44 protein-coding genes and 6 pseudogenes (2 of these 50 cut by a window edge) are annotated in these 57,671 nt (G+C 61.6%); 29 read left to right on the forward strand and 21 right to left on the reverse strand.

Annotated features, from left to right (window positions below; genetic code table 11):
* The 5 genes from AC3IT0_RS09240 to AC3IT0_RS09260 all read left to right on the forward strand — a co-directional run.
* Positions 1-320: the end of a M36 family metallopeptidase gene (locus AC3IT0_RS09240; protein WP_489323410.1), read on the forward strand. The gene continues 1,537 nt to the left of window position 1, outside the view; the window shows 320 of its 1,857 coding nt (coding positions 1,538-1,857); its start codon lies beyond the left edge, outside the window; it ends in the stop codon at positions 318-320.
* 48 nt (positions 321-368) lie between these two features.
* Complete coding sequence (locus tag AC3IT0_RS09245) at positions 369-1,307, forward strand: M28 family metallopeptidase (protein ID WP_489323411.1); 939 nt, start codon at positions 369-371, stop codon at positions 1,305-1,307.
* Between the two features lie 69 nt (positions 1,308-1,376).
* On the forward strand, positions 1,377-3,410 hold the full coding sequence (locus tag AC3IT0_RS09250) for a DNA/RNA non-specific endonuclease (protein ID WP_489323412.1): 2,034 nt from the start codon (positions 1,377-1,379) through the stop codon (positions 3,408-3,410).
* Positions 3,411-3,515: 105 nt separating this feature from the next.
* Complete coding sequence (locus tag AC3IT0_RS09255; protein WP_489323413.1) at positions 3,516-4,013, forward strand: LysM peptidoglycan-binding domain-containing protein; 498 nt, start codon at positions 3,516-3,518, stop codon at positions 4,011-4,013.
* A gap of 137 nt (positions 4,014-4,150) precedes the next feature.
* Entirely contained in the window at positions 4,151-5,221 is a 1,071-nt protein-coding gene (locus AC3IT0_RS09260; protein WP_489323414.1) for a DUF3616 domain-containing protein, read from the forward strand.
* A 669-nt stretch (positions 5,222-5,890) separates the two neighbouring features.
* On the opposite strand, the gene AC3IT0_RS09265 is transcribed toward AC3IT0_RS09260, so the two are convergent.
* The 7 genes and pseudogenes from AC3IT0_RS09265 to AC3IT0_RS09295 form a co-directional block, all read right to left on the reverse strand.
* Complete coding sequence (locus tag AC3IT0_RS09265) at positions 5,891-6,142, reverse strand: hypothetical protein (protein WP_489323415.1); 252 nt, start codon at positions 6,140-6,142, stop codon at positions 5,891-5,893.
* Positions 6,143-6,160: 18 nt separating this feature from the next.
* Positions 6,161-6,523: a hypothetical protein gene (locus tag AC3IT0_RS09270; RefSeq protein WP_489323416.1), complete on the reverse strand. Its 363-nt coding sequence runs from the start codon at positions 6,521-6,523 to the stop codon at positions 6,161-6,163.
* A gap of 112 nt (positions 6,524-6,635) precedes the next feature.
* Positions 6,636-6,956, reverse strand: a complete 321-nt coding sequence (locus tag AC3IT0_RS09275; RefSeq protein WP_489323417.1) for a histone-like nucleoid-structuring protein Lsr2 — start codon at positions 6,954-6,956, stop codon at positions 6,636-6,638.
* 16 nt (positions 6,957-6,972) lie between these two features.
* Entirely contained in the window at positions 6,973-7,575 is a 603-nt protein-coding gene (locus tag AC3IT0_RS09280) for a hypothetical protein (RefSeq protein WP_489323418.1), read from the reverse strand.
* Between the two features lie 1,067 nt (positions 7,576-8,642).
* Complete coding sequence (locus AC3IT0_RS09285; protein ID WP_489323419.1) at positions 8,643-8,903, reverse strand: YegP family protein; 261 nt, start codon at positions 8,901-8,903, stop codon at positions 8,643-8,645.
* Positions 8,904-9,360: 457 nt separating this feature from the next.
* Positions 9,361-9,472 (reverse strand): annotated as a pseudogene (locus AC3IT0_RS09290) (VOC family protein); the annotation flags it as partial.
* Between the two features lie 611 nt (positions 9,473-10,083).
* A complete protein-coding gene (locus tag AC3IT0_RS09295; protein ID WP_489323758.1) occupies positions 10,084-11,472 on the reverse strand; it encodes an IS1182 family transposase in 1,389 nt (462 codons plus the stop codon).
* A gap of 319 nt (positions 11,473-11,791) precedes the next feature.
* On the opposite strand from AC3IT0_RS09295, the gene AC3IT0_RS09300 reads away from it, so the two are divergent.
* From AC3IT0_RS09300 to AC3IT0_RS09320, 5 genes and pseudogenes are all read left to right on the forward strand, one after another.
* Positions 11,792-13,450 (forward strand): hypothetical protein, encoded by a 1,659-nt coding sequence (locus AC3IT0_RS09300; protein WP_489323420.1) that lies wholly within the window; start codon positions 11,792-11,794, stop codon positions 13,448-13,450.
* Between the two features lie 189 nt (positions 13,451-13,639).
* Positions 13,640-14,260, forward strand: a pseudogene (locus tag AC3IT0_RS09305) (transposase); the annotation flags it as partial.
* Between the two features lie 155 nt (positions 14,261-14,415).
* Positions 14,416-15,660 (forward strand): site-specific integrase, encoded by a 1,245-nt coding sequence (locus AC3IT0_RS09310; RefSeq protein ID WP_489323421.1) that lies wholly within the window; start codon positions 14,416-14,418, stop codon positions 15,658-15,660.
* Entirely contained in the window at positions 15,657-16,580 is a 924-nt protein-coding gene (locus tag AC3IT0_RS09315; protein WP_489323422.1) for a tyrosine-type recombinase/integrase, read from the forward strand. The genes AC3IT0_RS09310 and AC3IT0_RS09315 overlap by 4 nt, the downstream gene beginning before the upstream one ends.
* Entirely contained in the window at positions 16,577-17,566 is a 990-nt protein-coding gene (locus AC3IT0_RS09320; RefSeq protein ID WP_489323423.1) for a tyrosine-type recombinase/integrase, read from the forward strand. Before AC3IT0_RS09315 ends, AC3IT0_RS09320 begins: the two co-directional genes overlap by 4 nt.
* Before the next feature lie 106 nt (positions 17,567-17,672).
* Here AC3IT0_RS09320 and AC3IT0_RS09325 read toward each other — a convergent pair.
* Positions 17,673-18,293 (reverse strand): annotated as a pseudogene (locus AC3IT0_RS09325) (transposase); the annotation flags it as partial.
* A 299-nt stretch (positions 18,294-18,592) separates the two neighbouring features.
* Here AC3IT0_RS09325 and AC3IT0_RS09330 point away from each other — a divergent pair.
* The gene (locus AC3IT0_RS09330) at positions 18,593-21,283 is read left to right on the forward strand and encodes a hypothetical protein (RefSeq protein WP_489323424.1); all 2,691 of its coding nucleotides are present in this window, start codon (positions 18,593-18,595) and stop codon (positions 21,281-21,283) included.
* Positions 21,284-21,361: 78 nt separating this feature from the next.
* Here AC3IT0_RS09330 and AC3IT0_RS09335 read toward each other — a convergent pair.
* Positions 21,362-21,691, reverse strand: a pseudogene (locus tag AC3IT0_RS09335) (integrase core domain-containing protein); the annotation flags it as partial.
* Here AC3IT0_RS09335 and AC3IT0_RS09340 point away from each other — a divergent pair.
* Positions 21,672-22,001, forward strand: a pseudogene (locus AC3IT0_RS09340) (integrase core domain-containing protein); the annotation flags it as partial. The pseudogenes AC3IT0_RS09335 and AC3IT0_RS09340 overlap by 20 nt on opposite strands.
* Before the next feature lie 56 nt (positions 22,002-22,057).
* Complete coding sequence (locus AC3IT0_RS09345) at positions 22,058-22,342, forward strand: hypothetical protein (protein WP_489323425.1); 285 nt, start codon at positions 22,058-22,060, stop codon at positions 22,340-22,342.
* Here the strand turns inward: AC3IT0_RS09345 and AC3IT0_RS09350 are convergent.
* The 7 genes from AC3IT0_RS09350 to AC3IT0_RS09380 form a co-directional block, all read right to left on the reverse strand.
* A complete protein-coding gene (locus tag AC3IT0_RS09350; protein WP_489323759.1) occupies positions 22,339-22,809 on the reverse strand; it encodes a Wadjet anti-phage system protein JetD domain-containing protein in 471 nt (156 codons plus the stop codon). The genes AC3IT0_RS09345 and AC3IT0_RS09350 overlap by 4 nt on opposite strands.
* Positions 22,724-23,494, reverse strand: a complete 771-nt coding sequence (locus AC3IT0_RS09355; protein ID WP_489323426.1) for a DUF3322 domain-containing protein — start codon at positions 23,492-23,494, stop codon at positions 22,724-22,726. Before AC3IT0_RS09355 ends, AC3IT0_RS09350 begins: the two co-directional genes overlap by 86 nt.
* Positions 23,491-24,585: an SbcC/MukB-like Walker B domain-containing protein gene (locus tag AC3IT0_RS09360; protein WP_489323427.1), complete on the reverse strand. Its 1,095-nt coding sequence runs from the start codon at positions 24,583-24,585 to the stop codon at positions 23,491-23,493. Before AC3IT0_RS09360 ends, AC3IT0_RS09355 begins: the two co-directional genes overlap by 4 nt.
* Before the next feature lie 139 nt (positions 24,586-24,724).
* Positions 24,725-25,936, reverse strand: coding sequence for an IS4 family transposase (locus AC3IT0_RS09365; RefSeq protein ID WP_489322809.1), 1,212 nt, complete (start codon positions 25,934-25,936; stop codon positions 24,725-24,727).
* Positions 25,937-25,959: 23 nt separating this feature from the next.
* Entirely contained in the window at positions 25,960-28,278 is a 2,319-nt protein-coding gene (locus AC3IT0_RS09370; RefSeq protein ID WP_489323428.1) for an ATP-binding protein, read from the reverse strand.
* Positions 28,275-28,946 (reverse strand): DUF4194 domain-containing protein, encoded by a 672-nt coding sequence (locus tag AC3IT0_RS09375; protein WP_489323429.1) that lies wholly within the window; start codon positions 28,944-28,946, stop codon positions 28,275-28,277. The genes AC3IT0_RS09370 and AC3IT0_RS09375 overlap by 4 nt, the downstream gene beginning before the upstream one ends.
* Complete coding sequence (locus tag AC3IT0_RS09380; protein WP_489323430.1) at positions 28,930-30,444, reverse strand: DUF3375 domain-containing protein; 1,515 nt, start codon at positions 30,442-30,444, stop codon at positions 28,930-28,932. Before AC3IT0_RS09380 ends, AC3IT0_RS09375 begins: the two co-directional genes overlap by 17 nt.
* A 318-nt stretch (positions 30,445-30,762) precedes the next feature.
* On the opposite strand from AC3IT0_RS09380, the pseudogene AC3IT0_RS09385 reads away from it, so the two are divergent.
* Positions 30,763-30,894 (forward strand): annotated as a pseudogene (locus AC3IT0_RS09385) (helix-turn-helix domain-containing protein); the annotation flags it as partial.
* 81 nt (positions 30,895-30,975) lie between these two features.
* Here the strand turns inward: AC3IT0_RS09385 and AC3IT0_RS09390 are convergent.
* Together AC3IT0_RS09390 and AC3IT0_RS09395 are read right to left on the reverse strand one after the other, a co-directional pair.
* Complete coding sequence (locus AC3IT0_RS09390) at positions 30,976-31,104, reverse strand: hypothetical protein (RefSeq protein WP_489323903.1); 129 nt, start codon at positions 31,102-31,104, stop codon at positions 30,976-30,978.
* Positions 31,105-32,780: 1,676 nt separating this feature from the next.
* Positions 32,781-37,241, reverse strand: coding sequence for a hypothetical protein (locus tag AC3IT0_RS09395; protein ID WP_489323431.1), 4,461 nt, complete (start codon positions 37,239-37,241; stop codon positions 32,781-32,783).
* A 629-nt stretch (positions 37,242-37,870) separates the two neighbouring features.
* Here AC3IT0_RS09395 and AC3IT0_RS09400 point away from each other — a divergent pair.
* The 14 genes from AC3IT0_RS09400 to catC all read left to right on the forward strand — a co-directional run bounded on the left by AC3IT0_RS09400 (position 37,871) and on the right by catC (position 52,334).
* A complete protein-coding gene (locus AC3IT0_RS09400) occupies positions 37,871-40,117 on the forward strand; it encodes an ATP-dependent nuclease (protein WP_489323432.1) in 2,247 nt (748 codons plus the stop codon).
* Between the two features lie 271 nt (positions 40,118-40,388).
* The gene (locus AC3IT0_RS09405) at positions 40,389-41,291 is read left to right on the forward strand and encodes a phospholipase D-like domain-containing protein (RefSeq protein WP_489323433.1); all 903 of its coding nucleotides are present in this window, start codon (positions 40,389-40,391) and stop codon (positions 41,289-41,291) included.
* Positions 41,292-41,335: 44 nt separating this feature from the next.
* Positions 41,336-42,720, forward strand: a protein-coding gene (locus tag AC3IT0_RS09410; protein ID WP_489323349.1) for an IS3 family transposase whose coding sequence is annotated in 2 segments (ribosomal slippage) — positions 41,336-41,654 and positions 41,654-42,720 — 1,386 coding nt in all. Because the reading frame shifts where the segments join, the coding sequence is not laid out codon by codon here.
* Positions 42,721-42,759: 39 nt separating this feature from the next.
* Positions 42,760-42,921 (forward strand): hypothetical protein, encoded by a 162-nt coding sequence (locus AC3IT0_RS09415; RefSeq protein WP_489323434.1) that lies wholly within the window; start codon positions 42,760-42,762, stop codon positions 42,919-42,921.
* Positions 42,922-43,778: 857 nt separating this feature from the next.
* Positions 43,779-44,444, forward strand: coding sequence for a hypothetical protein (locus AC3IT0_RS09420; protein WP_489323435.1), 666 nt, complete (start codon positions 43,779-43,781; stop codon positions 44,442-44,444).
* 48 nt (positions 44,445-44,492) lie between these two features.
* Positions 44,493-45,227, forward strand: coding sequence for a DDE-type integrase/transposase/recombinase (locus AC3IT0_RS09425; RefSeq protein ID WP_489323436.1), 735 nt, complete (start codon positions 44,493-44,495; stop codon positions 45,225-45,227).
* 77 nt (positions 45,228-45,304) lie between these two features.
* Positions 45,305-46,522, forward strand: coding sequence for a site-specific integrase (locus AC3IT0_RS09430; protein WP_489321640.1), 1,218 nt, complete (start codon positions 45,305-45,307; stop codon positions 46,520-46,522).
* Entirely contained in the window at positions 46,522-47,442 is a 921-nt protein-coding gene (locus AC3IT0_RS09435; RefSeq protein ID WP_489321639.1) for a tyrosine-type recombinase/integrase, read from the forward strand. Before AC3IT0_RS09430 ends, AC3IT0_RS09435 begins: the two co-directional genes overlap by 1 nt.
* A complete protein-coding gene (locus AC3IT0_RS09440; protein ID WP_489321638.1) occupies positions 47,439-48,428 on the forward strand; it encodes a tyrosine-type recombinase/integrase in 990 nt (329 codons plus the stop codon). Before AC3IT0_RS09435 ends, AC3IT0_RS09440 begins: the two co-directional genes overlap by 4 nt.
* Before the next feature lie 87 nt (positions 48,429-48,515).
* Positions 48,516-49,328: a Mu transposase C-terminal domain-containing protein gene (locus AC3IT0_RS09445; protein WP_489323437.1), complete on the forward strand. Its 813-nt coding sequence runs from the start codon at positions 48,516-48,518 to the stop codon at positions 49,326-49,328.
* Positions 49,325-50,137: an ExeA family protein gene (locus AC3IT0_RS09450; RefSeq protein WP_489322129.1), complete on the forward strand. Its 813-nt coding sequence runs from the start codon at positions 49,325-49,327 to the stop codon at positions 50,135-50,137. Before AC3IT0_RS09445 ends, AC3IT0_RS09450 begins: the two co-directional genes overlap by 4 nt.
* 661 nt (positions 50,138-50,798) lie before the next feature.
* Positions 50,799-51,278 (forward strand): GNAT family N-acetyltransferase, encoded by a 480-nt coding sequence (locus AC3IT0_RS09455; RefSeq protein WP_489323438.1) that lies wholly within the window; start codon positions 50,799-50,801, stop codon positions 51,276-51,278.
* A 455-nt stretch (positions 51,279-51,733) separates the two neighbouring features.
* The gene (locus AC3IT0_RS09460; RefSeq protein WP_489323439.1) at positions 51,734-51,973 is read left to right on the forward strand and encodes a dioxygenase family protein; all 240 of its coding nucleotides are present in this window, start codon (positions 51,734-51,736) and stop codon (positions 51,971-51,973) included.
* A 79-nt stretch (positions 51,974-52,052) separates the two neighbouring features.
* Positions 52,053-52,334 carry a muconolactone Delta-isomerase gene (gene catC / locus AC3IT0_RS09465; RefSeq protein ID WP_489323440.1) on the forward strand — a complete coding sequence of 94 codons (282 nt, stop codon included), beginning with the start codon at positions 52,053-52,055 and terminating at the stop codon, positions 52,332-52,334.
* A 213-nt stretch (positions 52,335-52,547) separates the two neighbouring features.
* Here catC and AC3IT0_RS09470 read toward each other — a convergent pair whose 3' ends face one another.
* Genes AC3IT0_RS09470 through AC3IT0_RS09480 form a run of 3 tightly spaced genes read right to left on the reverse strand, consistent with a single transcriptional unit; the run spans position 52,548 to position 56,347 of the window.
* Positions 52,548-53,993: an FGGY family carbohydrate kinase gene (locus AC3IT0_RS09470; RefSeq protein WP_489323441.1), complete on the reverse strand. Its 1,446-nt coding sequence runs from the start codon at positions 53,991-53,993 to the stop codon at positions 52,548-52,550.
* Positions 53,994-54,051: 58 nt separating this feature from the next.
* Entirely contained in the window at positions 54,052-55,497 is a 1,446-nt protein-coding gene (locus tag AC3IT0_RS09475) for an FGGY-family carbohydrate kinase (RefSeq protein ID WP_489323442.1), read from the reverse strand.
* Positions 55,498-55,507: 10 nt separating this feature from the next.
* Positions 55,508-56,347, reverse strand: a complete 840-nt coding sequence (locus AC3IT0_RS09480) for a class II fructose-bisphosphate aldolase (RefSeq protein WP_489323443.1) — start codon at positions 56,345-56,347, stop codon at positions 55,508-55,510.
* Positions 56,348-56,693: 346 nt separating this feature from the next.
* Here AC3IT0_RS09480 and AC3IT0_RS09485 point away from each other — a divergent pair, with 346 nt between their 5' ends.
* A protein-coding gene (locus AC3IT0_RS09485; RefSeq protein ID WP_489323444.1) for an ABC transporter substrate-binding protein crosses the window boundary here: on the forward strand, positions 56,694-57,671 show its 5' portion. It continues 405 nt past the right edge of the window; the window shows 978 of its 1,383 coding nt (coding positions 1-978); the start codon lies at positions 56,694-56,696; its stop codon lies off the right edge, out of view.

The following is a 57,671-nucleotide window of genomic DNA, read 5'->3' on the forward strand; positions in this document are numbered from 1 at the left end:
TGCACAACGCCGGAGAGATCTGGTGCGCAGCACTGTGGGAGGTCTTTGTGAACCTGGTGGCGAAGCACGGACATGAAGAAGCCGAGCGGCGGATTCTTTTGGATGTGGTCGGCGGCCTCAAGCTGACGCCGTCGCGGCCGACGTTCCTGCACGCCCGCGACGGGATCATCTCGGCCGCGACAGCCCTCAACCCGGAGGACTTGCCCGAAATTTGGTCGGGCTTTGCCAAACGTGGCATGGGAGTCGGGGCAGTGGCGCCGGCACAGAACTCTACCGACCTGATTGGTGTCGTGGAGAGTTTCGCTGTACCGGCTCTCTAGTGCGTGCAGACACCACGTCCCGTCGAATAGCCGATCACGAGGAGAGCCATGGATGTACCAGTGCAGCCTTCAGGTTGTCGACGAAGGCTGAGCGGGCGGCCGCGCCCCGTATTGCTGCCACGGTCGGAGTCGAGTTCGCGGCGTGATGCCGGCACGGCGGCAACCGGGCTGGTTGATGAGGTTTCGACCGACACGTATCGAGAGGCCCTCGAAGCCCTCACCGCACACCCGACCCGGCATTCGTTCTCGTCGGCGTACCGCGACGCGGCACGAATGGTCGGCGACAGGTTTGCCGCGCTTGGCTATGCCACCCGCGAGGAGCCGGTCGCCTTCGGTGGTCGAGAGACACTCAACATAATCGCCGACAAGCCCGGTACGGCCCCCGAGGACGAGCGACAACTGGTCTACGTCGTGGCGCATCTGGACTCGATTAATGAGGCCGGGGGCGTCAATGCACCAGCACCCGGGGCAGATGACAACGCTTCGGGTGCGGCGGGAGTCTTGGAGATCGCCCGTGTGATGGCCGCCGCCATCATGCAGCACGACCTGCGCCTGGTCATGTTCGGGGGCGAGGAACAGGGGCTCCACGGGAGTCGCATTCACGTGGCCGATCTGACTGACGCTGATCGCTCGAGGATCATCATGGTGGTCAACATGGACATGATCGGCCGCCTCAACACCGCCGCACCCTCAGTGCTTCTGGAGGGGGCGGCAGTGTCCCAACCTGTGATCGACGCGTTGGCGCAAGCCGCCCAGGAGACTTCGGACCTGGAGGTATTCGTCTCGCTCGATCCCTTCGCTTCTGACCACGTGTCCTTCATCGACGCCGGCCTTCCTGCTGTGCTGACCATCGAAGGCGAGGATCAATTGAACATCGATGAGCACACGCCCAAGGACACACTCGCCGGACTGGACATCCCGGTGGCCATCAGCATCCTTCGAATGAACACCGCTGCGGTCGCTGCCATGCTTGGTGTGTCGGCTTGAACGCTCCGCACCGGCCGAAGCGGGGCCACACCGGAGATGACCCCGTCCCATCGATCGAAAGGCAAGCACGTGGAGGATCTCATTGGCCGCCTCAAGGCCGCCAACGCTCGGATCGAAAGCCGGGATAGCGCGCTTGGCGAGGAACTGCTCGAACGCCGGGAGGCCACGGCATTCCCGGAGTTGGCCCCTGACCTCGAAGGAGCCCACCAGGATCCCTCGCCGACGATCGAGGTGGACGGGGAATCAGTTGATGGATCCGACTTCGCACAGGAGACCATAGTCTTGCGGACGGGGCGTCCTGTGCTGGCCGTCGTCGGTGACGAGGCGCAACTCGTGTTTTCCGATCCGGAAAGCAAGGTCTGGAAGTCACGTCTCACTGATGCTTCAGCGCATCTGGTCAGCGCCGTTCGGGCTGTCGGCCGCATCGAAGTCGAAGGACACGATCTGGCCTGGCTCGGCACTGGTTGGCTGGTACGCCCGGATGTCGTGGTCACGAACCGTCATGTGGCGGCGGAGTTCGGACGCAACGACGGCACGTCATTCGTGTTCAAGCAGGGGATCGGCAGCAGCCAAATGAAGGCCTCGATCGATTTTCTGGAAGAAATCGGAAGCGCCAGTGAACGGACGTTTCGGCTGAACCGCATTCTGCACATCGAGGATGCGGACGGACCGGATTTGGCGTTCGTGCAGGTCACCCCTACCAGGAAGCCCGTTCCAGCGCCTATCGGGCTTTCCACACATTCCGAAGCCAACGAGTTGGTAGCGGTGATCGGCTATCCGGCCCGGGACAGCCGTATCCCGGACCAGCAGCTGATGGACGAGATCTTCGGAAACGTTTATGACAAGAAGCGCCTCGCTCCCGGACAACTGACTGCGTCGGATTCGACGTCGGTCCGCCATGATTGTTCGACCCTTGGCGGCAATTCCGGGTCGGTGGTGCTCTCGCTGAAGACTGGCGAGGCGGTGGGCTTGCATTTCGCGGGCCGTTTTCTCAGAAGCAATTTTGCGGTACCGAGCACCATCGTGGCGGAGCGGCTCGAAGAGGTCCTGAGCGGCCGAACCCGGACGCGTCCCGTTAAGCCAACGGTTCCGGATCGGCGGGCATCGGCAAATCCCCAGGCACCCACGGCTCCCCGCACGGAGCCCAGATTCTCGGTTGTGGTTCCACTCCGGTTGACGGTGGAGGTCGGCAACCCATACCCGGACGACCACCAAGACAATCGGCGAACGGATGCGACGTCAACAACGGTAGATACCGAAGACGAGGTATTCACCGAGGCGGTTGCCGCCGACTACCGGGATCGTCTCGGATACGAGGAAACATTTCTCGGCGATCCCGTGCCGATGCCGTCCGTAACGAGCGGGCAGGATGATGTCCTCACGTTCACTGTCGATGGACACACCGAAGATGTCCTGCGGTATGAGCATTTCGCGGTCATGATGAGCAGGAGCCGCCGGCTGTGTTTGTTCAGTGCGGTGAACATCGATGGGTTGCAATCCGTCTCGATGTCGCGCGTGGGCTGGCGCACAGATCCGCGTATTCCGCTCGGAGCGCAGATCCGACATGAGTGCTACGGTGCCGAGCCAAAGTTCTCACGGGGTCACATGACCCGGCGCGAAGACCCGGTTTGGGGTCCCCGTGATCCGGCATCGAAGGCGAATGCGGACTCCATGCACGTCACCAACGCCGTCCCCCAGATGCAACCCTTCAATGGTGGAGTCTGGCTCGAACTCGAGAATTACGCGCTCCAGAACGCACGCAAAGACGACATGAGGATCTCCGTCTTTACAGGCCCATTCCTGACGAGCGAGGACCCAACCAGGTTCGGAGTACGTATCCCAACAGAATTCTGGAAGGTCATCGCATTCATTCATGACGAGACGCGGCAACTATGCGCCACCGGATACACAATGTCTCAGCAGGACTTCCTGCGTGAAGAGGAATTTGTCTTCGGCAAGCATAAAACTACGCAGCGATCAATCGACTCCATCGAGCACCGCACGGGACTCTCGTTCGGGCCACTTGCCGCACTGGACCCCATCCAGGACGCCGAGGGCCTGGTTTCCGAACTGACCGATGTCAGTCAGATCCGGTTCATGTGACGTATGTCGCAGGCGATAACGCGGCAGTAACGGGTTGGATGCTGAAGTTTTTCTGTACAGAACTAACAGGTGGATCCTCTCAGAACTGACCTCAAGGAGGTAGCCATGGCCCCGCGACTCATCGAAGTGCGCCAGCCGAATCCGAACGACGTCATAGGTAGCGACTTTACGATTGCCGGGTTCGGGACCGGCTTTGAAGCTACGGTCCTTTGGCAGCTCTTGGACATGAACGGTCAAAGCGTTGCTCAGGGGAACATCCAGGGCGCCGGGTCCATGGGAGTCATCCGCGACTTCGGCAATGAGGTGTCGATTGGCGGTTATACCGCCCGTGCAGCCCCCATGACGCTTCAGGTCTTTGGCGAGGATGCCTCCGGCATTCATCCCCCGGGGACTGACCTTAACATCGTTCCCGTCACCCTGTTTACGGCTTTGGAGGGCTTCAAGCTTTACGAAGTCCAGGCTGGCGACACCCTGACCAAGATCGCTCGCGAGCAGGGCCAAAACACGACTGCCGAGGACGTCTTCCAAGCCAACCGGGACCGCATCAACAACCCCAACCTCATCTTTCCCGGTCAGATCTTCCGCATACCGCTGCTCGCGTGAGGTCTGTTTAACTATGCCCTGTGGGGGCCAACCATTGGAGTTGAAATGTGGGACGATCCGCCACAATTGAAGTCGATGCTCGCAACAAGACCGTGGCGGACGGAGTTGCAGCATGGCACGCGATGGGGTGATCCAGGATGACCGGATGGCCTCAGGCAGACAAACGGTCGGGCAAAATCACTCTCGTACTCGACCAGCCCAGCACCCTCGGTCCGGACGATGACCTCCGTGATGGATTGTCCGCGATCGTCCGTCAGGGCGACCACCTCTGGGTCGCTAACGATGAGACGACCAGTCTCGAACGGCTCACAATTGCCGGCGACCAGGCCGCCACCCACCACAGCTTCGATCTTAGCGATTTTCTTAAGCTGCCGGGGGAGGGGGAAGTCGACATCGAAGGCCTCGACGCCGAGGACGACAAGTTGTGGCTGCTAGGGTCACACAGTTCGGTCCGCAAGCGGGTCAAGGATAAACACAACCCTGACCAGGCCCGGAAATCCCTGGCCGCAGTCGACGTCAGCGTGCGCCGGCAGGTGTTGGCACTGCTTTCGACCAGAACACTCCTTGACCCGGACGCTAGCCGGAACGGTGAGCAACAACACCTCCCTGTGTTCGGCCCTGGAGGCGATGGCGGGGGCCTGTTGGATCTCCTGTCCGCCGACCCTCACCTTGAAGGCTTCATACGGTCAAATCCGATCCCGGGCAAAGACAACGGGATCGACTGCGAAGGCCTGGCTGTGGCGGGCGACCGGGTGTTCATCGGCCTGCGCGGGCCGGTTCTGCGCGGTTGGGCAATGGTTGTCGAGTTCGATGCCGGAGACGGGCCACATATTGAGCCGCAGCCAATTAGTCCCGGGGGGCGCCGCTACCGCAAGCACTTTCTCGATCTGCGTGGTTTGGGTGTGCGGGATCTGTGCCGTCACGGCGATGACCTGCTAGTGCTGGCGGGGCCCACCATGGAGCTCGACGGACGCACGGCCATGTTCCGCTGGCGGGACGCGCTCACATCGGAAGGCGAGGCCGTCCTCCACAAAGACGACCTGAAATGCGAACTGAGCATACCGTTCGGAAAAGGTGAGGACCGGGCAGAGGGGATCACCTTACTGGAGGACGACAGGTCGGTCCTGGTGGTGTACGACACCCCAGCCGACGAACGCAAAACCGGAGACCACGGCATCCTCGCCGACGTCTTTGACCTCAGGGAGTAAGGAACTGTGCGGCCCTATCCTCTAGTTTCTAGTACAGGCCCGCAACTGGCTAAGGAAGCGTCGGATACACTTCCCGCGCTTGTGAGTCATTCGGTGCCAGCCCGGATGAAACCTGGTGCTGCGCACCGCTTTCTTCCGGCCACCAGTTCCCTCAATCGGGACTGCTTGGAAGACAGGCAGGCCGGGGGCGACGATCTCTCTTTCACGAGCCATGACGCCCAGCCGAAAATCGGAACCACCCCGGCCCCTCCCAAGGCCACCGTAAACGACGACCACCCCACCTCAACAGGGGGTACTTAAGAGATACAAGCCACCTAACCGCCGTTCTCGGCTAAAAGTGAAGGGCATTTGGCGTCCGGTAGCTCGCTGTTTCATCTATGAATCGATTACTGAGACAAGCGTGGGCCTATGTGAGAGTGGGCTCTCCGCATATCAAATAGGGGGGACTAAATTGTTGACTCCGATTCCTAATTTGCGCATCCTCATCGCTGAGCCTCTGCCGTTTCCCGTGCGGCTTCGATGGTCGCAAGTGTGTTCCGGGTGTTGTACGCGCCGGCAATAAGTGCGCCGCCTAGGCCCGCAGCGATTGCTCCACCGGCCACAACGATAAGCCGTATAGTCTCCCCATCCATCAGGCAATCCTACTTAGGCTTCACTGCCTTTCTTGCCTCAGGCTCCGTCCTTGATTGTTTTGCAAGTCATTGCATACGCCAAGAGTATTGAGGCAGCAAGGTCTATCCAGCCGACAATGGGGAAAGTGGCCAGCTCCTTAGGTACACCGCTAAGGACAATGCCAAGGGCAATAACCGGGATTTCTGCCGCATCGATGGAGGCGGCCTCCTCCTGCGCCTTGACCATCTTGGCGTGGAGTTCGGCGGTCTTATCACTCACCTCGCTCACCAGCTTCTTGACGTCGGTCACCTTGTTACTCAGGTTCTCTTAGTCGCTGTTTACGAGGTTTTGTAGGTTTCTCAGCGCCACTTCCATGATGACCAACTTCTCTTCGACGGTTGCATCAGGAGGAATGTTGTTTCCTGCAACGAGTCTCGTCGAAAGCGCCCCGGCTCCGCCGGTGGCAGACGTAGGGTAATCGGTCGTACTTGGTCGGGGAATGAACTTGAAGTACTTGCTGAGCCACATCTGGGTCACAATTAAACGTGACTTCGTCCAAAATTTAGCGAGGAACAGCATTCGCTTCCATCCATGGGGCGACGTGAGTACCGCTCCCAGAACAGCCAGCAGTACGCCGGCCGCCCGGAGTATGAGTTCGTCTTCCCACCTAAGTAAACTCCAGACATCCATGACGAATATGGGCGCAATTAAACAAATCAGGGCTAGAACCGAAATTAGTTCTAGCCCTGATTTCAGCCGGCACCAGTCAGACGGTGCGCCATATTCCTGGCTGGTGTCTGAGCTAGTGAGCGGCTTGGTACTTCTCTAAGATGTCGGCCTGAATACGGCCACGGGTGTTGACCTGGAAACCGTTGTCGATAGCCCAGAGACGGACGGCCTTACTGTCCACGCCGCTGGACTTACGACCCGCCGGACGACCGCGTCCACCGGAGGTCTTACGAGCGGCATCGGTAAATCGAGTCAGTGCATTGCGGAGTTCCGCTGCGTTGGATTCGTTCAGGTCAATCTCGTACTCAGTGCCGTCAAGGGCAAACGTGATTGTTTCGTTGGCTTCCGAGCCATCAAGGTCGTCGGAAAGAACTGTAATTACTTTGCGTGCCATGTAATTAGACTATCAGTCACATAGAGGCGGGCGACACAGGATTGTTTGTGGGACTGCTTGCGCCCCCGGAATCCTCAAATATGTTGTCTATGCTCATTGCTCCAGCGGCCGCTTTGTCAAGGAGTGCCATGAGCATCTTGTCGCCAAAGAGTCTCTTTTTCTTCTTCTTGGAGAGGTCGTCATACTGGCTAATCAAGTCGCTCAATATTTTCTGCTTCAAAATTTCCCGTTGTCGATCTGCGTTAGCCTTCGCTCTTTTGACTTGTAGAGAGACGTAGGCGGATTGAAGCGCAATGAGGCTACCAGTCAAGGCAACAACTGACGACACCGCAGTAACCGAGGCCTGCACATCCATCAATATCTCAAGCGGGCTTTCCTTTTTAATCCTCCGGATGATTACTGAGTCGGCAAGGTGGGCCCTAGCGCGTGGGTTCGTCAGCTCGTAGGGCTGTGCCATTCCTACGATTAGGAGCGCCTCCAAGTTTTCCATCAGTTCCGTGAAGTCTGCAATCGTATAGACCTGGTTGGTAAAAATGATTCTGACCGGCAGTCCGACACTTTCAAGGGACGCATTCACGCGTCCCTTGGGCTTAGCCCCCCGTTCGTCCCGTGGTGTCATGGCACAACCTCTTCCATCGTTGGCGAGTTGGCGCCTAGATTACTCTCCAGATACCGCCAACACCAGAACAGGGGGTCGGGGCCGCCGACAAAGAAGTATGACCACCTGGGGTGGGGGAGTGGCCCGCTTGCAGCGTCCCACAACCAAGGTAAGGGGACGCCGCGCTAGAAGGACAGCCGATTTCATCCCACCTGACGGCTCGCCGGAAGATGAGTCGCAGTTTCAGCTGAGCCCACGACATCTGACTTTGCATCGCAGGAGTTCCCATCAAGGCGAGATGACACCCCCAAGAGCGACGGGCTGAACGGCCGCGGCTGTAGCAGATGGTGCAGCCGTTCTTGGTGCCGCAGACAAGGTGGCCGACGGTTTCATTGTGGTTCTGCGGCGGAGCATGTCGTCGACGAGTGCGACCCAGAAGTTCAGCTTGGGGCCAAAAGGACCACACGCTGCTGCGCCCGGACCACCAACCTGCGTGCAGCGCGTCCGAGGCGATCTGCCGCACGATATTGACGACTTTTGTCAGCTTACTTACCCGATTGTCGTGGGGGTTTCTCTATTCCTTTGAGGATGTGTGGGCGTACCGTGAGCGGCATCATCCGTACGATGGGAGCAAAGATGATGGTCGTGGGAGGGCGCAGCGCGCCACAGGTACTTGCACGTGGTTTTGCCGGCGGCCAAGTGCCGCCGGCTTTGTTGTTCCGGGTCTTGAAGCGCTGACAGACCCCGGGTGGACGCCTCTGTCAGCACTTTACAGACGCCTACACCTTCATTACGAGTTGAAGTGTTTCATGGACTATCGGGGGATAAATTATGGATTCTGATATGGACACGCCGCAGGACATCGAACCGGAAACGGATGCATTCGCCGGGACTGATTTGTCAATGGTGCCCGCTGATCGGCCGAACGGGCCGCAGGAAACCTGGGGGACGGATGCTCACCATGCCGGGTTCAGGTCTGCTGTCAGCTTCCGACGCTGCGACTGGCCATGACCCCAGCCGTTCCGAAAGCCCATTCCTCGGGTCTGGCGTGGTCCATGGGTCTGGTCCCGGCGGGGCAAAGCCGGAAATCAGGCGGCCAGCTCTGCCTTAAGCCCGGTGCGCTCCTCGCGGGGGAGCCGTGGCGAGTAGGAGGAGTGATTCACAACGAACCCCGTCGCCGCGTTTTCGCGCACAGCCGCGATGCCGTCCACCACTGCTTTAATCGACGTGAACCTCGGTGAGACGGCCACGAGTGTTCCGTCGGCTGCGGTTAGCCGGAAGAGGAAAGCTCCCTCTCCTTCTCGGATGATTTCAAACGTGCCTGCCATGCTGTTGTCTCCCCTGCTCATGCATCATTGCATCGATCCGTTGATTCACGGATTGTGATCCGGCCAGCATTAGGATATCCGAGCATGCTTGGCAAAGGATGCTGCTGCGTGTGCATTCGGCGATTGAGCGGACTTACACTGCCTCGCGCAAGTGATGAAGCAGCTCAGCGTCCCGCAGTGGACCTGATTCAGCGTTCCTCAAACGGGGATCTCAAGACCGCTATTCGAAACGGCATCTAAGCCGATGAATACGCTGACACGCCAGCAGGAACATGAGTGGTCCTGGATCGGGTTGACATACTCAAACATCCGGGAAATACCTGCTCAGGTCCTTGCCTTGCCTCGCCTCGCCCACACTGACACATCGCCCGAACCAACATGGCATGCCGCCTGCATATACGCCTAAGGCGAAACGAAGCAGAACGACTCCACATCAGCAGCAATGAAAGCATCAGGTAGCGGCGGTGTCGGTCCACTAGCCGCTGACCGTTTCGCGGGCCGAGGACCGTGAGGCCGAGGTCGGTGAAGAACGCGATCGCGGCTTCGCGATCGCGGACGGCGATGCCGACGTTGTCGAGTCTGATGGCCATGCGTTGCATTCTATCGAGCCACGCTGGTTGGCTCCGGTGGCGAGTCGGAGCCGCCCGCCGTCAGACGATAACAGAGGAGGTTATCCACATACTGCAGTTCTGCCTCCGGGACCGGGACGCATGGACACATAGGATGGATCCATGCCCGAAGAGAACAAGCCGATGCCGGCGTACCGCGGGTAATTGTGAGGACCAAGAACCGCGAACCCCCTCGGGATCATGGAGGACACGGACCGGGGTCCGGAAAGAATCCCGGACGGACATAGCTTCGTGCTCCCGCGCGACGCCCATCGCAGGCTCTTCTTTCGGCGGAACATTGAGATTCTGAACGAAGGCCCTGGCTCCGTGACACTCAATCTCCACCAACCGCTTGAACTACTGCAAACGACCGCAGCATCACCCAATGCACCCTTGCACCGAACGAGTGCGTGGAAGGAATTTACCCGGTGTGCCGGTTCCGCAGGTTCGCACCGTGACGGCCCAGGGGCCGGTCTCCTTTTCCTGGAAAGGTGCCGCCCCTTTGGGCACTTTTGCGGTAGAAAGGCTGGATGCTCCTGCGGGGCGCGGTTCGGTGGTGCGGGTTCGGTCCCGGGCACCGTGCCCGGCCTTGTTCAGGCGGTTTGGGCCCGGTAGCTGAAGAGTTTGAGCAGGTTGTGGCAGCCGGCCATCAGCTTCCATTCCGAGGCTGCTTTCTCCAGCCCGCGCAACAGGATGTGTTTGCCTTGCCGGGTGTGTATCTGTCCGAAGACCGGTTCGACGATGGCTTTGCGCCGGGCGTAGACCGCCTTGCCCTTCTTCGTTTTCAGTTTCCGGGCCATCCGCTCTGTCAGGGTCGCGTCCGCCGGGATCCTGCCCCGTGGCGCTTCCGGGACCGGGCGTCCGTGTTTCATCCGCCGTGTGGAGATGAAGAACTCGGTGGCGCCACCGGCTTCCAGGTCTTTGACGTGTTCCAGGTTCGCCGCCGAACAGTAGCCGGCGTCGGCGCTCCACTTCGAGGGCATGGCTTCCAGGGTGTCCTGGGTGTTCTGGACCATCGGGACCAGTTGCTGCACGTCCACCGCGGTGTTGTTCAGCTCGGTGGCAACGATGACCTGGTGATCTTTATCAACGACGCCCTGGCCGTTGTAGCAGTAGTGGTAGGAACCGTCCGCGGTCTTCATGATCCGGGCGTCAGGGTCAGTGAAGTTGCGTTGCGCCGTGGCCTTGGGCACCGCCGCGGCAGCGGCGGCATCGCCCGTGCCGGTGACATCCTCGTCATCATCCCCACGGGTCCGGGCCTTCTCTTCGGCCTCACGGCGGGCCTTGTCCGCGGCTTCGGCCTCGATGGATTCCCGGGCCGTGGCCATAGCGGCGGCGCGCCGGGCGCGGTTGGCCAGTTCGGCGGGCAGCTCATCGCCGCGTTTGCCCGGACCGAAGCGGGCGTCCTCGGCCGCGTCCACGGTCTTCGCCTCCGCCATCAGGTCGCTGATCTCATCGGCCAACACTTTCTGCTTCGCGGTCAGCCGGGCATAGGACATGGCCTTGTGCCGCGAGGCGTTGGCCCGGACCTTCGTCCCGTCCAGTGCGACATGGCCCAGCGAGACCATGCCCGCGGCCCGGCAGAGCTCCAGTGCCTGGAGGAACACGTTGGCCAGCGCGGCGAGGTGGCGTTCGCGGAAGCGGGCGATGGACCGGAAATCCGGGGCCTGCTGGGCGGCCAGCCAGCGGAACGCGACCACGTCCGTGCACGCCTTTTCCAGTTCCCGCGAGGACCGCACCCCCACGCAGTATCCGTAGAGCACGATCCGCAGCATCAACCGCGGGTCATACGGCGGCTGGCCCTTCGCCTTGGCATAGGAAGCGTAGAACCGGGTCAGATCCAGTTCATCGTCCACAAGCTCGCCAATGAACCGTGCCAGATGGCCCTGCGGCAACCACTCCTCCAGCGACGGCGGGACCAACATCACCGCATCCGGCACGAACGCCTTGAAACGCTTCCTGGCCCCGCCATTGGCATCCATCGGCACATCGGCCGGGAGCTCGAGCCGCTCCACGAGGGACTCATCGAACAAACCATCCTGCGCGGAAGAACCGGTATCCATACCCCGATTCTTCCAGCCACCACTAACAGGCCGCGGTTAATCCGCCGGCATTCTAAAACCGGCACCACCATTACTGACCCACGCACCCAGTGAGGCTTCGCCTCTGACCGCCGAGCGACTGGGTCCGGTACCGTTGTTGGCCTACCTGCCACTGCGGGTGCACGCTTGAGCTGTCGGGATTCCCTTGTTCGAAGCGGTGGCTGCCATGACAAGTATCAATGACGTTCTCGAAGGCCACGTGGCGCTCGATATCGAGTGTCTGGATCGGATCTATCTCAACGGTTACGTTCCCAACCTGCAGGTCGGCGGGCAGGTCGTCACGTTCATGACCAAACATTTAGGCTGTCCGATACCGTCTCCTGCCATCCTGGAAAAGATCGGCACCGCGTTCCGCCGGGCAGTCAACGCTTTCGCCGAAGCCAACCACGTCCCCCTGATCCGCTTCGGCAAGGACGACCGCAAGATCGACATCATGCGCCGCTATCTGGCCGCCCAAGAGAGGACAGGCCGGTCCGGGGTCGCCGCGATCGGCGTGGCCCAGGAATACCAGAATGTCTTCGCCGCGTACCAGCGCCAAGGCACCAACGGCATCCCGTGCTTCTCCTTCCCCAAGGCCGACCGCCGCGTGACCTGTTTCTACTTCTACATCTGGGACCAGGACTTCGGCCCGGCGTTCATCAAGATCTGTGCCTACTTCCCGTACCCTCTCAAGGTCTGGCTCAACGGCCACGAGTGGGCAAAACGCCAGGGCCTCGGATTCACCGACCTGTCCAACGGTTTTGCCTCCTGTGAGGATCCCCAGGCCCTGCAGCAGATCTGTGACCGGCTCGGACCGGGCACCATAGAGATATTCTTCCAACGTTGGATGGCCGTGCTGCCATTGCCGCTCACCGACCACGACGCGGACGCCGGGTACTGGTGGGAATTGTCCATGCGGCAGATTGAGATCTCGCGGACCATGGTTTTCGACGCGCCCCGGCACGCCCGCGCCTTCTTCGAAGCGCTCGTGGCCGACAACCTCGATATCGGCCGCCCCGAAACCGTCGAGTTGCTGTTCACCGGCCACGCCCCCCACTCCCGCCGCGCGCGTCCGATCGTGAACCGGACGCCCCGCAAGACGAAAGTCGTCACCCGCGACACCTTGGTGACCGTGAACGCGTTCTTCAAGCACTCCCGCATCAAGCAGTACCTAAAGGAAGGCAGGGCGCTGCGGATCGAGACGGTCATCAACTCCCCGAGAGACCTGCAATGTCTCCGACGCCTGGAACATCTGGACGAACTGCAGACCAAAGCCCGTGACATCAACACCAGGCTGCTCGATACTGAACGTGTCGGGCAGGGTTGTGTCCTTGCGAGCCCAGCCTTTGAGCGGGTCGCGCTTCCCACGCTTACCGCGGAGGGAAGGAGGGCCCCGGCCCTGCGGTTCGGCGACCCTCGGGTCATGGCCCTGCTCGGCGCCCTTTGCGTCACTCTGAACGCCCTAGGATTCACCCACCGGAGCCTCCGTGCCCAGGTGAACCACCTGCTCGGAGCGGCCTACGGCACCAACCAGATGAGCTATGACCTGGCTCGGCTGCGTCTGAACGGGCTCGTCGAACGCCGCCCTCATACCAACACCTACCAGCTCACCGCAGACGGCCAGCGGACTGCGATCTTCTACACCAAGGTCCATGATCGGCTGCTGCGTCCGCTCCTGGCCGCCAACGCCCCGCCCGCACCAACAGAACTACGCCACGCCATGACCACTATCGACCGGCACGTCCGCAGCTATATCGACGACGCCCGCCCTGCCAAACGCAGCCTAAAAGGTCAAAACAAACGCGTATGTTTTGACCACGAAGGAACGCTAGCTGGGTTGCGCGAATCGAGTTGCCCAAAATGGCTCGGGAAGTTTTAGGGCGCGAAGCGAACATCGGAGTTGGCATCGCACAGTGGCGCTAGAGGAATCATCCCTATCTTGGGCTAGCCCAGGGTTTTCATGATGGTGTCGCCCGTGGGGTGTGTTTAAGCGACGAAAGGTGCTTCTGAGCTGGGAAAATAGTGTTGTTGACGCACTGTTTCACCGGCTGAAAGAAGCACCTTTCTGATGTCCAAGAATACCGGAGTTTTCCCGTCCCTTGCTGTCGCCACGACGGGGCAGCAACTGGTCTCCCACGCCGGGCTGAATGTGGTGACGTCCCTTGTTGACGCGCTCGGATTCCGGGGCTTGTGCGAGGATCGTTTGGGGCAGTTCGTCCCGTCCGGGGCCCGCCATCGGCCCGGCACGATCCTGGGCTCGTTGGCGGTCATGCTCGCCGGCGGCGGAGAACACGTCTCCGATCTGGATATCCTGCGGACCGGTGCCGGCGTCTTCGGGAACGTTGCTTCGAACGCGACGATTTCGAGGTTCTTTGAGCGGGCCGTGACCAACCCGGATCTCTTCAGCTACGGCTTCGCGACGTTGACGCGGGAGTTGCGTTGGCGGGTGTGGGAAGCCGCCGCGGACCGGAACCCGGCGTTGACGGCGACCACGCTGGAGCCGCTCATCGTGGACCTGGACGCCACGCTCGTGACTTCCCATAGTGACAAGGAGAAAGCTGTGGGAACGTACAAGGGCGGGTACGGGTTCGCTCCCTTCATCGCCAGCGTCGATTACGGCACAGGCCACGGGGGCGGAGAGATCCTGGCGGCACTCCTGCGTCCGGGTAATGCCGGGGCCAACAGCGCCTTATGCCGATATCGGCATAACGCGCTTTATCCCGATAGCCGGATTATGCCGAAGTTCCATCCGTGGCCTGGTCAAAGGCCTGTCACCGGCCGATTTATCGGCATATTCACGGGCTGCGGGTGGATGCTTGCCTTCCCAGGAAGGAAGGTGCCGCCATGGTTGCCGCTACACACGAGGAATGGTCCGCGGATCTGCTCAACCCGTTCTTTGAGGGGTTCGGGGACCACCTGACCGCGACGGGGTTGGCTCCTGCGACCGTGGACTACCGGTTGCGAGTGGCCTACCAGTTTGGGCGGTGGTTGGAAGATTCCGGACGGTGCTTCGAATCCATTGACGGCCATGTGATTCAGGAGTTCATCAAGACAAAGAACCGGGCAACCTATGCTGGCTGCACGTATCAGAGCACGCTGGGGCAGCTGCTGCTCTTCCTACGCATGGTGCATCGAGTTCCCCCACAAACACCCGAGGAGCTTCCTCCCGCCAATGCACTGGATGAGCTTCTTGAGTCGTGGTCCCGCTACCTCGTTGAGGGTCGTGGGCTCGCTCCGGCATCCGCTTACCTGTATACGTCATTTGGCCGGAGCTTCCTTTCCCGGGTTGCAGGTGAGGATGCGCTGCTTCTGAACACTGCGGTCACTGCGGAATCCGTGACGACCTTCATGGTTGCACGCGGTTCGGAGGTTTCGGCTGGACGTCTTGAAGCCGAAGCCTCACATCTGCGCAGTTTGTTGGGGTTCCTGTTTTCGCGAGGGCTGGCTGGTGACTTGGTTCACTCTGTGCCCTCGGTCGCCTCGCGTCGAAACTGCAGGGTTCCCAAGGTTTTGTCCGCAGACATGGTGGAGGGTATTGGCCGGGAAATCGGCACCTATCCCGGCACGCATTACCGGAACCTGGCCATCCTGGCTCTGCTTGCGGAGCTGGGGTTGCGTGCCCAAGAAGTCGTGGACCTGAGATTCGAGGATATCGATTGGCGTTCCGGCACCATGGTGGTCCGCGGCAAAGGAAATTACCGGGAAATCTTGCCGTTGACGCCAACGGCCGGCCAAGGCCTTGCAGAATATTTGAAACACGACATCCACCGTGGCCCGGAGGAACGGCATGTATTCCACTCAGCAGTCGGTGCATACGGGCCGCTGGGAGTCAACGGTGTCAAGAACGCCGTGAGTAATGCGGCCCGCCGGGCGGGGTTCGGTCCGATGGGACCTCACCGTTTCCGGCATACCCTCGCATCCCGGACCTTGAACGCGGGTGCCTCGATGGAGGAAGTCTCCCAACTTCTGCGCCACCGATCGATTAAGTCCACCAGCATTTACGCGAAGGTCGATTTTGAAAGGCTTCGTTTGGTAGTCAGGCCTTGGCCCGACCTCACCATCAGGAGCTGGAATGGGGGCGCCTCGTGAACGATCTTCACGAGCTCGTTGAGCGTTATCTGCAGGTGCGCCGCGCGATGGGGTTCAAGCTTGCTGAAGAGGAACGGATCCTCAAGCTCTATCTTCTTTTCCTTCAGGAACACCGTTACCCCAAGCAGAGTCTGGAGAACTCACTCGAATGGGCGAGGCTCGGGACGACATCGATGGTGAAAAGCGTCAGGTTGAGTGTGGTGAAGAGCTTCGTTCGGTGGGCTCAAACCTTTGATCCGCAGCTGGAGCTGATCCCGCAGCGATTGCTGCCACGAGAAAACCGTCGCGCCATCCCTTATGTTTACACCCCCGAACAAGTGGTGGCGCTCATGGAACAGGCCGCCCGATTACCCCAGCCCTACAGGGCGGCCACGTACTGGACGCTACTGGGGTTGCTCAGCTGCACCGGGATGCGCGTGGGTGAGGCGTTGCGTCTTGACCGTTCGGACGTGTGCGAAGGACTTGTCCATATCAATGATTCCAAATTCGGCGTTTCTCGGGTGATTCCCATCGATTCGACCACGATCAAAGCATTGGAGGACTACGCAAACATGCGGGATGCGAAGTTCACTAGTCCTGCCACCGAGGCGTTCTTCGTGTCATTACACGGCACGCGGCTGATCTATAACAACGTCCATATCCTCGTGCAAGAGCTTTTGAAAGCGGCCGGGATCCAAGCGATCTCACGGCGACACAGGCCCAGGATCCACGACCTGCGCCACGCATTTGCCACCGCCACCCTCCGCGATGCGTATACAAATGGGCATGATCCGGCGCAGATATTGCCGATCCTCGCCACGTACCTCGGGCACCAAAGCGTGCAGGGGACCTACTGGTATCTGGAAGCTGAACCGGGACTGCTCAACGCTGCCGCGCGGCAGGTTCCCATGCTACTGACACAGACCGGAGAACCATCATGAGCAATATTGCCCCCACTCTGGAACAATTCTTCACCGTTCACCTGATCCAGGAGGTGAACGCCAGTGCGAACACTATCGCCGCCTACCGGGATGCCTGGGTGCTGCTGTTGGCTTACGTGCACGATCGCAACGGCACACCAGTGCACCAGTTGGATCTCGCCGTCTTCGACGAGGCCATGGTCGGCGGATTCCTGACCTATCTGCAAACGGAACGCGGGAACGGCATCCGAACTCGCAACGCCCGCCTGGCCGCGATCCATGCGTTCTTCGCTTACGCGGCGACACACCACCCTGAGCACGCAAAGAGTATCAGCGGGGTAATGAACCTGCCGATGAAACGCCACGAACGCATCAACCTGACCTTCCTCACCGAAGACGAAGCCCGCACGCTGGTCGACTCGCCAACCACCCAAACCCGGGCCGGTCGCAGGGACCGTGTCATGCTGCTGACCATGGTCACCACCGGGCTTCGAGTCTCAGAAGTCACCGGTCTTCAATGGAAAGACCTGAAGCTGCAAAGCCCGGCGCACCTCTCGTGCCTGGGCAAGGGACGCAAAACCCGGATCACCCCGCTGAACACCGAAACACGTCAAGCCTTGGGCGCTTGGCGTGAGGAGCTGAAACTCGAACTTACCGATCCGGTCTTTCCTAGCAATCGGGGTACGTCAATGAGCACCGACGCCGTCGCCCAGCGCATCACCGTCAATGCCCAGAAGGCTGCCCTGTCTTTCCCCGCCATTGCACGTAAGCACATCACCCCACATACCTTGCGGCATACCTGCGCCATGCGGTTGCTGCAGAGCGGCGTCGGGATCGCCACGATCGCCTTATGGCTGGGACACCAAAGCATAGAAACCACACAGATCTACCTCCACGAGGACCTCTCGATGAAGGAACGCGCGCTGGCAGGGCTCGACCCGATCGGAAACAAACCTACCCACTTCCAACCCGACGATGAGCTCCTGAGCTTCCTCGAAGGACTCTGAATATGCCGATAAATCGGCCGGTGACAGGCCATTGACCAGGCCACGGATGGAACTTCGGCATAATCCGGCTATCGGGATAAAGCGCCTTATGCCGATATCGGCATAAGGCGCTGTTGGCCCCGGCATTACCCGGACGCAGGAGCGCCGCCAGGATCTCTCCGCCCCCGTGGCCTGTGCCGTAATCGACGCTGGCGATGAAGGGAGCGAACCCGTACCCGCCCTTGTACGTTCCCACAGCTTTCTCCTTGTCACTATGGGAAGTCACGAGCGTGGCGTCCAGGTCCACGATGAGCGGCTCCAGCGTGGTCGCCGTCAACGCCGGGTTCCGGTCCGCGGCGGCTTCCCACACCCGCCAACGCAACTCCCGCGTCAACGTCGCGAAGCCGTAGCTGAAGAGATCCGGGTTGGTCACGGCCCGCTCAAAGAACCTCGAAATCGTCGCGTTCGAAGCAACGTTCCCGAAGACGCCGGCACCGGTCCGCAGGATATCCAGATCGGAGACGTGTTCTCCGCCGCCGGCGAGCATGACCGCCAACGAGCCCAGGATCGTGCCGGGCCGATGGCGGGCCCCGGACGGGACGAACTGCCCCAAACGATCCTCGCACAAGCCCCGGAATCCAAGCGCATCAACGAAGGACGTCACCACATTCAGCCCGGCGTGGGAGACCAGTTGCTGCCCCGTCGTGGCGACAGCAAGGGACGGGAAAACTCCGGTATTCTTGGACATCAGAAAGGTGCTTCTTTCAGCCGGTGAAACAGTGCGTCAACAACACTATTTTCCCAGCTCAGAAGCACCTTTCGTCGCTTAAACACACCCCACGGGCGACACCATCATGAAAACCCAGGGATAGTACATGACCCTCCGCCGCCTCACCGCAGATCAGAAGGAGCGATGCCGTTGTTTCGCAGGGATGTGTTAAGAGGGCGTGATTGGCACACGTTATTGCAGCGTTATGGGGGCCGCGCTTGTCCCGTAACGTCGCAGTAACGGTCATTGGGGCAACGTCTGAGCTCTTAGGAGGCGTAGTGATCAGACAACGAAGGTCAGGCGGGCTGGTTCCCGATCCTGTCGACGTCGACGGCCTTACCGAGATTCGCGTTCACGGTGTTGGTGGGACGGGACCGGAGGACATGCTCGGAGACCCGCGTCCTGTGAGGGTATCCGGCGACCGGATCGCCGGTTTTTACCGGACGGCTGACGCGGCAGGACGGCATCGGGAGGCATATTCCTGGGGTGGCCTGACCTCGCACTCACCGCTCCGCGTTTTATGGCTGCTGCTGACGCCGTCAATGCTTGCCAATATGGCCGGATGGACGGCCCGGCGCCGAATCATGAACGGAAAGCTCGAGGAGGACGAAGCCCCGACGACAAGTGCTTTCCGGTGGTTTGCGAGAGTTGCGGCGCTCGCGCTGACTCTCAGCACGGCACTTATGGTCACCATGCTGAGCCTTGACACGCTGGTCTACCAGTGTCTTGGCCAGCATGAATGTCGCGAGCGGCTTTGGGGAACGTCCTGGTTAGACGTCGTCGCACCCTACGATCGCCCTGGGCTTCGGCTTGCCCTGGGTGTCATCTTGCCTCTGGCTGTTGCAGCTGTCTTTTACTTGCTGGCGTCCCGTTCCCGTGCGAGCTATGAAGGAATTGAGCCCCCGATACAGGCAGAGCCAGGAACTGACAGTATTCCCGTCCCCGCCCGCCTGTGTGCCGCCGCCCAGAAGGGTGGACTGCGTAACGCTGAATTCTGGTCCGGCAAAAGGTGGCATGAACATCTCTCCCTGCTTCGCATGACTATCGGCGTTGCAGTGGCGGCAGCGGTTCTGGGATGGTGCATGTCGTCGCTGGCCAGCGCTATGGACTACCCAGTTGATGGTCTTGTGATGGCGGCCCGGGGGGCGAGTGCTGCTGCCGTGCTCCTCATTTTCCTGGTGATATTCCTACTTGCCTGGGATGAGGCCCAAGAGCGTCTGGCCCGAGGAATATTCATAATTTCCGTGGGCGTGTTGGTTGTTGCCTTCTTAGTGGCGGTCTTGTGGCCGGTCACCCTTAGCGATGGACGTCCCGGCGGGCAAGGCGCAGCCTCCCAACCGCCCGGAACCCTACCCGGAGTTGTGCTGGCAGCAGAACTCGGCTGGATCCTCACGCTCCTCCTTTTGTTGCCTTTGATTTGCCAACAGGTTTGGGCATGGGGATCCAGGTGGAAACACGCCATGCAGCAGGTTCCCCGAGGTCCGGGCCGGATCAGGCGGCTACGGCAAGACGTGCGGGGGAGCATTCCCATGTTCCCTTGGGCGGCGCCGGTGGTTTTCCACATCGTTGCCCTGATCCTTGGTAATGCCGTGCTCCTGTCCCTGATGGTGCTTGCAGCAAAGGCATTAGGACGCGTCGAGTATGAGACCCTCCGTAACGGAAGGCCGGGCCAAAGTGAAGTGGAGCCGGGCGTTCTGGGGGAAGCGTCCGTGCTGTGGGTGCCCAAGGTGGTGATCCTGGTTGCGGGGATTCTGACCTGGTCATTCATAGCGTTGCTTTTTGCGTTCGCGGTGACCCTGCTTCTCTGGTTGTTGGTGTCCTCGAAGAAGAACGCCTCGCTGGTCAGGCAGGATCTCGCTGGGGCCTACGCGGTGAGCGAATCGTTGGGACAGGGTTGGGGTCTAACTGCGCCCGCCTCTGACAAGCGCGGTGCCTGGATCTATTCAGCATTTGAGGAGTTCCCCGTTCACCCCGGGCGCGGGCCCCTGGCGGTTGCCTCCGAAGCCGAGCGGCCGAGCAGGTGGGTGCGCAAAGTTGCGCTGATGCGTCAGATCGGTCAGCACGCGCATCAGGTAGTTGCCTGGTTCGCTATCGTGATTGCCGCTGGAGGCGTGGCCGAGGCAGTCGCCTTTCTCATCGCGCAAGGTTGGGTGCTCCAGGAAATGCCGATGTCCTGGGTCGAAGCTGGAGCCACCATAGGAGCGTGGTTGCCAGCCATCTATGTCTTGGCCGCAAGGGTGGCATTCCGCGATGAGAGGGCGCGGAAGATCCTGATGTCTCCCTTCGACGTCGGTACCTTTTTTCCCCGCTCCTTCCACCCGTTCGCTCCGCCTTCGTATGCTGAGCGGGCGGTGCCGGAACTGACGCGGCGGATCTGGTGGTTGCATGACAACGAGGGCAGGGTGGTGTTGACAGCACACTCCCAAGGAAGCGTGGTGGCCGCAGCGGTGCTGGTCCGGCAAGCCACCCGGCGGGAGGAAAGCGACAAGGGCATCGGGCTGGTCACCTTCGGCTGCCCGCTTGGCAAACTGTACCGGTGGGCGTTTCCGGCGCTGTTCAGCGACGGACTCATGCAAAGCCTTGCTGGGGGTGGCGTCGGGTTGGGTGATATCCGGTGGCGCAACGTGCACTACGCGACGGACTATATCGGTGGGCCGATACGGGCCGGGGACTGGGCCCTCAATATACCAAAGGACATTGAGGTGGACCTCGTTGATCCTCCCACAGACAAGTACGTATTCGGCCAGAGGCCACCGAGCATCCTCAGCCACACCGGCTACTGGATGGATTCCAGATTTTGGCAGCGTGTCGACTTCATGTGTGAAGAAATCCTGCGGCCGCCGTCCTCCGCTGGCGTGGACCCTCATCCCACAGATCTGGCAACAGCAGACGATCTAGTGGTCTTAGCCGACGGCGTCGATGCAATTGCCCCTGACCCGGCGACGCCCGGGCCATATCGCGGCACTTAGCTACTTCTCCCTGTACGACTCCCTGTTGGCGGATTGAGCTGCTGTGGTGATTTCGGACAGCGGAATTAGTGGATTCTTCTACGCTGCCAAGGCTGGCTGTTGATAACCATAGTGGACTTCGTTGGGTCGACGGTATCCGAGCGCGGAGTGACGGCGCCGGCTGTTGTAGAACCCCTCGATGTAGCGGATGACGTCGCGCCGAGCCTGTGATTTAGTCGGGTAAACGGTCCGATAGACGCGCTCGTTTTTCAGGGCTGAGAAGAACGATTCGGCCATGCTGTTGTCCCAGCACACGCCCGTGCGTCCCATCGACGAGCGCATACCCAGGCCGGTCACCAGGGCCCTGAACTCGGTCGAGGTGTAGACGCTGCCCCGATCGGAGTTAGCCCGAATTCGACTTAATTCGGACCGGGGCACCCAGTACACCTCCACCCAGCTCAACGATGTCTGCACCGGACTGGGCGTCCAACAATCCGTCGGCAGGACCGGGGTGTGCTGGGATAATGCCATGCAGGAATCGTTCTGGTCCACCCTGAAGACCGAGTTCTACGACCGCCGCCGCTGGACGACCATGCACGACGCGATCCAGGCAACGGGCCGCTGGATCGAGGAGTTCTACAACCGCGCCCGGCTGCACTCAGCCCTGGGCTATTCCACACCCGTGGAACACGAACGACTCCTCTGCACGAATAGACCTCAGCCGGCACAAGCCGCCTGATCAACTGTCCACGATTTGCGGGTAACCCCATTCAAAGACGACAGACGGAGCGCCCGATGTTGCTGGCAGCTGTGGATCCCGGAATCACCCCGAACGCCAACTTCCCCTTTCTTGAATCGCTGAAGCAGATCGGCGGCGGCATCCTCGTCGGTGCCTTCATTGTGATCGCCATTGTCGCTATCCTCGGCGCCGCGATGCTGTTGGCAGGCAAATTGAGCCCGTCGTCGCGCCTGGCGTTCAGCTTCTCAGACGTGGATGATTCGCAGTGGACCGCCGTCGAAGGGCTCAGAGCTGGTGGAGATTGCCGGCCCCGGAGGGTTCCGGCCCGGTTCCTGCCCTAGCAGCCGCCACTTGCCTTACGGATGAACTGCAATCCCACCCGCAGTGGGATGCGTTCCTGCTCGACTCTGTACGGGCCTGCCCATTCGGGGTCGGTCAGCACGCCGTAGAGATTCTCTTCAGCAGCAGTGAGCAATGGCAGGGTCTTACGCGCCGGCGCGGTCAGCGCCCGCCCGGCGGCGTCAATATCGGCGCCGAAGTGCTGGTAGGCCTCATAAGCGGCAATGTCCATCAGCACGGAACCGGCCGCCACCCCGGCTTTCCGGAACTGGTGCAAGATCTCGAACCCGGCTGCGTCCATGTCCCCCCAGTAAAAGATGGCCGGGCATCCGGCCAGCCATGGCAGTGATCCAGCAGTTTCTGCACCGCTGAACCCTGCACCCTCAACGGCTATCCCGCCGGGAACTGGAGGGAAGTGGATGGCAGTGTCCTTGTTCGGCGATGACCACCACGGTCGGGTTATATGCAGGGGTCATTGTGTCGCCTGTCGACGCGGAATCGTGCCGGCGTCCGCCGGCGGCCAGATATGCCGGGTCCAGGTAGGTGAAATGCAGCCGGGACGGGTGCTGCGGCAACAAGCCCAGATCGGTCCGGCCGGAGAGATACCTCAGCTCGGGGCCGTGGCTGTTCAGCCATTTCGCGTGCAGGCCCGGTATCGGCACCTGCCGGGGGGTCATCCCGTGGGCCGCATGCTCTCGGAACCAGGCGGCTGCCATGTTGAGCAGGCCAAAGTCCTGGTCCGTGTATTTGTCGACGGACCGCACTGCGGCCGCGATGCTTCCCAGCCCGGGGTGCAGCTGCGCCAGGATTGCCACGCGTGCCCGTCCGCGACCAAGACGATCCCGCCAGACCTTCCCGGCGACCAGCACGGCCGTGTCGATGTCGGGGATGGTCACATGGGTGGGGATCTGCTGCGGGGTGCCCAGAACCCTGCGCGTCTCGATGGAGACATTGAGCCCGTTCCCGGCCGCCCAGACACGGATTTCCGCGGCCTGGCGCCGAAATTCCGGAAACCCCGCGGCGAGGTCCGTCCCGGAGACCCGGCCGAGAGAGACCGTGTGCGGCCAGGACGCTGCTTCCCCGGCGGCGTCCAGGTGCCACGTGGAGGCCAGCCGTCGCTGGATGTCCGCGGTGACCTGTGCGAGGCCTTTCATGCGCCGGGCTCCGTCACTGACCGAATTTCCTGGACGTACGAGTACCCGGTGGTGGGGTTCTTGGTCATGGAAAGCGCCAGATCCGCGTACGGCTCAAGGGCGGTGACCTTATCGAGGGGCGCGCCGATGAGCAGCTGGAACCCCAGGCCTTTCCAGGCTTCCACAGAGCGTCCGGCGAATTCGCTGTCCGATTTCACGAACCCCTCATCCAGGAAGACCGGTGCGAACCGGGGCCTGGTGCGGCTTTCGTCGCCGAGCTGGAACCGCAGCGCCGCGCCGACGATGAACGCGACCAGCTCCTGGGATTCGCCGCCGCTCTTGCCGCCCAGGGACGAGTATGTTGCTAGCTGCTGGCCTTCGGCGTTGATGCTCACTGCCGTGATCTCCACATGACGGCGCACATCAAGGAACGTGTCCCGCTCCCCGGACCGGCCGCCGTCATCGTTTTTCCGGATCCGGTTCATGAAGGTCCGCAGCCGCTGGAACTGGGCGTCCACCTGTGTCTCGGTGAGGTCCTTGGTGGCACCAGAGGAGAGCGCCCTCAGCTCCTTGCGGAACGCGCCGACCCGGTCGCTGGTGAGGATCCGCAGGTCTATTTTTAGCCGGTCGCGGCCGGCACCGAACGCCAGAGTGGAAAGGATTGCGTTGACCGGGATGAGCCGGCTTTGGATTTCCTCCACGGACGTTTCGAACGCCCCGTTGAGCGGGACGAGGTCCTGACCGGACCATTCGGCGAGCCTGCGGACCCATTCCTGGCGCCGGTCGTGAAGGCCCGTGGTGACGATGTCGTCGTATATGGCCTGGAAGTCCTCCATCGAGGCCATGGTGGTCCCCAAATTGGGGTCATCCCAGCGGGCCAGGTAGCTATCAAATAGGCCGGTCAGGGCCTCTGTAGCCCGTTTCGCGTCCCGCTGGTATGAGTCCTTGTCTGCGTTGATTTTGTCCATCATGCGCTTGATGTTTCCGGTGAAGTCCGTGAGACTCTCCGGGTTTCCGACCGCGGTGAATTCGGTTGTCAGGAGTTCGACGTGAATATCGGCCAGTTCGACTGCCTCCGTTGCGAGCTGCTCAGCGATCAGGATTAGGCCCAATGCCGTTTACTTAGGTATTTTTGGTATTCGTTTGAGCGGCCAGGTGGACATTTTTCGTTTGACGGCGCGGGGGACGGTTCGTTGCCGGCGTGGTGGCAGGAGTTCGTGAAGGATTTCCCGGCAGAAGATGGTGAAGGCTTCAGCCAGTTTGTGAGGGGGAAAAAGCCGGGCGCCCGGCGAGGGATCGCCGCGCGGCCCGGAGGGTGCGTGTGAAGGAAAAGTGCAGGGGGTCTTCGTCGAATTCCGCGGCGACGGTGCCGATCAGGGACCGGATCGCGTAATGCGTGCAGAGGTAGCCGTAGATTTCCTGCAGCACCCCGTCGGGTGTTTTCGAGCGCAGGACGACGTCGGGGCCGCGCTGGTGGGTTTTCAGTTCGCCGAAACTGGACTCGATTTCCCAGCGGCGGGCATAGAGCCCGGCCAGGTCCTCCGCGGGGGCGGCGGCCGGGTCCAGGATGGTGGTGATCAGCAGGAATTTGCTGACCTCCTCCCCGGTGGTGACCTCGTATTCGATCACCCGGACCGGGATCCCGTTGGTGTCCTTGGCCCGGTCCTTGCTGCTCGGATAAACGGCCGAGCGGTAGGACCCGTCCTCGAACTCCTCAACAACGGGCAGGACGCTGTTGGCTTTCATCCGCCACAACAGCGCCGCCCCCGTGGCGGCACCGTCCTTCCACGCCGGGTAGGAGAAGAACCCGCGGTCGGACATCAACAACATGTCCTTGGCCACGTCCGCGAGCAAGGCCGGATACATGTCGTGCTCGGACGTGTTGTAGCCGGAGACCACCGCGGAGAAAACAGCATGCGTGCCGCACTCCACCAGGCCCAGCACACGTGCCTGCGGGAACGCGCTCTTGAAGTCCGTCTTCGTCCCCGGCCGCCCGTAGGCTTTCTCGTTCGCGGGAGTATCGGCCAGATCCAGGGTGGTCCCATCCACGGACACCAGCCGCCATTCCCTGTAGAACCCGGAACCGCCCGGGGCCGCGATCGGCTTCGCGACCTCGGCGAACAACGCCACCATCACCGATGACCCCAACCGGGTCCTCGCCTTGTAAATCGCCGCTTTCGTCGGCATCGTCCACTCACGGAACCGGCCCGTCAGCCACTCCATCCCGGCCAGCAACGACCGCATGACCTCCTCATACGAACCGGACGAAAACAACGCCAACGCCATCACGTAATAGACCATCAACCGCGACGGCAACAACCGATTCCGCTGCTCCAACGCCCCCGAACGCCCGATCACCGCGTCGACCACCTCTGCAGGGAAAGCCCGAGTCAACACCCCAAGAGAAACGTGGTCACTCAACCGCTCCGGACCCTCCGGGGTCACCCATCCACTACGCGCCATGCCGAAAGATTAACACACCTGTGCTAAGTAAACGGCATTGGGATTAGGCCCTGCCGTCGAAGCGTCAGCCGTTCATCTGCGGCGGCCATCTGATCGACCTGCGACTTGGCGGTGTATCTGCGCCCACGCACCTCCTCCAGCTGCGTTTCCAGATCTTTTTCCTTTTCCCACAGTCGTGTGAGAATGTCGCTTGAGTCAAGGATGCGTTGTTCCTCGGCCAGGACCCGGGAAATACTGTCCTCGACGGAGTCAGCGTCGATGTCAGCCCACACCCTGGCCAGGACGTGTTCGTGGGCGCTCCGGAAGTCGCGGAGCCGGCGCGCGGCGGCATCGATGTCTTGGATCCTGGCGGCATAGTCGGCGAGTTCGGCCTCGCAAATCTCGATATCCGCAGTGATCGCTGCGATTCGGTCTTTATTGGAGAACCCGATGATGGGACGCCCTGCCCCGCCGTGCGCCCCGGACCGGCCGTCGCGTGTCTGCCCGCTGAGCGTTACCCGGTAACCGCCGCTGCCCAGATCGTCTGACGATTCCACACACAGGGCATCGAGCCCGGCGTCCCGGACCCTGGCCTGGACCCAGTGGCTGAACGGCGAGTCTTTGAAGACAAGCTTGCCGGACACCCGCCCCGGGACACCGTTGGCGTGCCGGTAGGCGCGGCGGGGGACGCCCTCGAAGCGGATCCTCACTGTGTCGCGGATCGGGTCAATGGCCCTACTGAAACGTTCAAGCAGGGTTTCGTCGACCAGCATGATCCGCGCCACCGGGGAAAGTGTCACCTCAGCGGCGGTTCGCCACCGGTCCTCGCCGGGGGCAATGTCGATCAGTTCAGCGACGAAGGGCAGGTCGCCGGGGTCAATACCGGCCGCCTCGGCGAACCGCAGGCGTGCCTCGTGCAACTGTTGCGGGACGAGACCTTTGCGGCCTTGCAGGGAGGCGCGCTCGGCGGTGAGTTTGCTGGCCCGGTCCATAACCGGGTAGCGCTCCTTGCCGATCTCTTCTTTCTCCTCGGCTAGGAGCCGCTCCCGGCGGTCGTAACCGGCCAGGAAGCCACGGGCCGCGGCGGTGGCGACATCGAAGTCTTCCTCCGTCTCCACGAAGGTGTCAATGACAGCGGTACTGTCATCGAAGGTGCCGCGGAGCTCTGAGATCCGGGGCAGCCTGGCCCGGAGCGTCTCCAGTTCCGCCCGGAGCAGCCCCAGGGCGTTGCCGCCGTTGTTCCGTTGCGCTTCCTGATTCTTGGCCAGGTGCCCTGCAATTGCCGCCTCGTCCTCGGTGGCCGTGTGAAGGAGCTGCTTCTGGGCGACGGTGTTCTCCGCGTTGGCAGACAGGGCGGTGTCGATAAGCTCGGCCTCGGTCCGGTTCTGCCAGACCGCCAGCGGAGATGAGATGCCACCGATGATTTCCTCGACCAGGGCGTCGGCCGCAGTGGCCCGTGTCAGGTTTTCCCGGAGCTTCGGGAGCGCGGCCAGGGCCTTGCTCTTCTCTGCCTCATTCTGCATAGATGCGTACGAGGCCTCCAAGTCGGCAAAGTGGGCCAAGGCCCGGTCGGCGGCGGAATAAGTCCCGGGTTCTTCCAGGACCAGGGATTTGTAGAGCCCGTCCACATCCGTCACCTGCTGGCCGGCCTGGATCCGGGCCAGGAGCCGCAACGCTTTCTTCCCGTCACCGTTGGCGCCAATCCCGAGCCGGGCGAAAAGCACGTCGGAGAACACGCTGTAGGTCTGATGGACCCGGGCTCCGGGGATGGCTGTCTCAAGCGCCCGCTTATCGAATTTCGCCCCGGACGCATTTTCGAGTTCGCGGAGGTCCAGGTCCGCGTCGATGGTGACCATTTTGGAGATCACGTCACTGAAGACGGAACCTCCTCGGGGCAGGTAATAAGCACGCAGAGCCGTAAACTTCCTGCAGGTGTCGCTGACGAACGTCATGCCCACCGCACCCCAGATGTTGGAATTTTCACCCCGGAGTACGCGGTCGCGCATTTCGCCGGTGACGGCTTCGCGGTGCGCGTCTGTTTTTCCGCGCAGGTAGGTGACCACGTTGCGCTGGTCCACGCCGCGGGCCCGGCCGGATGTGGCGTCATTGGAGGCCCCATTGAACGGCACATCGGAGGGCATCATAAGGGCCAGATAAGCATCCATCAGGGTGCTTTTTCCGGTTCCGGACGCACCGGAGAGCAGGGTCGCCCCGGGAGCGAACGCCACCCGCGTGTGTCCGTGGAAGCCGCCCCAGTTGATGACCTGCAGATGCGAGGCCCGCCATTGGGCTGTATCGGCCGGACCTGCCAACTGCTCGGCGGTGTCCTCGACGCCTTCCATGTCGAACGTCATCTGCGTCATGCTTGTACTCCTTCGGTGGCGGGCGCCGCGGTCTGGCCGGAGGTTGCGGCCTGTTCGAGCCAGTCCAGGAGCTCCCGCAGCCGAGGCAATGGCATGAGCACTTCGATGACGGGAGAGATCCGCATTCGTTCCGGGTCCGGTGTGGTCTGCAGGACCCGGCTCTTCAGCAGGCTGTCGATGGCGTTATCCGCCCGCCGGGCGTCCCCGGAATTGTCGGTGGCGTTCGCCGGCCGGTAGGATTCCACGGCGCCTCGCAGTTCGTCCCGGTCCACGAAGACGTCGGTGGTGGTGCCGACATGTTCGCTCCGGAACCGGGTCCGCAGGAAGACCATCACGATGGTCTCCTCCTTGGTGTACGTAGTGTTCCTGAGCAAAGTCGGGTATTTCCGGCCATCCTCGGCGAGGACCTGGCGCTTGAAAGCGACCTCGCGTTCGCGGTCGACGTGCAGGTGAAGGAACAGCTCGTTGAGCCGGCGGACAATGGAGGCCTCCGATTCCATCAGGGTCTTCCACTCGGCGGAATGGTCCGCACCGCTGATGTAGTGGTTTTTCAGGATCGCCATCAGGGTCCGGCGTTCATCGAAGGCCAGCTCCCCGGTGTCGCCCGGGAACGCGGCCGTGCTGGTGCCGGCCTCCCAGAATCCGTCGTCGTCAGGGTTGGTGCTCATCGGAGCCTCTTTCGTCGTAGGCGGCTATCGCGGCAACGTCCTCCGCGGTCAGTTCCAGCAGGGGCGCCAGGAACTCCCTCGTGGTGCCATCCGGCCGGATGGTGTGGAAAGTTTCGGTGCCGGTGCGGGTCTTCGCCGACCCTGCTTGGGCGAAAATTTGGAGCAGGCCCAGGATTTCCACGGGCCGACGCAGGTGCTCGGGCTGGGTGTTGAACATGTCCCCGGCCGAGAGCGCCGTACCGGCGGCGTAACTTTCCACGACGGCGTTGCGCATCTCCTGCAGGAGCGGCCCTCCCTGCTTGCGGATCTGCTCCAGGTCCAGCGGTGCGGGAGCGCCCGCGGACGTGTCTTCAAGCGCCGGCGGGGCGACGTCGGAGGCCGGGTCGTAGAAGTTGGCCTTCAGGTAGCTGATGTCGAGTTCGTCCGGGGTCAGGTCCACCGAGACGGCGGCCCTCCGCGGTGCCGTTTCCATCCACGTCCCAAGACTTTTACCGACCCGGCGGAGGAGGTCGTCAAGCTCACGGTCCCTGAGCGCGTCGTGGTTGACGATGTGCTCGCGCAGCGTCGTAGTCAGTTTCATCCGACGGTCCAAGACATCCCGGATACCTTTGCGGATCACCGCCACGGTGCCGAGGAATTCGCGCTGCTCAGTCGTGGCGAGTACCGCAGCGAACGGGTGCTCGACAATGGTCTGGAGGTCGGTGCGCAGCCCCAGCAGCAGCGCGTCATCGCGAAGCAGTTCGAAGGCGCCCTCGAAGGCCCGCCCTTCGGGTGTGGCCCCCATCAGCTTGTCTGTCCGGGCCAGATACTCGTCCAGGACTTCGCCGACGTTGCGGACCTCGGAGCGGAAATCGTTGATGATCTGGCGGTGCATATCACTGACGGATTCCTCGATCCGCTTGAAGTCACTCGGTAGCTGGGAGATCAGGTCGGTGAGGTTCGCGTACCCGTCCAGCATCCGGTCCTCGTCCATGACGGCCATTTCGGCACCGGAGGCCAGTTCGTCCCGCTGGGCAGTCAGGACCGCGATCTGCTCATCCAGACGTTCGATGCGGGCCTGCCGGTCCGGGTTCGCTTCGGTCGCCCACACCCGGACGGTATCAAGGATTGTCGCGATCCGGGACTCGCTGATCAGGGCCCGGTCCTTGGCCAGGCTGTTGGTCAGCTTCAGTGCCTCCAAGGTATGGGAGGTCAGAGAATATTCTTCCTCTCCGTCTTCTCCAACTGAACGGAACAGCCATTTGTGGTTCATCCACAGCACACACTGGGCCCGGCCGGACGCGGCGGCGCCCAAATCCTCACCCACGGCCCGGAGCTCGCCCAGATAGGCGTCGACCTGGGAGTGGAGCCGGTCCGCCTTGACCCGCTCCTGGTCGCCGCCGAATTGGGCGTTGAACACGGCGAGGGCCAGCGGGGCATATTTGCGATCAAGGAGGCGCAGGGTCGGCTTGTCAAGGATGTCGCGTATACGCGCAACCTCACCCTCGATGCCGCTCATAGTGGTCCTTCCCCGGTTTCTACCGATGCTAATTCACTGCGCCGACCTGATGGTCAGGTCTTCGGCAGTTATTTTTCTACCCAATCTTGCCTATGCCTTTACCGCCGCCACGGCGGTTCACGTTAACTTGACCGCTACGGCACTGCCCCCAACCGCCCGCGGCCCCTGGCATGGCCGAATGGCATCACTCCGAGGTCGCAGCGTTCGAGCGATCCGGCTACCGCTACTCCATTGACGCCTACCTGACGCATCACCCTCGGCACCGCGGCCGCTATCGACGCCGACGTCCGGCACTGCTTCGTGGAAGCCCTTGCTGGTATGCCAGCGGGCTTCGATAGCATCGCCGAGCCACGAGTGGAAGCCGTCGAGCGGGCATTGACGCTGGTGGACTGCTTCAGTGATGGCTCCGAAAGCCTGTCTCTGGCACAGTTGGCAGAGCGAACTGATATGTACCGGAGCATCATATTGCGGCTCGCAGGGTCCCTTCAGCGCAACGGCTATCTGACCCGCAGCGCAGACGGCCAGTTCCGGCTAGGGGCCACGCTCTGGCGGCTGGGCTCCCTCCATGAGCGCAGCTTCAAATTCGCGGACTACGTCCGCCCGGTCCTGGCCGGCATCGCCGAGCAGGTCGATGAGACCGCGGCCTACTACATCCGCCAAGGGCGAACACCGGATCTGCCTCTACAGGCACGAATCCCGACAGTCCCTGCGCCACCACCAGGACGAAGGCGCAGAACTTCCCCCTGGACCGCGGCGCGGGAGGCCACATCCTCACCGCATACACCACCGGCACCGGCGAATTATACGACAAGGTCCGCGACGCGGGGGACTACATCTCCATGGGGGAACGCAATCCCCAGGCAGCCGCCATCGGAGTCCCGGTATTCGGCGTCCACCACCGATTCATGGGGCCCTCGGAGTCATCGCAGCCTCAGCCGGGCGGACCAGGACCGCGCCGAGGAGATCAGGGACATTCTGCTTGCCAAGGCCGCTGCATCATCGGCGACTCTTGGCGGGACCGCAGGGAATGAAGTCAGGCCTGCATCGGCAGTCCTCTAAACAGCCGGCTACGCGGAAGGGATTCACGCTTGGCGGGCAGGCTAAGCCCGCCAATTAACCCCCTCGTTGACCTAGGTTGACGTAATCCCCGCTATCAACTGCCTGCCGCCAGCCAGTCGAGCACCTCTTGGCTAGGAAAGGCGGAGGTTGCGGTGGACTCTGCTGCGCCGGTGGTGGTCCGTACCTCTTCCTGGTGGCCGGCCTGTCGGTTGTTCAAGTGGGTTGCGGTTCATTTCTCCATGACAAGTTCGGAGAGGAGGAACCCGCCACCATGATGTTCGTCGATTTCCCACAGGAGGGCCGCCCCATAGTGCGGAGCCTATTCGGGGGCCGGTTCGGTTCCGGAGGCCCACTCTTAAAGTCGGAGCGAATCACGCCCCGCCCGGACGGCCGTTTATGCAGCTTGGCTGGCGCCCCTACGCGGGCAAGAAAGTGGGTGTGCACAATGTGCACACCCTGGGCTTCGGATTGGGTCGTTCTGGTGTCGGACTGGGCCGGATTGCGGAGGTTTTCGCCGGGGGAGTGGCGGAATTGCAGGGTCTGGAACCCGGTTCGAGTCCCACCTCGGGCATAGCAGATCCCCTCGTCAGAGGGGATTTTTGCTTTAACGTGTAGACAAAGTTATTGCGTTCCTCTGACGCTGGTGCGGGGGCTGTGGCCTGGCCACCGCGGTGGTCTGTTCAGTTGTGTGGTGGCGCTATTCATGGTGCGGGGTTACCGGTACAACATGATGTCGCCGACTTCGGCACCGAATCTTTGTTGAAGGGCTCCTCTTAGACGTCAGGGGAGTCGATGTGCTCGGTTTGTCCTGCCAAAGTAAGTGTGGACACTGTCCACACTTATGTCTGCTTTATAGAACGACTGACGGCAGTCGGCGTTTCCCTCTTCAGGTTCACGCCTTGCGCCTATGGAGACCTGAGCCGCATGATCTTCGGCCCACTACAGTAGCGCTTGCCCGTTGGAGCCTCGCGCTCAATGGACATTGAGCGGCAGATCATTGAACTGAGGCTATCTTCCGCGCTGGCCACAGGCTGGAGCTACGCATGTCGGCACTCCCCGCTGCATTCCATCGAATCCGCGACGACACAGCCCAGGACTGCGTGTTTCCAAAACTAAGGAGCCAAGGAATATCCCAGCCCGGGGCTTCTTCAAAGAAAGCGTTGGCCCCTGTGAGCTTGGCCTTCGAATTGGCGACTTTGATCTTGCTACCTGCTCGATTATGTCCTCCTCGGAGCCGAGCTACTCCGCCCGTCTAACGGCCGGAAGTTGCTGGGTGCTTATAGGCGTTCGGCGGCCGCAATCGCGTCGACGATGCCGTAGACCCCAAGTTCCAAGAGCAGATCGAGAATGTCGAGAAGAGCGGCACGGTGAGCGGATCTCCGCGATTGCGCGAGTCCTCGTACAACAAGCTCGCTGATGTAGTGCGCATCGCCGGCCGCTCCCGTGCGAATGTCGGCAGCGTCCCTGCCGAAGACATCGACGAATCGTTGCGCTGCTTCAAGGACCAAGTCGTCGACTTTGTCAGGGGCGCTTTGCAATGTAATCAGCAGCTGAGGTGTGGCGTGGTCATACGCCGGTGAATTGATGAGCGCACTCAGAAGTTCAGCGAACGGGCGCAGCGGTTTTTCACGAAGGTGCGCAGCCATCTGTGCGGCAGCCTGGCGCACTTCGTCTTCGTCATCGTTCATGAGTCGCATCAAACTGGCCGATGCAAGTACAGCATTGGAAGTGCGGTCCACGCGGCGAGCACATGCTCCGGCGGCTCCCTGGCGCACGCGTGCATCACCAGACAGCACTTGGTCCATCAGTGCAGACCGATCCCACTCTAGGGCCGCGAAGGCGGCCATTGTGCCACCGGCTTCACGCGTCTCGCCGTCCACCGAAGTCAACATTCGTTGAATCACGGGGTCAATGATCTCCGGATTGACGTTTCCGATGTAGAGCATCAGCTTCTGCACCGATTCAGCGGCGAGCAATCGATCGTCAGTGTCGATCAACCGCTCGAATGCGGCTAACGCGTCCGGCCGTGCATGACGGAGTGAAGCCGCCACAGTATGCGCCACGCAGGAGCGCACGCTGATTATCGGATCGCTGGCGAGTGCTTCCAGTTGGCTCCGCACCAGCTCAGTTCGCGAACCGTCGACGTCGTAAATGAGCAAATCGCCAAGGGTTTCAGCCAAGCTGCCACGCGCAGTGTTGATCCCGTTTATCCGCATCTCTTCGCCGCTCTGACCTTCGCCTCCATGCCGGACGACGACGGGCCTGTCGTCCGTTGGATTGGGTGAATGCAGGGCTCGATCTCGTACTAACTCCACGAGGTCGAGTGGCACCCGCGGATAGTGTTGCCGCAGCGCCATCCCGAGCCAGCGGTCAGTGTCGGGATGCCCTAGTGAGACGATATGGCGGACGGCGTCGAAGATGAGCGCAGCAGCCTCGTTAGTCGCCTCGGCATTGCCGAACCCCATAAGGAACGCACCGATGTAGGAGGGGTTGATGTCTGCTGTTAATTGCAATGCGAGCCTGGCAAAGCGTGCGGGGTTTGCGGACACTCTTTCCCCCAGCACAGATGACAGTTCATGTGCTCCGCCGGTGAAGGTGTCCCAGTTAGTTTTGTCGGAATGGTGCACGGCCATAGCCTTGAGCCATTGCTTATCAGTCATCCTCGTGGCCGATTCTGAGCTGATGGGGGATCCGAATGTGCCGCTCGTCATCCCACGAGGTTTCGACGGTGCTTCTTTCTGGAACTTCCGTCGATATTCCCCTAGACGGCGCGCGCCTGCAGGGCTCAGTCGCCGCTCGTCGAGTGCAGATAGGAAAGCGAACGCTGTCTGGCCAGTGCTCCGTCGGCGATCGTAGGGGTCACGGAGATCACGGAACTGTTCCTCAAGTTGCCGGTGTTGATCCTCATTCAGATATGGTGCAACCGCACGCGCAAGTTCCCGAGCGGCCCAGCCGCCACCTGAAATGTAGCCGAAGTCGAGTCGCTTACCTCCTTCGAGTAAGAGTACGGCTCCCCATTCAGCGAAGATCATTCCCCCTGCGGTTAGTGCCCGGTACAGCAAATACTGCGCGGCTTCGTGCCGATCTGCCGCGAGGTCAAGCAGAATCGGCTTCACAGATGCCGGCGCGATCTCCACTAGCTTCACTAAGGCGCGAACGGATCCCGCCAGCAACGCATCGCCCAGCTCCCGGTCATCGGTGTTATCAATTTCAAACCGGCTGCTGAAATGCGCATCCCGAATGGCTGTACCTTCGTTTGGGGGTTCCGAAGTGGCAGCCATAACTTTGCACAGGTAAGGGACGATCGTCTTCACAAAGGCAAGTGGTTCAGCGGATGCAGCTGCGCGGACAAGCTCAGAGGCAAAATACTCGCGGAGCCCCAAGACGGCTACCTTGCCGTCTTCGCTCAGGGCCAGCGCATTAATGTGATCGATCAGGCGTGCCTGTAGCAACTCTATTGCCCAAAGCGGTTGGTGTTTGGCCAGCCCATGAACGGTGAGCCAAAGTTCGTGTTCGATCGCGTCGAAGCCCCCCTGCCGGACGGCAGCAAGAACAAGATCGAAGAGCCCACGGTTCTTGTGAACATCGGCGCCACGCACTATCCAGCGTAACCAATTGAGGTATTCCTCCGCGGATTGTCGGACGGTCAATAGCTCGGCGAGAAGGTCTGGGTATTCCTTGGCGGCACTGATCATCGAGTTGAGGGCACGGCCCCTCAGATCCTGATCGGAACCATCAAGCCAGTAGGCAATCCATCCTTGCTCGTAGAAGCGCAAGAACCACTGTGCGCCGCGCAGCCGCTGCCAGAGAAGGTCCTCAAAGCGCGGCTTTGTCGCGGCTACCCGCAGTACGACCTCAGCATCTTCGGGCGTCGGCGCGGGAAGATTAGCCAGAACTGCAATTACGATTTCTTTAATATGGAAACGTATTTCGGGGATGCCGAGAACCTCCTCGACCTCCTCGAGGAAACGATCCTCCTCGCGTTCGTGGAGGTGCTGCAGTATCTGTCGAACTTGCGCCCTCCGGAACAGCTCCTGCTCATCATTGAGGAGAAAGTCCACCAGCGACTGCGAACGGTGGACCCACTGTCGCGCGAAGGCGTAATCAAAGAACGCCTCATGGAAGAACGCGATGCGATCGCCGTCACGGGCTAACACGTGCTCGGAGACAAGCACATTCGCGTCTGCCATCAGATCTCCATCATCGAGTACCTCGATTGGGACGGACAGCACCTGACGATCGCTCACGGCGTTGGCGACACGGCTGAGCACTTCGTGGAACCGCACGCCAGATCGCCTTGCAGATGCGGCTTGTCGCTTGCGTTCCCAGAACGCGTCGAACAATGAGCCCCTCGAATGGAAGGCCAACGCGTCGTGTTCAGCTGCAATCGTCTGCAGGAGTACCAGATGGAGCGGCGTCCGCAGCAGTAAACGTTGCGAGGTACTGAGCCGGATCGGATTTAGTCCCATACGTGCGACCGCGGCTTCTACTGCCTCTACCGGCAGCAGCCCGACTTGCGCCTTAGAGATGTCGGGGCGTCCGGCAAGCGCACGAATCCGATGATCGTTCTCGATATCGAACTCACGACACGCGAGGATGACGCGAACCCTACCCACTGACAAGGCTTCGTCGATGAGGTCCATGACCACGTCGTAACTCTCTGGCATACGCCCGGAGGCAAGGCTGACCGCATCTAGCTGATCAACAACGAGGTAAGCGTCACGACCTTCAGCGGCCACTGCCAGCGCGACGGCAGGGGAGGTATCGAGGCCCAACTGTTGACCGAGGCCCATCGTTGAAGCAAACGAGTCCAGTCGGTCAAGACGAAGAGCAAGCACCTCTGCGTCAGCCGACACAAGCGACGCGACTGTTTGCTCCAGGACTGAACTCTTCCCACCTCCCGCCGTCCCAGTAATGAGACTTAGCCGGTTGACTCTGAGCGATTCAATGACTTCGCCGGCCTCCCTCCGCTCGAGGGGTGGCTGCAGCGACTCGCGCTGGATTGATCGCCGCCAGCTGCCGGTGATCGAACGAACCTTCTCGCGTGAGGTCTGATGCGAACCAGCCGCTAAGGGATGAATACCAATGACACGCAGCAGTTCCAACAACTCCGTTCGCGTGAGACGCCTTCCGAGGTTGTCGAGCAGGATGTCACCGATGGCCAACGACGCAAGGTGCCCGCTACTACCGCTCAGGTAGCACTCGGCAAGCATGCTGTTAATTCGGATGATGTCTTGCTCGTCCTGGGTTTCAAACCACATTCCCCGTAACACTGTCCATGCCGCCTGAGCACTGCCTAGAACCTCTGCAGCCGCAAGCTCGTCGAAGAAAGGTCGCAAATCAGCTGTGAGCCATGACTGCGTGAACGTTGTGAGGTCTGGCGACTTGCGCGCGCGGTCAGAGAGTTCCTGCAAGGGTCGGCAAGGCACGAGGGAGACAAAGTGATACTTGCGTCCGGCCGTGACATGGGAAGCGGCTGCCCCAAAAATGTTCAGGTCGGCAAGCGATTTAATAGTCCAGCTATTGCTGTTGCCTTTTTGGCGCTTGAGCTGATGCACCTCTGTGAAGGCACCAGTGTCGTATGTGAACTCAGAACCTCTGCCAACTTCGACGTCGATGTCTTCTGTAACCAGAGAGCGGCGTTCATCCAATAGGCAGTACAAGGCATGGCGGATGGCCCAGGCAAGCTCGTATTTATTGCCTAGTTTGTCCGCCTCGCCACCGGGTCTCGGGGTCACCTTTGCTTCTCTCGACTTTCCAACCTAATCAGCATTAGACCAGCGTAAACAGCATAAGTATTGTCAGCACCAGCCAGAGCATTTTGCGGCGCGGCTGGCCCAGCGGCCGTACGGAAACTTCGAGTTGCCGATGTGTGAGCTTTCTCCGTTCCCTCGTCAAGGATCGAAAGTGCTGGAGTGACGTAGTGCGGGCCGGAGAGAGCGGCGCGCCATTCTAATGGCCGGAGTCGAAGTAGGCTGCTGGACGAAGGCGCTGCCGGGCCCTGCCCTGGGCGCCCGCACCACCAGATGACTACTCCTGCCGACTGCGGTCTAAGCAACATACGCGCCGTTATCAGCATTCTAGTGTCGATATTGCAGAGATCGCTCCAGCGCAGGCATGTAGGAGCAGTAGTTGCGCCTCGGTTCACTAACCGCCGACTTGATGTGGTCATGGTGGAGACTTGTGCCTCTATGCGTGATCAAATGATGGAACGACGGGGCAAGCTGGACCACAGAATGCGGTCCCGGAGCCTAGGATGGACTCCGCCCGAATCTTAACAGGTAACGCATCACCGCCGACCCGTTCGCCTGCGAACAGTCGCTTCCACCCAGAAAGCGCCAAACCTGTCCCCCTTTTCTCCTGCGACATGGTTATACAAAGCCGCTACAACTCCTGTGGTTCTGAAATAATCACCGAGTCGTACTTCTCAATGGGGGAACAATTGAAGCTTGACTGTCTGACCATCCAGAACTTCCGGGCGCTGAAACATATCTCTCTACCGCTTTCACCGTTCGGCTGCATCATAGGCGAGAACAATGCTGGGAAGTCTTCGGTCCTGCACGCGCTCGTCTTTGCGCTGACTGGGCAGACCCCTCGGAAGCTAAACGAGGGCGACTTTCACGACCCCTCTTTGCCTATCCGTGTGGAGCTCAAACTCGTGGATATTACGACGGAGGACCTCGCTCAAATCGGTGCCGCCAACCACCGGTCGGCCATGGATAGTGACGTGGTCAACGGGGAGCTAACGCTTGTCCGTACTGTGGCGCCAGGATCAACGAAGCAGGTTTTGCAGCTCTCGAAGGCGTGTCCCGTAAATGAGAATCTTCTTCCCGACGTGCTGAAGCCAAAAATGACAGGTAAAAAGGACGCCGAACTCTATGGAGTAGTGGTCGGCCTAGTCCCCGAGTTGGCGGACCACCTCGAACCGAAAAAGCTTAGGCAGAAGCAAATCACAGAGGCTTGCGAGGCGATCGTTGCGGGAATTTCGACGGATGACCTCGTCATGCGCGATTGCGCGTTGGGCACTGGGATTGAGGCTGCAATCAAAGACTTCCTCCCGGAACCGATCTATATCGAAGCAGTCAAGGATGTCGCCGGCGAGATGAAGACGGCCGAGACGGCTACTTTCGGCAAGCTTCTTAAATTGCTCCTTGACGAGGTCGAGGATGAGTTCGACGACCTCCAGACCCAATTTCAAGAGCTGCAGAAACGGTTATCAAGGGTGCTGGATCCAAACGGCGAACCCGCCGAGGACTTTAGGCTGGAAGCTGTTAAGAAGATTGAGCAGACGGTTGAAGATTTCGTGAGGGAGAGCTTTCCCGGCGTGGAACTCCGGTTGAACGTACCGGTACCTGAACTGAAGACCATTTTTTCAACCGCGGAGATGAGCATCGACGACGGTCATGAGGGGCCTGTGACAGGTAAGGGAGACGGCCTCAAACGTGCCGTAGCATTCGCGATTCTGAGGGCTTATACCTTATTGCGTGCAGAGGGTCTGGGAGATGGACCACGTGAGAAGTCGAACCGCCGCATGAACGTACTTCTGTTCGAAGAGCCCGAGCTCTACTTGCACCCCAAGGGTCAGCGCCAGCTGTTTCGAGCACTGGAGCTGTTCTCCCGCGACTATCCAGTTCTTGTGACGACGCATTCCCCGCTGTTTTTCAGTGCCGATGCCACGACCACTTTCACCAAGCTTCGCAAGGCGCCGGTTGCTGGAGGAGGCCTCTCTAAAAATTCGGAGGCTTTCCCGGTCAACGTGACAGAAATGAACGAGAGGGAAGCCTTCCAAATCATCTGTCACGAGAACAACGAGAGTGCATTTTTCTCAAATGCTGTCGTGCTTGTGGAAGGAGAGAGTGACGCCGTTGTATTTCCGCACCTGGCCGAGGTGATCAACCCTGAGTGGAGTCATCTCGAGCGGAATCTTTCCTTTGTGATCACGGGTGGAAAGACGAACATCTCAAAGTACCGTTCGTTCTTCGATCATTTCAAGATCGACGTCCACGTGCTCTGTGATTTGGACGCGTTATTGGATGGCTTCACTCACATCAATACGGACCCTTCCATTAAGAATCTTCGGGATCAAATGATTGAGGCCGTTGATGCCGTGCTCCCCTCCGAGGATGCAGTTGAAATATCGACAAAGGATGCCGAGAAGCTATCCAACCGAGGCCGACTAAGAGCACAGTGGGAAAGCGCAGAGAGGGCCTATCGACAGTGGGACGGCACCGAGCTGGCGATGAAGACCATCAATGATTTGATGAAAGCTTTCTTCGGGACTCGCCGAGGTGGGGAGAGGCTGAACATCCTGAGAACGGACGCAGCAGAGGTCTTTCGCCTCAAAGACGAGCTTCTCAAGCGCCTGCGTGATGACAAAGTGTACGTTTTTTCCAGGGGTGATCTGGAGGCTTACTACGGTTCGGTGGACCGCAAGGGGCTTGGAGGCAAGGACAAAGTTCGGCTAGCCATGCACATCAAATCGACGGTGACGAACGTAGACGACTTCCGGAAGCTGCATGGGGAGGATGCAGACGGAGTCGTGGACGAACTTTCCGAAATTATGTCACGTGTATATGAGCGATTTGTGCCGGTCACGCTGGGGGACAGGGGCTGATCTGAAGAAGACGCTTCCGCAGTCAGCAGGTTGAGGAGCTGACCTTCAGCGGGCCGTCCCTTGTCGTTGAAGATCTCGGGCCGTTCCCGGGGGTTGGTTCCATTCGCTGAAGTGTTTCAGGAGCAGCCTCGATGCGGCTGAGCAATATCGTTGCGGCTGAGCGATAGCGTTCGCTGCTGTCTGCCGTTATGTCGGGGTGTTTTGAAGTGCAAATATGCGGACACTCGTGCCGAATGCCAGATCTGCCGGGAGCCACAGTAGTGTCCTCATCGTGATGAATGAAGGTTTGGTTTATACGAATGCTGCTGAGTGGCTTTTCAAGGCCACCGAGGTGATCGACAATGACGTGCTCCTTGTGAGTCCCTATGTGTCGTCCGACGTGTGCAGGCGTCTGGCGGCGGCCGCCAAACGGTCAGGTTATGTGTGGCGCCTCGTGACATGCTTGGACCCGACTGCGGTTGCCAACGGATACCTTTCGGTCGAAGGTTTGACTGAACTCAGGCAGAATGGCGTCATCGTCAGCCATGTTGACCGGCTGCATGCCAAGACGTTCATCGCTGGTAGCCGTGGCTTCCTTGGATCAGCGAATCTGACAGGCGCCGGGCTGGGCAGCTCAAAGTCGCCCAACTTTGAACTGGGTGTTGAGCTGGGAGATGCCCAGGTCGAGGCAGCCAAGGGGGCGATCAATACCTGGCCCAGCCGGGTAGTAACAGCGGCGGACTTGGAGAAGCTTCGTTCGCAGGCACGGAAGCTAACTCGTGCAGACGCAGCTGCTTCCGGTGACTTGGACAAGGACTCTGCTCTGGCTCATGTGGAGCAGCTACTGGTTGATGCTCGTGATGAAACCAGGACTTTGTGGTTGAAGTCCGAGTACGGCGAGCCAGCGCTGGAGCAGTGGCGCAGCGAGTGGTTTTTCGGAAGCCCTCAAAAAGGCGAGGGCAAGGGCCGCCCAAGTATCAAGCCAGGAGACTTGGTCTTTATCTGCGCAGAGACCAGAGATTGCTACGCCGTCGTCGAAGTGACGTCCTACCCAGAGTTCCTGCCTGATGACTACCGATCCGAAAGAGGCGAAGAGGCTGACCGTTGGCCTTCCCTACGTGTCAGGCTGGAACGGTACCAAGGGCTCATAGCAAGTCCGCTTAATCGCGTGGGGCGAGAATCAGGAATCCAGTAATCATGTCCAGTCCAGTTTTGAGTGCCGTAGGCCAAGATGGTCCTATGAACAGTCCCGGACCGCGTTCCGGTGGACCGACCCCTCGCCGGTCGTTCACCCCAGTGCAGAAGCTCGAATATTTGGCCTCGTACGAGGCGGCGTGCCAGGGCAATGAAGGCGGTGCGTTTCTGCGCCGCGAGGGCCTTTATTCATCCCAGATGACTGAATGGCGCCGGCTCCGTGACGCCGGTGTCCTCGCTGGCAAGAAGCCTGGGGAGACAATCGGGAAACTGTCGTCGGACCAGGCTGAGATCGCGCGTTTGCGCCGCCAGTTGGAGGTGAGTGAGAGCCGGTTGAAACGATCCGAGGCAGCCTTGGGAATCATGGAAAAACTCTCGGCGTTCTTAGAGAACGCCATTCAGGAATCACCGGACGAGCCGAAGTCCAAGAAGAATTGATGGCCGCCTACCACGGCCTGCGCCAACAACAGGTCCCCACCCGGCAAGCGGCGGCCCTGGCCGGGGTCTCACGCACCACGGTGTACCGCAAGCCGGCCCCGCCCCGGGACCAGCCGGAGGCAGCTCCACCGAACAAGCTCAGCCCTGCCGAGCGGGCTGCGGTACTGGCGGCGTTGAACGCCCCGGAGTTTGTGGACCTGGCACCGATGCAGGTCTATGCGAAGCTCCTGGATCAAGGCGTCTATCTGGGCTCGTTGTCAACATTTTACCGGGTGCTGGAGGAGAACAAGCAGGTCAAGGAACGCCGCCGCCTGGCCAAACACCCTCCCCGGACCGTGCCCGAGCTCGTCGCCACCGCCCCGGGCCAGGTGCTGAGCTGGGACATCACGAAGCTGGCCGGGCCCGTGAAGGGCAAATACTTCGACTGCTACATGATGATCGACATCCACTCCCGCTTCATCGTCGGAGCGCACGTGCACGCCAGTGAATCCGCGGTTCTGGCAGTGGAGATGATGAGGGAAATCTTCGGGATCCACGGCATCCCGCAAGTCGTGCACGCGGACAGGGGCACGTCGATGACGTCTAAGACAGTGGCCGCGCTGCTCTCGGACTTGGAGGTCACCCGGTCACATTCCCGGCCCCGGGTGAGCAACGATAATCCGTACTCAGAAAGCCTCTTCAAGTCCATGAAATACGGGCCCATGTTTCCCGAACGCTTCGCTTCCCTTGGCGATGCCAGAGCCTTTATCAACGAGTTCATGGACTGGTATAACCATCACCACCAGCATTCCGGAATCGGCTTCCACACTCCCGCCAACGTCCACTACGGATTCGCCGTCGGCATCGCCAAGCAACGCTCGGAAACCCTCGCCGCGGCGAGGGCAAAACACCCCAACCGCTTCGCCAAAACCACCGACCCCAAAATACTGGCCCTGCCCGGGCCCGCATGGATCAACCAACCCAAGGAAAACACCGAACAGTCAGCCGCCTAACTCCCGTTGGTACCGTTCAGCTTGAAAAATTCCGCTTGGGTGACACGGACGACACCGCGCTTCGTGCCGGATGAATTGCTGGAGCTCAAGGCGCATGAACTTGTTCGCAGCACCGGTGGCCTGCAGAACGGTCACATCAGGTTGAAGTTCGATCAGTTCACCAACGGTGTTCGTTCACTCGCCCGGCTCGTAACGGACTAGGGGTGACAAGCGGCGGCTGATGCGCCGGGCTAGGGTACGGGGGGCTTGTGGTGGCCCAGACCCAGCAGGGGCGCCACATCAGGAGAAGCTTCGCAATAGGGCTGAAGCTCCGCCGGATTCGGTGACGAAAATTTCACATCCGGATGTCATGACGGCAAGGTTGGCCTTCGCGGGTAGGCGCTCACTTAGGTGAAGTCTGTCATGTTCACTCCGGCCGTTGGGCCACGAAGGATGTGGAAGGAGGTGAATCGAATGCCTGATATTGATGCTTCATTGCCCGGGGGAAATATGGATCCGTGGCCTGGAGTCCGGTGTCGGGCTGTTCCTCGGACCTGCCCGGAACCGGGCAAAAAAGAAGTGTGGACATTGTCCACACTTTTCCCCTCGGATCGGGTCGTACATCGGCCGGACTGGCTCGTATTGCCTATGTTTTCGGGAGTTCCCTGTATTTGCAGGGTTTGGAATGCGGTTCGAGTCCCACCTCGGGCACGTTTTCCCACGTCAGAGGCGTTTTTTGCTGCTGACGTGTGTACATTTACCCTCCGCGGGTCCTCTGCGACCGGCCGCGGACTGTGCCTGGCGCCACGGTGGCCTATGAGGTGGCGGGCTCAGGACCTTGACGAGTAGGCCCTCCGTTTACTGGGATGTGGGGCATTTGTGTTTCCTTTCGGGTGTTGGGCGTCGCAGTGTTTGGCGGTGGGGGCGTCTCTGGCGATGACGATGCAGGTTTTTCCGGTGGTGTCTTGATTTAGTGCCGTCGGCGGCGTCAGGCTGACGATGTCCGGATAAGGCGAACGGCCGGCGTGAGAGTTTTCGAAGCACCACGCCGGCCGTTCTGACGCGTAAAGGCCGCGCCGATGCTTACGGTAAGTCATGAGGCTGTCTCTGTCGAGTGGGATCTGGCTGGCGGGCGGTTGGCCTGTCCGGGGTGCAGGGGCAGGCTGCGGCCGTGGGGCTGGGCGCGGGAACGGCTGATCCGGCACGGTGCCGGCACGGACCTGGCCCTGGTGCGCGGGCGTCCGCGCCGGGGTCGGTGCGCGGATTGTTCGGCCACGCATGTGCTGTTGGGCGTGGATCTGGCGGCCCGGCGGGCCGATACGGCCGAAGTGATCGCCTCTGCCATCGAGGCCAAGGCCGCCAGCGGGGCGGGACACCGGGTGATCGCGGCGCGGCTGGGCCGGCCGGCGTCCACGGTGCGCGGCTGGCTGCGCGCATTCGCCGCTTCCGCCGGCCCGATCGCCGAAGTGTTCACCGCCCTTTCCCACCGTGACGGCGCGGACGCGGCCGGGCTCTGGCCCGCGGCCGCCCCGGCACCGGCTGGCCGGGCGCTGGCTGCGGTGGCGGCGTATGCGGGCGTGCTCGCGGCCCGGTTTTCCGTCGCCACCGTGGCGTGGCAAACGGCAGGGCTCGCCGTTGCGGGTCCGTTCTTCTTCAGCGCCGGCCGATGGCAGGACCGGGAGCAACACGAGCTGGCCCTTATGCCTGCCGTCCCGGGCGGCAAGGGTGGGAGGAGCGCCGGCTGATCCTGCCGGGGCCATCGTTTCCTGACCTCTTGAAAAGGACAATGACCCATGACGGAATCCGAGCCGCACCGCGGTCCCCTGGCCCGCAAGGACCGGGCGGAAAAGATCGCGTTGTTCCGCTATCAGCTCATCCGCGATGCCGCGGACACGTCGCTGACCTCCCGCCAGCGCGGGCCCATGGTCCGTGCCCTGGCCGCCGCAGAGCACACCGGCCCGTCCGGGCAGGCCGTGCGCTACTCCCGCGAGACCCTGGACCGGTGGATCAGCGCCTGGCAGCGCGAGGGATTCGACGGACTCAAGCCGCGGGAAAGGGCCGCCGGCCCGGTGACCCCGGAGACCGTGCTGTCACTGGCAGCGACGCTGAAGCTGGAGCGTCCGCACCGCACCGCGGCCCAGGTGCGGCGGATCATGACCGAGACCCTCGGCGACGCGCCGTCCGAGTCGACACTGCTGCGCCACTTCCGCACCCTGGAGATCCCCACCGGCACGCCCGCGCAGGCCACCGGCCGGTTCGAAGCAACCCGGCCGAACGAGATCTGGGTCGGTGACGGGCTCCACGGGCCCCGGATCGGAGGCCGGAAAACCTACCTGTTCGCGTTCCTGGACGACCACTCCCGCCTGGTCACCGCGGCCCGCTGGGCGTTCGCCGAAGACGCCGTCAGGCTCTCGGCCGCGCTGCGCCCGGCCCTGCAGACCCACGGAATCCCCGACGCGGCCTATGTCGATTATGCCGACCTTCGCGTTATGCCGATGTTTTCTCGTTGTCCCTGTTCAGCGGGGTGAGATTTCGGGAATTGTCGGCATAATCGCGAGGTCTGCGCGATCCTTCTTGCATCGATATCCGGATGAAGGAGGAAGTCATGGCCATGCCTGCAACCAAGGTCAGCAAGGTCCGAATGACGGGGCCGTTGGCCCCGTTCGCGTCTGCTTTCAGATCCAAGTTGAAGGACCTGGGCTACACGCCGTTAACGATCGCCAGTGAACTGAGGATGGTGGCCGACTGGAGCCGCTGGCTTCAGGAACGGTCAATGACAGCTGTGGATGTGACGGGCGGGTGCGTCCGCCAGTTCGTCGCGGCCAGACACTTCGCGGGGCGCATTTCGCCGTATCCGCCCCGCGTTTTCAACACCATGATCGAGGTCCTCGTTGAACAAGGCGTGGTCCAGGCCGAGATCGAGGCGCCTGTGCCGGGATCGCCGATCGATGTGCTCCTGTCCTCGTTCGAGAAGTTCCTGCTCTCCGAGCGGGGACTGGCCCAGTGCACGGCGGCCGCCTACGTGCTGCGGGCCCGCCGATTCCTAGCCCAGCAGACGCCAGCGGGCGCCCTGGCCGATCTGAGGACCAAGGATGTGACCGATGCCGTGCGCACCGAAGCCGCGAAGGTCTCGGTCGGTTCCACCCAGTTCTTCGTAGTGGCCGTGCGCTCGTTCCTGCGCTTTTGTTTCACCGAAGGACTGGTCTCCACCGACCTCTCGGGAGCTGCCCTTGCCATTACCGGACGCCGCCGTTCACCGTTGGCTGCGGGAATCAGCGCCGCGGATGCCCGAAGGCTCCTGGATTCCTGTGACCGGCGGGAAAACGAGGGCCGGCGGGACTATGCCATCCTGGTCATCCTCCTCCGCCTGGGCCTGCGGGCCAGTGAGGTCGCCGCGCTGAGCCTCGAGGACATCGACTGGCGCGCGGGGCTGGTCGTGGTCCATGGAAAGGGCCGCCGTGATGACCGGCTCCCGATCCCCGTTGATGTGGGCCAGGCGATTACCTGCTATCTCCGGCGGGGACGCCCGCGAACCTCTCATCGGGCGGTCTTCCTGCGATCGTTGGCGCCCGTTGAGGCCCTGGGCCGGGGCGGGATCTCGTTGGTTGTGCGCCGAGCCTGCCACCGGGCCGGACTCGCCCCGGTCGGTTCACACCGTCTGCGCCATACCCTGGCCTGTGAGATGGTCAACTCCGGCGTTCCCCTGCCCGAGATCGCCCAGGTGCTCCGGCATGGGAGCCTGACGAGCACCGCCCTCTACGCCCGTCTGGATATTGATGGGCTCCGGGCCCTGGCCCGGCCATGGCCGGGAGGTGAACGGTGATGGGAGAGCTCCTCGGCCATGCCAATGACTACCTCAGACTCCGGCGGGATCTGGGCTACAAGCTCAGGCAGGAAGGCTATGACCTGCCCCGGTTCGTGGCCTTCCTCGAGGCGTCCGGCGCCACCGTGTTAACGAGCGAGTTGGCCATTGCCTGGGCGCGGGACTGCCAGGGCGTCCAGCCCATCACCTGGGCCCACCGGCTCGGCTCTGTCCGCGGGTTCGCTCGCTACTTGAAAAGCATCGACCCTGCAACGGAAATCCCGCCACTGGATGTGTTCGGTGCCCGCCAGCAACGGCCCACCCCATACCTTTGGTCAGCCGAGGAGATTGGTGCCCTGCTGGACGGGGCGGGGCAGCTCCGCCCGGAACTGCGGGCCGTTACGCACGAAACCCTGTTCGGTCTCATTGCCGTGACGGGGATACGGCTCGGGGAAGCGCTCGGGCTCAACCGCGAGGACGTCAACCTCAGCACCGGCGTGCTCACGATCAGGCATGCCAAATTCGAATGGGCAAGGCTGGTTCCGCTGCATCCGAGCACCACGGCAGCTCTGGCCTCCTACGCCCAACGCCGGGACAGGCTCTGCCCCACGCCCCGGACCGCGGCATTCTTCCTCACGCCGGCGGGAACCGGTCTGAGCACAAGCAGCGTTGAGCACACCTTCAACGACATCATGACCGGGATCGGGCTGCGTACCGCCACCGTGAAGCCACGCATCCACGATCTAAGGCACAGTTTCGCCGTCCAAACCCTGATCGATTGGCACCGGGCCGGAGCCGATGTTGGCGCCGGCATGGCTGTTTTGTCGACCTATCTCGGCCATGTCAGCCCAGCGGGGACCTACTGGTACCTCTCAGCCGCCCCGGAACTGATGGTGTTGGCCGCCGAACGGCTGGACCGACGATTCGGGGCGCGGTCATGACCGCGCTGGCCCCCACCCTGCAGGCCTTCTTCACCGACCGGCTCCTTGGCCAGCGTGGCGCCAGCCCCCACACCATTGATGCCTACCGAACGAGCTTCCGGCTCCTGCTCCGCTACGCCAGCGATAAGCTACATAAACCACCCAGCGGACTCGATATCGGCGACCTCGACGCCCCTCTCGTGGCCGCCTTCCTGACCCATCTGGAAGCGGACCGGCACAACAGCGTGCGGACCCGCAACAACCGGTTGGCCGCCATCCATTCGCTCTTCACCTATGCGGCCCTGCGGCACCCGGAGCACGCAGCCTCAATCCAACGTGTGCTCGCTATCGGGCCCAAACGCTTCGACCGGAACCTGGTGACCTTCCTCAACGAAGCCGAGGTCGACGCACTCCTGGACTCGTGCAGCAAGGACACCTGGACCGGGCGGCGCGACCACGCCATGATCCTGCTGGCCATCCAGACCGGGTTGCGGATCTCGGAACTCGCCGGGCTCACCTGCGCCGATGCGTCTCTGGGTGCCGGGGCGAACATCCACTGCATCGGGAAGGGACGGAAAGAGCGGCGCACCCCGCTCGTGCCCTCCACCGTTAGTGTTCTTCGGGCGTGGCTGCGTGAACGCGGAGGGTCGCCTGCGGATCCGCTCTTCCCCGCAAGCACCGGCAGGAAACTCAGCCGTGACGCCATCGAACATCGGATCACCCGTTACGCCGCCACGGCAGGAACAACTTGCCTATCGATGAGGACGAAGCACGTGAGCGCCCACACCCTGCGCCATACGGCGGCCATGCGGCTTCTCCTCGCCGGGGTGGACGTCACGGTCATAGCGCTCTGGCTGGGCCACTCGCAAGTCTCCTCGACCAACGCCTACCTGCACGCGGACATGTCGCAAAAGGAACGAGCCATCGCCCGCGTCACGCCAGCGGACACCGCCCCGGGCCGCTATCGTCCTCCGGACCCGATCCTGGCCTTCCTCGAGGCCCTCTGATTATGCCGACAAATCCGCCCCTCTCACCTCGCTGAACAGGGACAACGAGAAAACGTTGGCATAACGCGAAGGTCGGCATAATCGACATTGTGCCGACGTCGGCACAATGTCGACAACGGCAGCGCCTTTGTCGACGCGTCACTGGCGAGGATCTGCGCCCGGCTGGGCATGAAGCTGATCCATTCCAGGCCTTACCGGCCCCAGGGCAGGGGCAAGATCGAGCGCTTCTTCAACACCGTGAGCTCCCAGTTCCTCTCCGAGATCACCGTGATCGACGCCCCGGTCCAGACGACAGTTCCGGGCACCGGCCCGGTCGGGAACCCCGGAGAGGATCCCGACGGGACCGCGATCACCTCGTTGGCGGAGCTGAACGCCTTATTCATCTCCTGGGTGCAGATGGTCTACCACCGCACCGTTCACTCCACCACCGCGATGACGCCGCTGGCCCGCTGGGACGCGGGCTGGGAAAACCGGCACCCGGACCGCCGGGATCCGGACGTGATCGCCGAAGCCTTCCGCTGGTCCGTGACCCGCAAGGTCACCAAGACCGCGACGGTGTCCCTGCAGGGCAACACCTACCAGGTCGACCCCACGCTGGCCGGCACCCGCATCGAGCTGGTCTATGACCCGTTCGATCTGACCGGCCCGGTCGCGGTCACCGCCGCCGGCGGGATCCCTGCCGGGGAAGCGGTCCTGCTCGAGATCCGCCGACACGTCCACCCCAAAGCCGTCAACGCCGCCAAAGACGCCGACACCGGCGCGAGGAACGCCGCCTCCGGGATCGACTACCTGCGCCTGGTCGAAACCCGCCACAAAACCACCCTGACCGGCGCCCCGATCAGCTTCGAGAAAATGGCCACCGGCGCCGGCGCGACCGGAACCAATGGAGGACCCCAATGAGCATCTCAAACCTGCAATCCCACTACGGCTTCACAGCCATGCCCTTCGGCCGCTCCATCCCGGTCCAGGCCCTGCACCCGCACCCCGGGCACCGCGAGGCGGTCGCCCGGATCCAATGGTGCGTCGCCCAACGCCAGATGGGCGTGGTCACCGGCGAGGTCGGCGCCGGCAAGACCGTCGCTGTCAGAGCAGCCCTGGCACAACTCGAAGCATCCCGCCACCAGGTCATCTACATCGCGGACCCCACGATCGGCATGCGCGGCATCCAGTCCCAGATCGTCACCGCCCTGGGCGGGCAGCCAGCGTTCTACTCCGGAGTCCTCGCGCACCAGACCGCGTCCCTGCTCGCCGGGGAACTGGACGAACGCGCCCGCCTGCCCGTGGTCGTGATCGACGAGGCGCACCTGCTCGGCAACACCGAGCTGGAGTCCCTGCGGATGCTCACCAATACCGGGATGGACACCGGCAGCCACTTCGCGCTGCTGCTCGTCGGCCAGCCCACCCTGCGCCGCCGACTCAAACTCGCCGTCCTGGCCGCCCTGGACCAACGGATCTCCACCAGGTTCGCGATCAACGGCATGGACCTGGCCGAGACCGCGGACTACATCCGCCACCACCTCAAATTCGCCGGCAGATCCGACACCCTGTTCTCCGACGACGCCGTCGCCGCGATCCACCAAGCATCACGCGGCTACCCAAGGTCGGTCAACAACCTCGCCGTCTCCGCCCTGATCGCGACCTACGCCGGCAACAAAGCCATCGTGGACCTCTCCGCCGCCCAATCCGCGATCACCGAGAACAGCGAGTAGGGAAAAACCGCCGTCACCAATGACGGCCACCACGTCAGGCCGACGACGAACGCCCCGCCGGAAACAACCCGCGGGGCGCTTTCGTGCCCGGCCCATCGTCACAAAAACCGACGCGGCCATCGTCAAATAACGCGACGCCTAACATCGGGTTGATGTGGCGGCCGTAGTTGGTCTGTCACCTATTCATATCTCGCGGTTGCGCTGATGACATGACCTGGACGAGATTTCTTGAGATCCTTTCGCTATTTTCGCTCCATCTTGGAGGCTGGGGGAGCGGGAAGGTGGCCGTTTGTCCGGCCAAAGGGGTGTGGACATTGTCCACACGGTGTCCACGGGCGGCCGTTCACCCTGGATCTCAGCTCCCTTCCTGCCATTTCTGCCGACACCAATTCATGCTGCTATGCGGTCCAGGCGACATGACTTGCCGGCAGTTCTTCGAATTTTCTGGCGGATCTTGGCGGACCGTCGATCATCCAGCCGGAAGTTCTATCGGCGTCCATGCGGGCGGTGCCAGGCATGTCGACAGAATCCAGGTGTGTGGGACCCGGATCTTCTTCCGGGGCGCCCTCGGCGCCTGGCGCTCAGGGGATCGTGGGGTGGCTGTTTGTGCATTTGAGGGGTCAGGGTGGACTGCGGCTCACCTGCCCAGCATGATGTAGCCGTGACGACTGATGATTCTGTAAGCGGGGCGAGGCCGCGACGGGCAACAACCGCTGATGCCGGTGTGGTTGCGCAGCTGCTTCACGACTTCAACGGCGAGTTTTCGACGCCGAGCCCTGGCACAGACGTGCTCAGGCCACGGCTGGCGCTCCTATTGGCGGGAGAAGACGTGGTCGTGCTGCTGGTCGGCGAGCCAGCGAGTGGCCTCGCGGTGCTTAGTTTCCGGCCGAACGTCTGGTACGAAGGTCCGGTCGCGATCCTTGACGAACTCTATGTCCGTCCGGACCTGCGTGGTCGTCGTCTGGGCAGCGCTCTCCTGGACGCTGCATGTGATGTGTTGCGGGATCGGGGCGGCATGCTCATGGAAATCAACGTCGATGGCGAGGACACCGGGGCACGGCGATTCTATGAAGCGCGTGGGTTCACCAACACCGAACCTAACCGCACGGATCCGATGCTGTACTACTATCGGGAGCTGTAAAGCTCAGCCCGAGAACGGCCTGCCGGGCTTTCCAATGACAACGGGACCACATCTGGGCTAAATAAGCTGTTTCAAGCGTTCATGCTCAGCGGATGGCAGGATCGTGCGTCTGCCGAGCCGGGTGGCCTTGATCTGGCGGGTTTCCTGGATGCAACGGTCCTTGTCGTCAAGGCCCACCCGGGCCATCGACCCATTCCAATTGTCCAAAGTGCTCTGGACGATTGGCGTGGAACTCACATTCACGCCGGTCTGGTTTCCTCTGTGCCGATCAACCCACTGAGACTGAGCTCTATGCTCACTACGTCACTTTAAAAGTTGAAGGCAACTGACTGCCGAACCGCCCCGGCAAGGCCTACGCCGAGCTGATGCGCTACTTTCAAGCAGGCGGGCCGTTTCAGTGCACGGACCCAAGTAGCGAGGTCTGTCGTGGCAGGGTCCTGAATGTAAGGCCATTGGTGCAGCCCAGAATTAATGTTGACGCAGGCTGGCATGCCTGGCGCCCCGCCCATCTGCACCTGATCGTGTCCGCCACCGGGCACCTTCCCATCACCACGCAGTTGTACTTCCAAGGCGATGAGCACGTAGCGGATGACATCGCCTCGGCCGTCAAACCCGAACTCATCATCGCGCCCATGCCCGCAGCAGACGCCGCAGGCAGAGAAGCCACCTACGACTTCGTGCTGGACCCAGCCTGACCACCTCAGCTGGCCCCGCGCCTCTGCGGGGCCAGTTTTCTCCGGCTCAATTCAACAGAAGTAAGGAAGTGGGTGCTCGATGCTCCTTGCCGTAAAAATGGACGTGCGTCTCCCCGAGGACATGGATCCACAGGTCAAGGCTGACCTCCTATCTCAGGAGAAGGCCTATTCGCAGGAGCTGCAGCGCTCCGGAGTCTGGGTCCATATCTGGCGGTGCGTCGGACAGTACTCGAACCTCAGCATCTTTGACGTCGCTGACAACGGGCACCTCCACGACGTCCTCTGGCAACTTCCGCTCTTCCCACACATGAGCATAGACGTAACCCCATTGGCCGCTCACCCCTCAAGCATAAATCCTTGAATGTGCCCCGACCTGGCTCCTGCAGAGTGCTCGTTGCGGGGCCTCGATTAGCTCCCGCATCTACGGAACACAGATATTCGTACCTTGGTGGGCGGCGCATTCCTTGGCGCATCCTGATGTTTGCGCGCGCCCTAAACGACCAATATCCGTACGGATCCCGGCGGCGCAACAGGGAGATTCCGGTTCTGTCCGGCGGTACCGTCACCTCGAGGATTACCCGGTCAGCTGATCCCGCTTCGCCTCGTCGTAACCCAACACCGCTTTTGCGGCAGTGTGCTGCTCCACAATTTGTGCCTCCAGTGGCGCAGTCTGCAGTTCAGCCACCACCGCATGCCAAGCGGGGAACGAACCGGTCAAGGCCGCGGCCGCTTGCATCGCCGCACCCTTGGTGACGTACTCGTCGAACTCCGGAACGACGACGGGTATGTTCACCATCTGGTTGAGGATTTTCTGCACTGCGGGACTCTCGGCTGCGCCGCCGATGAGCATCAACCTGCTGGCGTTCACTTTGCAATCCCGAAGAGTGTCGAGCATCGCTACCTGGCTGGCGAGGGTTCCTTCAATGACGGCGCGGGCGAAGTTGGGACGGTTGAAGTTCGTTAGGGACGCACCCTGCAGGGAGCCTCGGGCGTTCGGTAGATCGGGGGTCCGCTCGCCCTCGAAGTAGGGCAGCAGCGTTAAGCCTCCAGCTCCAGGTGGTGCCTGCAGCGCCAAATCGGAGAGTTCCGTGTAGCTGCAACCGAGTAGTGCTGCGCCGAGGTCAAAATTGCGTGCAGCGTTTAGCGTGGCGACCAGGGGAAGGTGGCCGCCAGTGGCGTCGGCATAGCTGCACACGTATCCTGCGTAGTCATGAACCGGCGTCGCCGTCCGGGCGTACACCACGCCTGAGGTTCCCAGGGAGAGAACTGCGTCTCCGTCGGACAGTCCGAGTGCCAAGGCTGCGGCGGCATTGTCTCCGCTGCCTATCCCGATCGGGATGCCGGCAGGGATGCCTGGAATTCCGGAGCCGGTCACTCCGGCTTTGGCGAGTGGGTGAAGGACGCGCGGCAGTATCGCCGTCTTGCCGAAAGCATGCTCGAAAAGATCCATGCAGTATTCGCCTGTTTCACCGGACCAGTAGGCCGTGCCGCTGGCCTCGGACCGATCCGTGATCAGTTGATCCACGCCTCCTGTCCCTGAGCCGAATCCCATCAGCCGCCAGGTAAGCCAGTCGTGGACCACAGCCACTGCCGCAGTCTGTCGGGCGGCCTCGGGTTTCACATCCCGGAGCCAGCGGACTTTCGTGACGGTGTCGGAAAGCGTCAGGGGTAGCCCAGTGCGGCGGATCCACTCATCCCGACCGAGCTCGTTGTTGAGATCAGCCATCTGTGGGTGAGATCCGGTGTCGTTCCACAGGGGTGATTTGCAGACTACGGTGCCAGCCGCGTCGAGGAATACGGGTGTGTGTTGTTGTCCGCTCACGGAGATGGCGACAACATCCTCGAGTCCGCCCGCGCGGCGAACGGCGGTGAGCAGCGCGTCCCACCAGGTGTCCGGGTGCACGATCGTCTCCGGCGGATGCGAGGCCTTGCCCTCGCGAACCCGCATTCCGGTGGCGAGGTCCCGCACCGTTACTTTGCAGGTCTGCGTGGAGGAGTCAACTCCTGCAACGAGCATCATTGCTTCGCTCCTGTACTTCGTCGAGACTGATGGTCCCCTACTGTTGTTGTTCCGTTTTTCACGCGGGGACTCCTTTCAGGTACTCCCACTGAGGTTGAATCTCGGCAGACCACTCGCCCAGGCGCGCATTCCGGCGGTCGTCGACGAGGACGTCTTCGGGTTCACAGCTGTCCCAATCGCACGACACGTCCGAGGCGAGGGCCTGCGCACCCCTGGAGACGACTTCGGTGATTCTTGAGACGCTAAGCGGGCTTCCCAGCAGGTCGGCCTTCAGCTGCAGCCACAGCGGGTTCAAGCTAGCGGGGCCGATGACCTTTATCCGGTCCGGATGTGTGGGGAACAACCCGAGAACGTCCTGGAACTGCAATGCCATGCCAAGGAAGCACCCGAGGACGAGGTCTTCCGTCGTCGTGTCGGTTCGAAGCCCTGCAATTACTCCGCGCGCGGTGCCACGTTTTGTGGGCGGCGGGCTGCCGCGGAATTGCGGCAGGACGAGCGGAATCGTGCCCAGATCCACTTTTCCTGCAACGTAGCGCTCGTGCAGGTCGCTGATGCATGAGGACAGTTGTGCCGCAGTCATTCCGAGCATGCTCTGCAACGTCGCGAACGCTGAACCGCCGGTCGGTATTGAAGCGAACAGGGTGTAGTCCGCGGCCGTGCACGAAATGCCGTTCGCCAGTTTCGACTGCGCTGAGTGCCCATCGAGACTGGGCGCACCCTGGAGGAACAGCAATCCCTCCGTAGTGCCTGTCGAGTTCAGCAGCTCTCCATGGTGGAGACCCGCGCCAACGGCACCGACCATGTGGTCATGGCCGGTTACGTGGACTCGCACGTCCTCCGGAAGGCCGACGTCCCGTGCGCAGTCCAGTGAGATCTTTGAGCCGTCAGCGGCGGTCCGCAACTCCGGAAATACCCCGACGTCGAGCCCGACCAGCGCACACACCTCAGCTGACCATTTGCGGAGGTCCAGGTCCAATGCCATGGTCCGGCTCGCCAGAGAGTACTCCGACCAGCGATCCCCGGTCATCAAGGCGGCCAGATACTCAGCGATGTTCAGCCACTGGGCATCGTCGCCTGCATCCCGGGCATGCGCAGCAGCCCACGCCACCTTCGACAACCCGTAGTTGGCGTTGACCGGCAGACCTGTGATCCGATAGATCTGCGCGCGGTCCACCGTAGTCAGCGGAGCAAGGTGGCCGGCGCCTCGATGGTCGTGCCAGAGGATCATGGGGGATGCCAGCGAAAGGTCCGAACGGACTAGGCCGCCGGACTCGCCGACGCCGGTGATGGCTACCCTTTGAACTGAAGCCCGCACCACTGGATCGAGGTGCCGGACGAAGTCGAACACGACGCCCTTCATGGACTCCAGGTCGTAGATCTCGCCCCAGGCGTCCTTGGCGGTTGGGGTGGCATGCCGGCCTGATGCGAGCAGTCCTCCGCCTGCGCCGAACATGCACAGTTTGATGCTGGTCGTTCCAACGTCGACCGTAATTGTGGGCAGCACTGGTATTTCCTTATGCCACAGACGGGTTAAAGGTCCGGATCCGTTGCTCGACGACGTCCGTAATCGCCGCAACGGCGTCCATGGAGACGCGGATGAGCGAGTTTTCATTGGGGTTGGCCGCGTAGGCTTCTCCGAACGCGCGGATCATCGCATTGCGCAGGTCGGCCGCGACGTTCAACTTGACCACTCCGAATTCGTGCAGTCGGCCGAGCTGCTCGGCCGGCAGCCCGGAGCCGCCGTGAATGACCAAGGGGACCGGGCTTTCGGCCCGCACCTTGGCAAGCAGGTCGAAGTTGATCCGGGCATTAGGCGCATATCCGTGCTGATTGCCGACCGACACGGCAAGCATGTCGCAGCCTACACTTTCGACGAAGTGCTTCACCTGGTCCGGATTGGTGTAGCTGGCATGTTCGGGTGCGACGTCGTCCTCTTTGCCGCCAATGCTGCCAAGTTCAGCCTCCAGCGCCACACCCGGGGGGCACATCTGGCGGGCTCGAGCGGAGACCTTGATGTTCTCTTCGTACGAATACTCCGAGTAGTCGATCATGATCGACGTGAACTGAGCAGCCAGCGCGCTTTCGACGGATTCGAGCGACTTTCCGTGATCCAAGTGCAGCGCGACGGGCACATCGCATGTCGCCAGGCGGCGGGTGACCATGTCGTAGATGTACTCAAAGCCGGAGAGTGCCACGTTCGTGGGAGCCACCTGGATGAAGGTCGGCACCCCTACCCGCTCGACCGCCGCGATGATGCCCATCGTGGTCTCGATGTTGGTGGTGTTGAACGAACCTGCCACGAGCCCGCGGGATGTGCATTCCTTGATTACATCCATGCCACTGACCAAAGCCATTGATAGTCCTTTCGATGGTCGTCGCTGCGAGTGAGCGACGACGGGGACACGAGCGGTTACGCCTGCTAAACGTTCGGGTCCGGTTATGAAGTGGGCGGGATTCAGGCTTCGCTTGCGCCAAACTGTCCCGTCAACCACCATAAACCGTCATGTACGTATTGTCGAGCATGTACGTACAATCCGCTCAGAACATTCGTGTGCCGCGCTTACCTTTGGCGGTGGAGGGGGCCGGAAACTAGAGTATTGACCGTGGTCCACGTCACCCTTATGATATAGACAGTCCAGCCGATACGCATTGTCCGTACAGCTTGATAACCAGTGTTGTTTATCCAGGAAGGTTTTAGACATGCACCTCCGACCACATCGCCGCAAGGCCGCCCAAGTGCTGGCTGTCACCGCAGCCGGGGCGCTTCTTGCAGGCTCCTTCACCGCCTGCTCCACCGACGGGGGCGGCGGCACCACCGGTGGCGACGTCACCATCAACGTGGCTCTCGCCGCGAATCCGCAGATGAAGACCGCCGAGTCTCTCATCGGCGATTTCGAACAGAAGAATCCGGGCATCAAGGTCAAGTTCACCACCCTGCCCGAGAACGATCTCCGCCCCACCGTGACCAAGGACGTTGCTACCAAAGCCGGCCAGTTCGATGTGGCGATGATGGGCAGCTACGAGGTCCCGATCTGGGCCAAGAACAACTGGATCATTCCGTTGGAGGACTACGCCACGAAGGACACGGCGTGGAAGATGGACGACCTGACCGAGCCCATCCGGGACATCGTCTCCTCGGACGACAAGCTCTACGCGGCCCCGTTCTACGGCTCCTCGTCATTCCTTTTCTACCGGAAGGACCTCGCCCAGAAGGCCGGCGTCACCATCTCCGAGACGCCCACCTGGGAAGAGATCGCCGCAGCTGCGGCAAAGATGGACGGCTCTGCGCCGGGCGTCTCCGGCATCTGCCTGCGCGGGCTTCCGGGCTGGGGTCAGAACCTGGCCTCGCTCACGACGGTCATTAACACCTTCGGCGGCCGCTGGTTCGATGAGAACTGGAATCCGCAGCTGACCTCTCCGGAAACCACGAAGGCAGTGCAGTTCTACGTTGACCTTCTGCGGAACAGCGGCCAGGCCGACGCCGCAAAGGACGGCTGGGAGGGCTGCCTGCAGCAGATGAGCCAGGGCAAGACCGCCATGTGGTACGACGACACAGTCTTCGCCGGATCTGTTCTGGACCAGGCAACCCCGGAGGTCAAGGCCAACCTTGGCTTCGCGATGGCGCCCACAGGTCCGACCGACATCGCTTCAGGCTGGCTCTGGTCCTGGGGCCTCGGA

The organism is Pseudarthrobacter sp. KH_020_B, assembly GCF_057840185.1.

Bases quoted from the DNA above. Each gene is read 5' to 3' on its own strand.
- AC3IT0_RS09245 (WP_489323411.1), top strand. From the start codon at position 369: ATGGATGTACCAGTGCAGCCTTCAGGTTGTCGACGAAGGCTGAGCGGG.
- AC3IT0_RS09255 (WP_489323413.1), top strand. From the start codon at position 3,516: ATGGCCCCGCGACTCATCGAAGTGCGCCAGCCGAATCCGAACGACGTC.
- AC3IT0_RS09260 (WP_489323414.1), top strand. From the start codon at position 4,151: ATGACCGGATGGCCTCAGGCAGACAAACGGTCGGGCAAAATCACTCTC.
- AC3IT0_RS09270 (WP_489323416.1), bottom strand. From the start codon at position 6,523: ATGGATGTCTGGAGTTTACTTAGGTGGGAAGACGAACTCATACTCCGG.
- AC3IT0_RS09275 (WP_489323417.1), bottom strand. From the start codon at position 6,956: ATGGCACGCAAAGTAATTACAGTTCTTTCCGACGACCTTGATGGCTCG.
- AC3IT0_RS09280 (WP_489323418.1), bottom strand. From the start codon at position 7,575: ATGACACCACGGGACGAACGGGGGGCTAAGCCCAAGGGACGCGTGAAT.
- AC3IT0_RS09285 (WP_489323419.1), bottom strand. From the start codon at position 8,903: ATGAGCAGGGGAGACAACAGCATGGCAGGCACGTTTGAAATCATCCGA.
- AC3IT0_RS09295 (WP_489323758.1), bottom strand. From the start codon at position 11,472: ATGGATGCCAATGGCGGGGCCAGGAAGCGTTTCAAGGCGTTCGTGCCG.
- AC3IT0_RS09310 (WP_489323421.1), top strand. From the start codon at position 14,416: ATGGTTGCCGCTACACACGAGGAATGGTCCGCGGATCTGCTCAACCCG.
- AC3IT0_RS09320 (WP_489323423.1), top strand. From the start codon at position 16,577: ATGAGCAATATTGCCCCCACTCTGGAACAATTCTTCACCGTTCACCTG.
- AC3IT0_RS09345 (WP_489323425.1), top strand. From the start codon at position 22,058: ATGTTGCTGGCAGCTGTGGATCCCGGAATCACCCCGAACGCCAACTTC.
- AC3IT0_RS09355 (WP_489323426.1), bottom strand. From the start codon at position 23,494: ATGAAAGGCCTCGCACAGGTCACCGCGGACATCCAGCGACGGCTGGCC.
- AC3IT0_RS09365 (WP_489322809.1), bottom strand. From the start codon at position 25,936: ATGGCGCGTAGTGGATGGGTGACCCCGGAGGGTCCGGAGCGGTTGAGT.
- AC3IT0_RS09370 (WP_489323428.1), bottom strand. From the start codon at position 28,278: ATGACGCAGATGACGTTCGACATGGAAGGCGTCGAGGACACCGCCGAG.
- AC3IT0_RS09375 (WP_489323429.1), bottom strand. From the start codon at position 28,946: ATGAGCACCAACCCTGACGACGACGGATTCTGGGAGGCCGGCACCAGC.
- AC3IT0_RS09380 (WP_489323430.1), bottom strand. From the start codon at position 30,444: ATGAGCGGCATCGAGGGTGAGGTTGCGCGTATACGCGACATCCTTGAC.
- AC3IT0_RS09400 (WP_489323432.1), top strand. From the start codon at position 37,871: ATGGTTATACAAAGCCGCTACAACTCCTGTGGTTCTGAAATAATCACC.
- AC3IT0_RS09420 (WP_489323435.1), top strand. From the start codon at position 43,779: ATGCTTACGGTAAGTCATGAGGCTGTCTCTGTCGAGTGGGATCTGGCT.
- AC3IT0_RS09425 (WP_489323436.1), top strand. From the start codon at position 44,493: ATGACGGAATCCGAGCCGCACCGCGGTCCCCTGGCCCGCAAGGACCGG.
- AC3IT0_RS09430 (WP_489321640.1), top strand. From the start codon at position 45,305: ATGGCCATGCCTGCAACCAAGGTCAGCAAGGTCCGAATGACGGGGCCG.
- AC3IT0_RS09435 (WP_489321639.1), top strand. From the start codon at position 46,522: ATGGGAGAGCTCCTCGGCCATGCCAATGACTACCTCAGACTCCGGCGG.
- AC3IT0_RS09440 (WP_489321638.1), top strand. From the start codon at position 47,439: ATGACCGCGCTGGCCCCCACCCTGCAGGCCTTCTTCACCGACCGGCTC.
- AC3IT0_RS09450 (WP_489322129.1), top strand. From the start codon at position 49,325: ATGAGCATCTCAAACCTGCAATCCCACTACGGCTTCACAGCCATGCCC.
- catC (WP_489323440.1), top strand. From the start codon at position 52,053: ATGCTCCTTGCCGTAAAAATGGACGTGCGTCTCCCCGAGGACATGGAT.
- AC3IT0_RS09470 (WP_489323441.1), bottom strand. From the start codon at position 53,993: ATGATGCTCGTTGCAGGAGTTGACTCCTCCACGCAGACCTGCAAAGTA.
- AC3IT0_RS09480 (WP_489323443.1), bottom strand. From the start codon at position 56,347: ATGGCTTTGGTCAGTGGCATGGATGTAATCAAGGAATGCACATCCCGC.